Origin of the sequence: Thiohalophilus sp. (genome assembly GCF_034521165.1) — a bacterium.
Classification (GTDB): Bacteria; Pseudomonadota; Gammaproteobacteria; order UBA6429; family Thiohalophilaceae; genus Thiohalophilus.
Genome location: NZ_JAXHMV010000014.1, coordinates 171,411 through 229,081, shown reverse-complemented (window position 1 = coordinate 229,081; position 57,671 = coordinate 171,411). Strand labels below are relative to the sequence as shown.

Below are 57,671 nucleotides of genomic sequence, written 5' to 3'. Positions count from 1 at the left end.
CCGGCGGTAATCCATTCGATTGCGGCTGATGTCAAACAACTCAATCAGGCCGGTGTGCAGGTGGCCATGGTTATCGGTGGTGGGAACATTTTCCGGGGCGTTAACCTTGCCTCGGAAGGGATGGACCGGGTTACCGCCGATCATATGGGCATGCTCGCAACCGTCATCAACGCTCTTGCGTTGCAGGATGCGATAAAACGCCAGGAATTGGCGGTGCGAGTCATGTCGGCGTTACCGATCCATACCGTATGCGAAGATTACATTCGTCTGCGTGCGATTCGCCATCTGGAAAAACAGCGTGTCGTGGTATTCGCGGCCGGAACCGGGAACCCGTTTTTCACGACCGACACGGCGGCCAGTTTACGTGGCATCGAAATTGGAGCGGATGTTGTGGTCAAGGGGACCAAGGTCGATGGCGTTTATTCCTCCGATCCGGTCAAGGATCCTTCGGCCAGGCTTTTTGAAAAACTGGATTATGATGAGGTCATTGAGCAGAAGCTGGCGGTTATGGATACCACGGCAATCGTTCTGTGCCGGGATAACCATATCCCGATACGCGTGTTTAACATGACCAAGCAGGGCGCCTTGATGCGGCTGGTTATGGGTGAAAATGAAGGCACGCTGGTCGAATAGGGAGCATGATGAATGATTAATGATATTAAAAAAGATGCTGAGTCCCGTATGGGCAAGAGCATTGAATCGTTGAAAACCGAACTGACCAAATTGCGCACCGGGCGGGCCCATACCAGCCTGCTGGATCATGTCATGGTCGAGTACTACGGTTCCCAGGTACCTTTGAATCAGGTGGCCAACATTTCCGTCGCGGACGCCCGTACCCTGACGGTGCAACCCTGGGAAAAACCGATGGTCCAAAAGGTCGAGAAAGCGATTATGGAGTCTGATCTGGGATTGAATCCGGCGACTTCCGGCGAAATCATCCGGGTACCGCTGCCGGCACTGACCGAGGAACGTCGCAAGGATATGATTAAGCTGGTCCGCCAGGAAGGCGAGAATACCAAGGTGGCTATTCGCAATATCCGCCGCGATGCGATTAGCGATTTCAAAGGCCTGCTGAAGGAAAAGGAAATCACCGAGGACGAGGAACACAAGGCCGAAGACGATATGCAAAAACTCACGGACAAATATATCGCCAAAGTCGATGAGGCACTGGAAGCCAAGGAAAAGGATCTGATGGAGATCTGAGGCTGATCCGATCAGTAAGATCAGCGGAGTTTTATTATTCTATGAGCAGTACAGCCCAGGACATAAACAGTGAGGGACGAGACGGTTACGTCAGTACACCCCGCCACGTCGCCATTATTATGGATGGTAATGGACGCTGGGCCCAGAAACGGCATCTGCCGCGCTTTGCCGGCCATAAAGCCGGCGTTGAGGCCGTGCGGGAGGTTGTCAAAGCCTGTGGTGAAAAGGGTGTCCAGGTACTGACCCTGTTTGCCTTCTCCAGCGAAAACTGGCGACGTCCGCAAAAAGAGGTCGGGTTATTAATGGACCTTTTTCTCACGGCGCTGGAGCACGAGGTTAAAAAATTACATAAGAACGAAGTGCAACTGCGTATTATTGGCGACACCAGCGCTTTTCCCGATAAAATCTGCAAACGTATTGAGCAGGCAGAAGCACTTACCGCTGGCAATCATCAGCTGGTGTTGAATATCGCTGCCAACTATGGCGGAAAATGGGATGTCACTCAGGCGGTACAGCAGCTCGCGAACAAGGTTCAGCAGGGCGAACTGACACCTGAGCAAATTGATGATGAGCATATTGCCGCTCATCTGAGTATGCGTGATTTGCCCGAGCCGGATCTGTTTATCCGCACGGGTGGCGAACAACGCATCAGTAATTTTCTAATCTGGCAACTGGCCTATACTGAACTGTATTTCACCGATGTTCTGTGGCCGGACTTCGATCGTGATGAGCTGGAAAAGGCACTGGACTCTTTTGCCTGTCGTCAGCGTCGTTTCGGTCGAACCGGTGAACAGGTGGAGCAGCTCAAACATGCTTAAACAGCGGGTAATTACCGCTCTGATCCTTGCGCCTCTGTTGATCTGGGGGATATTCTCCCTGCCTGAGTCAGGGTTTATCATCCTGCTGCTGGCCGTTTTCAGTGTTGCTGCATGGGAGTGGAGCCGCTTGTCCGGATTGACACAACCCGGATCCCGTCTGTTTTATGTTGTCATACTGTTCGTATTGATGGGACTTGCCGGCTTCGTGTTTTCTTCCCATCCTGTTCTGATCGACATCCTTTATCTTGTTATTGGTGGTTTGTGGTTGCTCATATTGCCTGGTCTTTTTTATTACCAGCATCACGAGGTCACACGTTCGGGTTTCAGTCTTTTCAAACTGATCGCCGGTGCCGGTATTATCCTTGGGCCATTTGTCGCGTTACTGGTCCTGCGCCATCGTGATCCGTTTGGCCCGCAATGGGTGATGTATTTGCTGCTCCTGATCTGGATCGCGGACAGTGGTGCCTATTTCTCCGGTCGTGCCTTTGGCAAACACAAACTCCTGTATAACGTTAGCCCCGGTAAAAGCTGGGAAGGCGTAGCCGGTGGTCTGCTGGGCTGCCTGGTACTGGCGCTGGTTGCCGGCTGGTGGTTCGAACTGGGCGTAATGCACTATGCATGGTTTGTGGTTGTCAGTCTGGTCGTTGTGTTGTTTTCAGTAGCCGGTGATCTGGTTGAAAGTCTGTTCAAACGTCAGGCGGAAGTGAAAGACAGCGGTCATATCCTGCCGGGCCATGGTGGTATACTGGATCGTATCGACAGTCTGACCGCGGCCGCCCCCGTGTTTGCCAGTGGCCTGTATCTGGTGGGGCTGTTCATATGAAACAGATCACTATTCTGGGCGCCACCGGTTCGATTGGCCTGAGCACACTGGATGTCATTGCTCGTCATCCGGATCAGTTTGCTGTGTTTGCTCTGACAGCCAACACCCAGGTTGAGCGCCTGTATCAGCAATGCCGGCAATACCGTCCTGTGTATGCCGTGATGTTTGATACGCAGGCGGCTGAACAACTGCAGCACAAACTACAACAGGACGGTCTGGAGACAAAGGTTCTGGCTGGTCTTGATGGGCTGGTTGAAGTGGCCTCGCATGCCGGTACCGACTATGTGATGGCTGCCATCGTCGGTGCGGCCGGCCTGCAACCGACGCTGGCGGCTGCCCGCGCCGGCAAGCGGGTGCTGCTGGCCAACAAGGAAGCGCTGGTGATGTCCGGCAAGCTGTTCATGGATGCGATAAAGCAGAATGATGCCCAACTGTTGCCGATTGACAGCGAACACAATGCCATATTCCAGTGCCTCACGGGGCAGCTGGCTGATAAGGTACAGAATCTTGGGGTCAGGCGCATTTTACTGACCGGCTCCGGTGGTCCGTTTCGGCAAACCCCGTTAAACCAGTTGCAAACGGTGACTCCCGAACAGGCCGTGGCCCATCCCAACTGGGATATGGGGCAGAAGATTTCGGTTGACTCGGCCACCATGATGAACAAAGGCCTGGAGCTGATCGAAGCCTGCTGGCTATTCGATACCACGCCGGATTTCATCCAGATTGTGGTCCATCCGCAAAGTGTGGTGCACTCGATGGTCGAATATGACGACGGCTCTGTACTGGCGCAGATGGGGCAGCCCGATATGCGTACTCCGATTGCCCATGCCCTGGCCTGGCCGAAACGAATGGACTCAGGCGTTGCACGCCTGAATCTGTTCGATGTTGCCCATCTGGATTTTGAACCACCGGACTATGAACGTTTCCCCTGTTTGCAACTGGCGGAACAGGCCGCGCGCGAGGGCGGTACGACTCCGGCGATCCTTAATGCCGCCAATGAAGTTGCCGTGCAGGCTTTCCTGGATAAAGAGCTGGATTTCCCGGGGATTGCGGAAGTCGTCGAATCGGTGCTGGGTGTGATGTCCGGACGCCAAGCCGACGATCTGGCGACTATTCTGGCCGATGATGAACAGGCCCGGCTGCGGGCGCACGAGTTCATCGTTCAGGCTCACAGCAAGGTGCAATAATGCTGGAGTTTGCTTATTTTACTCTGGCATTTCTGGTGGCGATCAGCATCTTGATCGCTGTGCATGAATTTGGCCATTTCTGGGTCGCCAAAAAGCTCGGCGTCAAGGTTTTGCGCTATTCGATCGGTTTCGGGCGACCCATCTGGCGTACGGTGCGCGGTCCGGACAGGACTGAATATGTGATTGCGGCCTTGCCACTGGGCGGTTATGTCCAGATGCTGGATGAGAAGGACGGCGAGGTTAAAGAGGCAGAGAAACCGCGCGCCTTTAATCGCCAACCGGTATGGAAGCGTTTTGCCATTGTCGCCGCCGGCCCGGCATTCAACTTCCTGTTTGCGATTGTGGCATTCTGGCTGATGTTCGTTATCGGTACCAATGCACTTAAACCGGTGATCGGCGAGGTCGCGGAAGACTCCCCGGCGGCCGTTGCCGGTCTGCAACCAGAACAGGAAATTATCGCGATTAATGATGAACCGACTCCGGTCTGGGAAGTGGCCATGGGACGACTGTTACCGGCCGTGGTTGATCGCGAATCGATCAGCCTGACATTACGTAGTCCTTCCGGCTCGGTGTCACAGCATCAATTGCCGCTGGATCAAATCGATGGTGAACTGGATCCGGATAACTTGTTTGAATTGATCGGCTTTCAACCCTGGCGGCCACGGGTCGAGGCCCAGGTTGGCCAGGTTCTGGAAGGTTCTCCGGCAGAGCAGGCCGGTTTGCAAAAAAGCGATCGAATTCTGGCAATCGACGGGCGACAAATCGAGCTGTTCACCGACATGTCGGACTATGTGCGCCAGCGGCCCGGCGTGCCGCTGGACTTCAAGGTTGCCCGCGGCGAATCGATTGTGAATATGACCATCACGCCACGGGCGATCGAACATGAAGGTAAAACCATCGGTCAGCTTGGCATCGGCGCCCTCAATCCCGGAAACATTCCGGATGATATGGTTGTCTATTATGATTACTCAGTGTTTGGCGCGATTGGCAAGTCAATCACACAAACCGGTGATATGACCCTGTTAACCCTCAAGATGCTGGGCAAACTGGTTACCGGTGAAGTGTCTGTCAAAAATCTCAGCGGGCCGATTAATATTGCCCGGCATGCCGGTCTCTCGGCGAGTGCCGGTATAAACCGGTTTTTGAATTTTCTGGCAATTGTCAGCATCAGTCTGGGAATATTAAACCTGCTGCCGATTCCGATTCTCGATGGTGGACACTTGCTGTTTTATATTGTCGAAATTTTCAAGGGCAGCCCCGTATCAGAGCAGACCGAAATGACCGGGCGCATGATTGGTATATTTTTGCTCGTCATGCTCATGGGGCTGGCGTTTTACAACGATATAATGCGATTGGTTGGAAACTAGAACCGAATGACATTTTTTAATATAAAGAGCTTTATCGTACTCCTTTTGCTATGTATGGCATTACCTGCAAAGGCGTTCGACCCTTTTGTGATCGAGGATATCCGACTCGAAGGTTTGCAGCGTATTTCCGCCGGAACGATATTCAACTACCTGCCTCTCAAGACAGGGGACAGACTGGATCCCGAGTTGAGCAGCCGTGCTATCCGCGATCTTTATGAGACAGGGTTTTTCAAGGATGTCAAACTCGAACGTGAAGGTGATGTTCTGGTTGTGTTTGTTGCCGAGCGCCCGGCGATTGCGGATATCCGTATCGAAGGTAATGACAGTATCCCCGATGAACAGCTGGAGTCTTCACTGCAACAAATCGGCCTGGTACGTGGCCAGGTACTGGATCGTTCCACGCTGGATAAAGTGACGCAGGAACTGGAGCGGCAATATTACGGGCAAGGGAAATACGGTGTGGAAATTGAAACCGTTACCACGCCACTGGAACGCAATCGTGTCGATATTGAGATCAATATTGCCGAAGGTGTGGCTGCCGAGATCTTTTCGGTAAATATTGTCGGTAACAAGGCTTTTAACGATGAAGAACTGCTGAAAAATATTTCTCTTTCTGATAGCTCAATGTTTGGTCGGGAGAAGTACTCTCGCCAGGTATTCAGTGGCGATCTCGAGGCATTGCGCTCCTATTATCTCGATCGCGGTTATATCAATTTCAATACGGACTCAAGCCAGGTCTCGCTGACCCCGGACAAACAGGAAGTGTATATCACGATAAATATCACCGAGGGCGAGCAGTATACGGTCAGGGATATAAAAGTGACCGGTGATACCATTATTCCGCTGGAAGAAGTCAGGGAACTGATTACACTCAAGGTTGATGAGATTTATTCACACAAGAAGAGTGTCGAAACGACCAACAATATCAGTGACAAGCTGGCGGCCAGGGGCTATGCCTTTGCCAATGTGAACCTGATTCCCGAGCTGGATAAGGACTCCCGAAGCGTGGCCTTGACTCTATCGGTGGATCCCGGTCGACGGGTTTATGTGCGGCGAATCAACATCACCGGCAATACCAAAACACGTGATGAAGTGATTCGACGTGAATTACGCCAGCACGAAGGCGACTGGCTCTCCACGGAAAAAGTCTCGCTATCCCGCACCCGTCTCGATCGGCTGGGTTTTTTTGAACAGGTGTCGGTCGAAACGCCGGCGGTCAGCGGTACCAGCGACCAGGTGGATGTTAATTTCAACGTCAAGGAGCGTCCGACCGGTTCCCTGACGGCGGGTATCGGTTATTCGGATACCCAGGGAGCACTGATTAACTTTGGCCTTACTCAGGAAAATTTTCTTGGTACCGGCAAGCGACTGGGTCTGAATCTGAATAACAGCGATGTCACCAAATTTTATAATCTGAGCTATACGAACCCCTATTACACGGACGATGGCGTCAGCCGGGGGTTCAATGTTTTCTGGCGGGAGGTCGATGCCGAAGAAGCGCAGCTGACCCGCTTTACCACCAATACCAAAGGGGCGTCAGTGAATTACGGGTTTCCCCTGTCGGAAATTACCCGGGCGAATTTCAGTCTCGGTTATGAGAATACTGAAATTATTCCCGGCGCCAATGTGGCACAGGAAATACTTGATTTTATTGATGAAAATGGTAGTGTCTACGATAATTACGAGGTCTCGCTCAGCTGGCGGCGGGATAGCCGCAACCGGGCGATTCTGGCGGATTCCGGTTCCGTGACTTCCGTGAATCTGACCTCGGCGATTCCGGGCAGCAATCTGGAATATTATAAAATTGATACCCGGTTCCTGAAATATTTCGGTCTGACCGAGAATATTACCCTGTCCACCGAGCTCAACCTTGGTTATGGTGACAGCTTTGGCGATACCGGCTTTGACGGTCTGCCGCCCTATATGCGCTATTATGCCGGTGGCAGCCGCACGGTGCGCGGTTATGACAGCAATAGTTTAGGTCCGAATGATTGTGATGATAACAGGCCGGGATGTACGAATGATCCGCTAGGAGGCAGTAAACGAGTTATTGGCAGTCTGGAGTTGATTTTGCCCAACATATTTGCCGAGCAGAGCAATTCCACCCGGATTGCGGCCTTTTTTGATGCCGGGAATGTATTCGCCGCCGATCAGAGTGTGGATGTGAATGAACTGCGCACTTCGGCTGGCCTGGCATTCATGTGGCTGGCGCCGATTGGGACATTGCGGTTCAGTTATGCCATGCCGCTGAACGACGAACCGGGCGATGATACACAGAACTTCCAGTTTACCATGGGCTCGGATTTCTAGAATTGATAATACTCGGGGTGATTACATTGCGTAAAACCTGGATACATTATTTCCTGCTGGCTTTGATTTTTCTGCCGGCTGTGTCTGCCGTTCAGGCGGAGACACGTATTGGTTTTGTGAATATTTCCCTGGTTCTCAAAAAAGCCCCCCAGGCCGATGCCGCGCGCAAAAAACTGGAAAACGAGTTTGCCCCGCGTGATGACAAAATCGTCGCCATGCAGAAAAAGCTCAAACAACTCGAAGAAGAGCTGGCCAGAGACGCCGATATAATGAGCGATGAGGTTCGCAAGAAAAAAGAGCGTCAAATTGTGCTGGAAAAACGTGAGATAGAGCGTACTCGCGAAGAATTTAACGAGGATCTTAATATCCGTCGTAATGACGAACTGAACCGGTTGCAAAAACTGGTTTATGACACGATCGTATCACTGGCTAAGGATAAAAATTACGACCTTGTTGTCGGTGACAATGTCATCTATGCCGCGGACTCGGTTGATTTGAGCGAACAGGTGCTGGAACGATTAAACGCGCAACATAAGCCGGATTCAGGCGACGCCCGGAACTGACGGACGAGATTGTGAAGTATACCCTGCAAGAACTGGCTGAGCATACAGGAGGGCAGGTTGCCGGTGATCCGCAAACGGTTATAGAACGGGTCGCGACCCTGACCCGGGCCAGTTCCGGAACCATTTCTTTTTTAACCAGTGCCACCTATCGCCAGTATCTGGCAAATACCTCGGCTTCCGCCGTGATTCTCCGACAGGCCGATGCGAGCCACTGCCCGGTAAACGCGCTGATCGTTGACAATCCGCATGCGGCTTATGCCCGGGTTGCCTCATTGCTCCATCCGCCTGTCACGCCGCCAGTGGGTATTCATCCTTCCGCCGTGGTCGAGGCATCCGCGACTGTCCCGGAATCCGTCTCCATTGGTGCCAACTGTTATGTTGGAGCTGATGTGCGATTGGGAGAAGCGGTCTCGATTGGCGCCGGTTGTGTTATCGAGACCGGTGTTCATATCGGCTCACATAGCCGCCTGGCGGCGAATGTGACTGTTTTGCATGAATGTCAAATCGGACAGCAGGCGGTGATTCACCCGGGAGTTGTCATTGGCGGTGATGGTTTTGGCCAGGCCAACGACCAGGGTGTGTGGTTGAAAATTCCCCAGATCGGACGCGTCATTATCGGCGATGATGTCGAGATCGGCGCCAACACCGCGATCGACCGGGGCGCTATCGAAGACACGGTTATCGGCGACAACGTCAAACTCGATAATCTGATCCAGGTAGCGCATAATGTACACATCGGCGCGCACACGGTGGTTGCTGCCTCTGCTGCAATAGCAGGCAGTGCGCATATTGGGAACCACTGCACAATTGCCGGCATGGTGGGTATTGCCGGTCACATCGAAATTGCCGACAATGTCACAATTACGGCAATGTCAATGGTGTCTCATTCCATCCGGGAGCCGGGTATCTACTCTTCCGGTACGACACTGGAACCGAACAAGCTGTGGCGAAAAAATGCTGTCAGATTCAAACAGTTGGATGAGATGGCAAGGCGTATTAAGACACTGGAATCCCGGCAGGGAAAATAAGACACCGTTTATTGAGGATTGAATTTTGGTCGCGTTGAACATCTATGAAATTCTTGAGCATTTGCCGCATCGCTATCCGTTTCTGCTGATTGACAAGGTTCTGGAATGTGAGCCGGGCAAGTCCCTGGTCGGTATCAAAAACGTTACTCATAATGAGCCGTATTTTATCGGACATTTCCCGACCCGGCCGATTATGCCGGGGGTACTGATTCTCGAAGCCCTGGCCCAGGCGACCGGTATTCTGGCTTTTCAGACCGTTGGTCGAAAACCGGATGGGACCTCGCTTTATTATTTCGTTGGCATTGATAATGCCCGTTTCAAACAACCGGTCATTCCCGGTGATCAGTTGCGTCTGGAAGTAGAATATACTCGCAAGATGCGCGGTATCTGGAAGTTTGATGGTCGCGCGAAAGTTGACGACAAGGTAGTGTGCAGCGCGGAACTGATGTGTGCTGAACGTGAGATAGAATGAGTATCGATCAACGCGCTATCATCGATCCTGGCGCACGGATTGCCGATGACGTCAGTATCGGTGCTTTCAGTATCATCGGGCAGGATGTCGAGATTGGCGCCGGCACGATCATCGGACCGCATGTGATCATCAATGGTCCAACCCGTATCGGGTGTAACAATCATTTTTTTCAGTTCAGTTCCATCGGTGAAATACCCCAGGACAAGAAATATCACGGTGAGAACTCCCGCCTCGAAATTGGTGACGGCAACACTATCCGGGAGTTCGTCACGATCAATCGTGGAACCGACGATGGTGGTGGCGTTACCCGCATCGGTAACGATAACTGGTTAATGGCCTATATCCACATTGCTCACGACTGCCTGGTGGGTAATAACACGATCTTTGCCAATGGGGCCTCACTGGCCGGACATGTCGAGATCGACGATTATGTCATCCTCGGCGGTTTTACCCTGATACACCAGTTCACCAAGATTGGCAATCATGCCTTCTGCGGCATGGGCAGCGCCATCAGCAAGGATATCCCTCCTTATGTCATGGTCAGCGGCAACCCGGCCAGCCCCTATGGCATTAACAGCGAGGGGCTCAAGCGTCGCGAGTACAGCAAGGAAGCGATCAAGGCGATCAAAAACGCCTACAAGATTATCTACCGATCAGGTCATACCAGCGACGAAGCCCGGCAATATCTCAAACCCCTGGCCGAACAACATCCCGAAGTTCAGCCCATGCTCGACTTCCTCAACCGCTCCCAACGCGGTATTCTCAGATAGGATCGTGTAAGTAACGCAAAGGACGCAAAGGCGCTAAGAACGCAAAGAAAATTTGTATTTAGTAAAACAATTTCCGTTTATGTTTCCAAATATGCCTGCGACTATTAAACCTGATTCATAAGCTTACTAGTGGTTCGGTATCTTAATTTGAGTCGCTAATTTCATTTCAGAATAGATCTAATCATTCGCGGTTTCAAGTTGCTAGTGCAACATCAGGGTGTATCCCGAAAAATACCTGATTCGGTGTTTTGATACCAAGACATTTTCGGGGACGGTTGTTGAGTTTCTCCATCACGCGTTGAATTTGTCGTTGAGTGATGGTCGTAAAATCATGCTTCTTGGGGAAATACTGGCGAATGAGTCCATTGGTGTTTTCATTCAGGCCGCGCTCCCAGGAAGCAAAGGGATGCGCAAAGTAAAACTTGGCATTGAGTGCTCTGGCAATTTTTTGATGCTGAGCAAATTCACGGCCGTTGTCGGCGGTGAGGGTATGCACCCAGGGCGCCAGTGGCTTGAGCAATCGGATGATGGCCTCGCTGACAGCTTCAGCCGTTTTCCGGGCGACCTTGGCAATGAGTGTCAGTTTGGATTTGCGTTCAACCAGTGTCACCAGGGCCTGGCGGTGGTTTTTACCGATGACCGTATCCAGCTCCCAGTCGCCGTAACGATGACGTGAGTCGACCACCGCCGGACGTTGGTCGATAGAGATTTGATTCGGGATCTGGCCCCGGCGTGAATAGGTGCCATAGCGCTTTTTACGTTGCTTCTGGCAACGCAGGTGCCGATAGAGTGAGCCGCCAGCCTGTTTATCGGCGAGGACATACAGGTAAATGGACTCATGACTGACTGACAGACCGGCTTCCTTGGCCAGCCAGAGACCGATCTGTTCAGGGCTCCAGTCCTCGCGCAGGAGTCGACGGACGTGATGCCAGGTAGCGGATTCGATACGAGACTGAGCTTTGTCCGCACGGCGCTCAAGGCAGAAACGGTGGGCCTGTTGGGCACGGTAGCCCCGGCGCCCGCGGTTGCGACGTACTTCACGGCTGACGGTCGATTTATCGACGCCGATGAAATTCGCGGTCTGAGTTTGATTAAAACCGGCTTTCATATAGGCCTGAATTTGGTATCGTTGTTCCTGGGTAAGCTGCGCGTATTGCTTCATGTGTGCTCCTCAAACTTTGGTCGGTGAGAGAAGCTGCATAGGCTACCGCAGCTTGCCCTCTCACCAAACCGGTTGAGTTGCACTTACAAATTGAATTCACGATTTATTAAAAACTTAGCGATCTTTGCGCCTTTGCGTTCTTTGCGTTATTACCAGTGAGTCAGAAAAGTGGTAGTTACTGTGTAAGCATGTCGACGGTGACGGTGGCAATGTCGGTGATGTGGCTGTCGTCTTCCAGTTTTTGTCGCACTTCTTCCAGTCCCTGTTTGATTTCTTTTCGGTAATCCCCGTCATCAAGAAGACGTTCAAGCTCTGCCGCGATAGTTTGTGGTGTGGCGTCATTTTGGATCAGTTCGGCGACGATTCGGCGCTGGGCAACGATGTTACACAGTGCCAGGTGATCGATTTTCAGCATGCGTTTGACGATGTGATAGGTCAGCCAGGCCACCCGGTTGATGACAACCATCGGAGTACCGATCAGGGCGATCTCCAGTGTTACCGTGCCGGAGACGGTGACGATCGCATCGCTGACCTGCATGGCGTCGTAAGGCCGGTGCTCGATATAGTGGATATCCAGTTCGTGTTCGGGCATATTCTCCCGGATCAGAGCCGGATTGAGGGTCGAGGCGATCGGCAGCACAAACTGCAGTTGTGGCCGATGTTGTTGTAGCAGGCGGGCTGTGTCGATGATGATCGGTAGCAAGCGTTTGATTTCACTGCGGCGGCTGCCGGGAAACAGGCCGACGACCGGTCGTGCCGGATCCAGCCCGAACTCGCGCAACAAGGTATTTCGATCGGCGCTGGCCCTGACCTCGTGGGCGAGGGGATGACCCACATAGGTGACCGGTACCCCGTGGCGGGCATAGAAGTCGACTTCAAAAGGAAATACCACGGCCATGTTGTCGACCAGTTGTCGGATTTTCTTCACCCGTCCCTGCCGCCATGCCCAGATCTGCGGGCTGATATAGTACAGCACCTTGACGCCACACTCTTTGGCGGTGCGCGCCAGGCGCAGATTGAATTCGGGATAATCGGTCAGGATCAGTAGATCCGGTGGGTCGTTACGCAGAATCTCGCGCATCCGATTGAGGGCACCGAAGATCACCTTGCGATGGGCGAAGACTTCAATCAGCCCGACAACCGCCAGCTCGGAGGATTCCACCAGAATATCCACGCCGGCTTTGCGCATGGCACTGCCGCCGATACCGAAAAACCGGGTATCCGGGCGTTGTTGTTTGACGCCCTCGACCAGCTTGGCGGCATGCAGATCACCGGAGGCCTCACCGGCAATGATCATGACCCGTTTCAATGGCGTCTCTCAGACTGACTGGATAACGTCGATGATCTGATCGATCTGACCGTTTTGCAGCTCCGGGTAGATTGGCAAAGACATGCAACGACTGGCGATCTGGTCGGTGACCGGCAGCCTGACGTCCTTGCAAATATTGGCAAAGACTTTTTGTTGATGCAGGGGGACGGGGTAGTAGATGGCCGAGGCAATGTCGTTGTCGGCCAGTTTTTTCATTACCGCGTCGCGTTGCTCACTCAGCACGGTATATTGATGATAGACATGCGTGCCTATCTCATCCTCGTGTGGCGGGGTGACCACGCTGCCCGCAAGACCGGCGGAATAACGGTGTGCCACGCGTCGCCGCTCCCGGTTGTACTCGGGCAGGTGTTTGAGTTTGGCGCGCAGCACGACGGCCTGCAGTTCGTCGAGCCGGCTGTTGTAACCGACGACATCGTGATAATAACGCTCCTTGCTGCCATGATTACGCAGCATGAGCAGCGTATCAGCAATGCTATCGTCATTGGTGGTGATCATGCCGCCATCGCCGTAACAGCCCAGGTTCTTGCTGGGAAAAAAACTGTGCGCCCCGGCCAGACCGATACCACCGGTCATTTTCCCGTCAATGTCGGCACCGAAGGACTGGGCGCAGTCTTCGATGACTTTGAGGTTATGCTTGTCGGCCAGTGCCATGATGGCGCCCATGTCGGCCGGCTGGCCGAACAGGTGTACCGGCAAAATAGCCCGGGTCTTGTCGGTCATCGCGGATTCGATCAGCTCGGGATCCAGGTTATAGGTATCCGGGCGAATATCCACATAGACCGGAATAGCGCCGACATAACGAATCGCCTCGGCGGTGGCGATGAAGGTAAAGGCGGAGGTGATAACCTCGTCGCCCTCACCAATGCCGGCGGCGACCAGTGACAGGTGCAGGGCATCGGTGCCGGAGGCGCAACTGATGGCGTGTTTGACACCCAGGTATTCGGCGGCGTCGGCCTCGAAGCCTTTAACGTTCGGCCCGAGAATAAAACTGGTTTTTTCAAACGTGTCGGCAAAACCCTGTTCGATTTCGGTTTTCAGACTCTGGTATTGCTGTTTCAGATCAACCATTGGGATCATGTAAGGATTACCTCAATTCGTGCGTTTGGGAACGATCAGTTTTCTGATAGTTGCCGGTTGATTTCAAAGGCGGTTTCCAGCGCGCGCAGGCCGTCGGCGCCATTAATGACCGGCCTCGCATCGGTATTGATGGCCTGTAGAAACGCCCCGATTTCACTCAACAGGGCATCGCCCTGATCAAAGGCATGTTCTTCACTGTCGATCTCGGCCACACCGGGATACATTTCACCCTTGCCCTTGCGGTGAATGCCCAGCTGCTTGTTCTGGAAGTCGATCGTGATATAAGCGTCCGACTGAAATATCCGCATGCGTCGTTCGCTTTTCATACTGATGCGACTGGCCGTGACATTGGCCACACAGCCGTTTTCAAATTCCAGACGGACATTGGCGACATCGGTTTCATCGGACAGCACTGGCACGCCGCTGGCATGAATCGCCTTGATCGGCGAGCCGACAAAATCAAGAATGATATCGATATCATGAATCATCAGATCCAGAATCACGTTGACATCGGCGCCACGCGGGTTGAAGGGCGCGATGCGGTGCGACTCGATAAACAGGGGTTCGACCAGCACGTTCTCCAGCGCCATGACGGCCGGGTTGAAGCGTTCCAGATGGCCGATCTGGAATTTCAGGTTATTTCGCTCGGCGAGCTCCACCAGTTCGCGGCCCTGTTCCAGGGTCGAGGTGATTGGCTTTTCGAGCAGTACATGCACACCGTTGTCGAGAAACGTTTTCGCCACTTCGTAATGTTTCTGCGTAGGAACAACAATACTGACTGCATCGACCTTGCCGATCAGATCATGGTAGTCGTTGAAGACTGACACACCATGTTCCTCGGCGATGGTGCGCGCCACTTCCTGGTTGGTGTCACACACCCCGATCAGCTGCGAGGCGGGAAGCTGGGCGTATTTCTGGGCGTGGAATTTTCCGAGATAACCGACACCGACGACGGCGGTTTTAAGTGTTGTCATTAAAAATAAACTCTGTTGCGGTTGGCAGGTCAGCGGTTCGCGGTAAAATGGCGCACCAGACCAGGGCCGGGCGGCTGCGAGCCGGAAATAATTTCGATAATATTCGCATTTTTAGCCTGCAAATTCAATTAGATAAGACGCCATTTGCGCGCCGGAACAAAGGAAAAATCGGCCCTTGAACACAGATTGGACATTGACGCTGCAACAGGAGCGACTGGCCGGGTTGGATGAAGTGGGTCGCGGTCCGTTGGCCGGCCCTGTGGTGGCGGCGGCGGTCATCCTGGATCCGGCCAATCCCATAGCAGGGCTGCTGGATTCCAAGCGGCTGAGCGAGTCGCGCCGTGAACAACTGGCGGCGCAAATCCGGGAACAGGCCCTGGCCTGGGCCGTGGGCCGGGCGGAGGTGGCGGAAATCGACCGGCTCAATATCCTCCAGGCCAGCTTGCTGGCCATGCAGCGTGCCGCCGCCGCGCTCGACCCCGCGCCGCTGGAGGCGCTGGTGGACGGGAATCGCTGCCCCGAACTGGCCTGCCCGGCCCGGGCGGTAGTGAAGGGCGACGACTGCGTACCGGCCATCATGGCCGCCTCGATCCTGGCCAAGGTGAGCCGGGATCAGGAAATGGTGGCCCTGGCCGAAACCTATCCCGGCTATGGGCTGGAAAACCATAAGGGCTACCCGACCAAAGCCCATATTGCCGCCTTGCAGAATCTCGGCATTACCGAAATCCATCGGCGCAGCTTTGGGCCGGTGCGCAAGCTACTATAGATAAAGTTGGCAGTTGGCAGCCGGCAGTCGCATGAGAAAGTTGGCAGATAGCAGTCGCAGTTGGCAGATCACCTGAATCCTGATCGCCAGCCCCTGGCCCCTAGCAACTAGTATCTGGCAGCCTGAACATTTGTTTTCCTGCCGAAAAACGGGTATAAAATTAAAGTCAGTCGAAAACGTATAAAAGTGGGTCCGGGACAGGAGAATGGGATGTCGTCGTTACCTTTGATTCTTCGATTGGATATTAATGGCCAGCCGGTGAACTGGGTTCCCTGGCAGGAAGCGGCCTGTCTCTATTCCCGCGGGCGGGTGGCCTGGACGGCGGGCGAGCACAAGTTTCCCCTGCATGGCGGCCACAGCCGGTCGACCGGCGAGCAGAGCCTGCTGGAAATCAATTCGATCATCGCCGTCCACGGCGAGAACAAGGCGCTCAAACATTACATCACGCCACCGTTGAGTAACCGAGAACTGTTCCGGCGGGATCGTCACACCTGCCTCTATTGCGGGCATGAGTTTCGCGATCCCCTGTTGACCCGGGATCACGTCAAACCCCTGTCCCGGGGCGGTCGCGATCACTGGCGCAATGTGGTCACCGCCTGCAAGCGCTGCAATGCCCGCAAGGGCAGCCGTTTGCCCGAACAGGCCAACATGCCGTTGCTGGCCATCCCGTATGTGCCCAATCTGGCCGAATACCTGGTGTTGCGTAATCGCCGCATTCTGGCCGATCAGATGGAATTTCTGCGTGTCCAGTTCAAACAGATGGGCAAGGACTGGATGTAGCACGCACTTCCTCGAAGTGATCATGCTTAACCACCGATGATACGGAAGACACCGGATCCAGCCCTTTCAATACCCAATCAATGATCTTCGGTAAATTCGGTGTGTTCAGTGTTTTCGGGGTTTCAGTGGCTACTCTGCACGCCTGCCGATGGCCCCCGTCCAGCCCGGTTTGACAGGGGGCTGTCGCCGAGCTGCGACAAAACAGGCTCCTGGGCGGTGTCAAGTCTTGCACTCCTGACGGATTGATCTGACACTTTGCGCCATGGAGTCTTTCGTCCACCTTCACCTGCATACCGAATTCTCACTGGTCGATGGCCTGGTGCGCATCAAGCCGCTGGTCAGGGCTGCGGCCGAGGCGGGCATGCCGGCGGTGGCAATGACCGATCAGTGTAACCTGTTCGGCATGGTCAAGTTCTACAAGGCCGCGATCGCCGCCGGGATCAAGCCGATCATCGGCGTGGATGCCTGGCTGCATAACGAGGAAGATCCCAATCTGCCCAGCCGACTGGTACTGCTCTGCCAGGACAACACCGGTTATCGCAACCTGACCCGGCTGGTCACCCGCAGTTATCAAGAAGGCCAGCATCGTGGCCAGCCGACCCTGAGCCGTGACTGGCTGGAAGGCGCCACCGAGGGATTGATCGCCCTGTCCGGCGGCCGGGAAGGGGATGTGGGCCAGGCGTTGCTCAACGGCAACCCGGCGCTGGCGGCGCAACGGCTGACGCAATGGCAACGCCTGTTTCCGGAGCGCTACTACCTGGAGTTGCAACGCACCGGCCGCGAGGGCGAGGAAGATTATCTGCACGCCGCGGTGGAACTGGCCGCCGCGCACGAACTTCCGGTGGTGGCGACCAACGATGTGCATTTTATTCGCGCCGAGGACTTCGACGCGCACGAGGCGCGAGTCTGTATCCACGAAGGTCGCACCCTGGATGATCCGCGCCGGCCCAGGCGTTTCAGCGAACAACAGTACCTGCGTACGCCACAGGAGATGGCGGAACTGTTTGACGACCTGCCCGAAGCCCTGGCCAACAGTGTCGAGATCGCCAAACGTTGCAATGTCGAACTGACGCTGGACAAGAATTATCTGCCCGATTTTCCGGTCCCCGCCGGCATGACCATCGACGAGTTCCTGCGCGAGGAGTCGCGCAAGGGACTGGAAGCGCGGCTTAACAAGTTTTTCGATACCAGCGCGCCGGACTATGAAACCATCCGCCGTGAATATTACGACCGCCTGGATATGGAACTGGATGTCATCATCTCCATGGGTTTCCCCGGCTACTTTCTGATCGTGGCCGACTTCATTCGCTGGGCCAAGGAGAACGGGGTTCCGGTGGGGCCGGGGCGTGGTTCGGGGGCCGGTTCGCTGGTGGCCTATGCCCTGACCATCACCGATCTGGATCCGATCAAATACGATCTGCTGTTCGAACGTTTTTTGAATCCCGAACGGGTTTCCATGCCGGACTTCGATGTGGACTTCTGCATGGAAGGACGCGATCGGGTCATCGATTACGTGGCCGATCATTACGGGCGAGAAAAAGTCTCCCAGATCATTACCTACGGCACCATGGCGGCCAAGGCGGTGGTGCGCGATGTGGGCCGCGTCCTGGGCCATCCCTACGGTTTTGTGGATCGTATCGCCAAGCTGATCCCGTTCGAAGTGGGCATGACGCTGGACAAGGCACTGGAACAGGAAGAACAGCTGCAGGAGCTGTACGATCAGGACGAGGAGATTCGCGGTCTGATCGATCTGGCGAAAAAACTCGAAGGCTGTGCCCGTAATGCCGGTAAACACGCCGGCGGGGTGGTCATCGCGCCCTCGCAACTGACCGACTTTACACCATTATATTGCGAGCAGGGCTCCGGCAGCATCGTCACCCAGTTCGACAAGGATGATGTGGAAGCGGTGGGGCTGGTCAAGTTCGACTTTCTTGGTCTGCGTACCCTGACAATCATCGACTGGGCGGTGCGTGCCATCAATCAGAACAAGGCCGCGAAAGGCGAGGCGCCGGTCGATATCATCTCCATCCCGCTGGATGATGCAAAAACCTTCGAGCTGTTAAAAGCCAACCAGACCACCGCCGTATTCCAGCTCGAATCGCGCGGCATGAAGGATTTGATCAAGCGTCTGCAACCGGACAGCTTCGAGGAGATCATCGCCCTGGTCGCATTGTTTCGTCCCGGCCCGCTGCAGTCGGGCATGGTGGATGACTTTATCAACGTCAAGCACGGGCGCAAGCAACCCGAATATCCGCATCCGGATATTGTCGCCATACTTGAGCCGACCTACGGCGTTATCCTGTATCAGGAACAGGTTATGCAGATCGCCCAGGTGCTGGCCGGTTATACCCTGGGCGGCGCGGATTTGTTGCGCCGGGCCATGGGCAAGAAAAAACCCGAGGAAATGGCCAAGCAGCGCGACATCTTTACCAAAGGCGCGCTGGAGCGGGGTGTCGAGGAGAAGACCGCCACCTATATTTTCGATTTGATGGAGAAGTTCGCCGGCTACGGCTTTAACAAATCCCACTCGGCCGCCTATGCCCTGGTCTCTTACCAGACCGCCTGGCTCAAGGCCCATTATCCGGCACCGTTCATGGCGGCGGTACTGTCGGCGGATATGGACAACACCGACAAGGTGGTCACCTTGATCGATGAGTGCAGCGACATGCAATTGACCGTGTTGCCGCCGGATATCAATCAATGCGAATACCGTTTTACCGCCCAGGATGACCAGACCGTGGTCTATGGTCTGGGCGCGATTAAAGGCGTCGGAGGCGCGGCCATCGACAGCATGATCGAGGAGCGTAATGCCAACGGGCCGTTCGCCGATCTGTTTGACTTCACCCGCCGTATCGATACCCGCAAGGTCAATCGTCGCACGCTCGAGGCGTTGATCATGGCCGGCGCGCTGGATGTGTTCGGCGAAAATCGCGCCACACTGATGGCCTCCCTGCCGGCGGCGCTCAAGGTGGCCGAGCAACACAGCCGCGATCAGGCGGTCGGCATGCAGGATCTGTTTGGCATGGGCGCGGCGGTCGAGGCGGACAGCAGTCCGGTGGCCTATCATCGCCAGCCGCAATGGAGCGAGGACGAACGGCTGGCGGCGGAAAAACAGACCCTGGGACTCTATCTGACCGGGCATCCCATCGAACGGTATCTGGAGGAGTTAAGCGGTTTTGTTTCCGCGCGCATTGTCGATCTCAAACCGACCCGCGATCAGACCGTGGTGGTGGCGGGATTGATCGTCGCCATGCGCACCATGAATACCCGGCGCGGCGATCGCATGGCCTTTATTACGATTGACGATCGCAGCGCCCGCATCGAACTGGCGGTGTTCAGCGAACCGTTCCAGCAGTACCGGGATTTGCTGGCCAAGGACAAACTGATCGTGGTCGAAGGCGAGGTGAGCATCGACGAATACAGCGGCGGTTACAAGATGAGCGCGCGCAGCATCTACGATATCAACCAGGCGCGCGAACACTTCGCCCGCAAACTGCTGATCAGCGTCGATCACAACAAGGCCGGCAACGGCTTTGTCGGCGAGCTGGAACAGACCCTGACGCCGTTTCGCGAAGGCTTCTGCCCCGTGATCATCGACTACCAGCGCGACGACGCCCGCGCCCAGATCGCCCTGGGCGAAACCTGGCGCGTCCACCCCACCGACGAACTGCTGCACCGCCTGCGCGACAGCCTCGGCGACGAGCACGTCAAAGTGATTTACTAGACAGTCCTCTGGGAATAACGCGGAGGACGCAAAGACGCAAAGGGCGCAAAGAAAATATTTCTTATGTCTCTCGCGCAATGGGTGTTATGACTCAAATGATTTTTTTATAAAGACGAACCAGATTTAATCTGGTTATGTGCCCGGAGACGGAACAGGACTATTTCAAGGATATGCCTCAGGGTATGCTTCAAGCCGAAATAAAATACTTTGCGTACTCTGCGTCTTTGCGTCCTTTGCGTTATTTCCAGCCACCTCGCTAATTGGCAAATCCGGAACCTGGTCGTGGTTCGGGTGTATACAGGCGGCTGGATTCGCTATACTATTCAGGCAATTAGCGCCAATCTGACCCGATAAGACCATTATGAATCTGAATTTTCTCGATTTCGAACAGCCCATCGCCGAACTGGAAGCCAAGATCGAGGAGCTGCGCTATGTCGGCTCCGATAACGAGATCAATATCGGCGAGGAGATCCAGCGCCTGCAGAACAAGAGCCGGGATCTGACCGAGTCCATTTTCGCCAATCTCAAGGCCGCCCAGGTGGCGCAGCTGGCGCGCCATCCCCAGCGGCCCTATTTCCTGGACTATGTCGAACAGATTTTCACCGATTTCGAGGAGCTGCACGGCGACCGCGCCTTTGCCGATGACAATGCCATTGTCGGCGGTGTGGCCCGGCTGGACGGGCGCCCCCTGATGCTGATCGGACAGCAGAAGGGCCGCGATACCAAGGAGAAGCTGCGGCGTAATTTCGGCATGCCGCGCCCGGAGGGCTATCGCAAGGCGCTGCGCCTGATGCACATGGCCGAACGCTTCAAACTGCCGGTGCTGACCTTTATCGACACCCCTGGCGCCTATCCCGGCGTGGGCGCCGAGGAGCGCGGCCAGAGCGAGGCCATCGCCCGCAACCTGTTCGAGATGTCGGCGCTCAAGACTCCGATCATCACTACGGTGATCGGCGAGGGCGGCTCCGGCGGGGCGCTGGCCATCGGTGTCGGCGATCGGCTGATGATGCTCCAGTACAGCACCTATTCGGTCATTTCCCCCGAAGGCTGTGCTTCGATTCTCTGGAAAAGTGCCGACAAGGCGGCCGAGGCGGCCGAGGCCATGGGCCTGACCGCCCACCGGCTCAAGGAGCTGGGGCTGATCGACCACATTATCAGCGAGCCGCTGGGCGGCGCCCATCGGGATTTCGAAATGATGGCCACCAACCTGCGCCAGGGCCTGCTGGAAAGCCTGGACATGGTCGATGCCACGCCACTGGACAAGCTGCTGGAGCAGCGTTACACCAAGCTCATTCGTTACGGGAATTACGCGGAGTAATTCCCGACCCCTCTGTTGCCATGAATTCACTTGCGGCGCATTTGCTCGACCAGCTGGCGCAAATGCCGGCCGCCTCCCGCTATCGTGTCGCCTACAGCGGCGGTTGCGACTCCCATGTCCTGTTGCAGGCCCTGGCCGGGCTGCGTGAACAACTGGCCGCGCCGCTTGAGGCCATCCATATCAACCACCGGCTTTCGGACCAGGCCGATGCCTGGGCCGAACATTGCCGCCGGATCTGCGCGGACCTGTCGGTGCCCCTGACGGAAGTGACCGTGCATGCCCATCCCGGGCTTGGCGAGAGCCCCGAGGCGGCGGCCCGCGAGGCCCGCTACAACGCCTGGCGGGAGCTGCTGCAGGCCGGCGAGGGATTGCTGCTGGCCCAGCATCAGGACGATCAGGCCGAGACCCTGCTGTTGCAGCTGCTGCGTGGCAGCGGGCCCAAGGGGCTGGCGGCGATGCCGCCGGTGGCCGAGTTTGCCGCCGGCTGGCTGGGGCGGCCGCTGCTGGGCCAGAGCCGGGCGGCGCTGCGCCGTTACGCCCGGGAGTCAGATCTGGACTGGATCGAGGATCCCTCCAATTTCGATACCGACCTGGATCGCAATTACCTGCGCCACGAACTGCTGCCGGTCTTGCAGGCCCGCTGGCCGTCGGCCGCCCTGACGCTGAGCCGGGCCGCCCGTCACCAGGGGGAAGCGGGTCAGCTGCTGGATGATCTGGCGGCGCAGGATTACGCGCCGTGCCAGGGCGAGCGCGCCGACTGCCTGCGCCTGGCCCCGCTGCAGGCACTGAGCCCGGCCCGCCAGCGCAACCTGTTGCGTTACTGGCTGGCCAGCGTGCTGCAACTGCAGCTGCCGGACAGCAAGCATCTGAACCGGATTCTGGATGAAGTGCTGTATGCCGCCCCGGATGCCCAGCCCCGGGTTGCCTGGACCGGGGTGGAAGTGCGTCGCTACGCCGGCCAGTTGTATGCCCTGTCGACACGTCCGGCGCCGATCAGCACCGGGTGGCAACCCTGGAATCCACTCAGTCAACCACGACTGGAGCTGGCCGGGCAGATTCTGCAGGCCGAGCCGAGTGTCGGGCAGGGACTCTCCCGCCGGCAGATCGAAGCACACGGCCTGCAGGTCGGTTTTCGCCAGGGCGGTGAATGGTGTCGGCCGGCCGGGCGCGGCCATCGGCATGAGTTGAAAAAGCTGTTGCAGGAATGGCGGGTACCCCCCTGGCAACGGGCCGATATTCCGTTGATCCGGATCGCCGGTGAGATTGCCCAGGTCGTGGATTACTGCGTTTGTGAGCCGTTTGTTGCCGGCGCGGATGAGCCGGGTTTACTCATCACAAAACGGGATGCAGGAATTTAGCGCGTTGTAAAGATTGAATCGATCGCGGAAAACGACGACAATAACAACCCAGCAATCATACAGGTTACCGCATGCCGGTAACACCGTTTCACCCCCAATACGTTGCTGGATTCATGACCAAATATATCTTTATTACCGGTGGTGTCGTTTCCTCGTTGGGAAAGGGCATCGCCTCCGCATCGCTTGCCGCGATTCTCGAAGCGCGTGGCCTGAAGGTCACGCTGCTCAAGCTGGATCCCTATATCAACGTCGATCCGGGCACCATGAGCCCGTTCCAGCACGGCGAAGTGTATGTAACCGAGGACGGCGCGGAAACCGATCTGGACCTGGGCCATTACGAGCGCTTCGTTCGCACCACCATGACCCAGAAGAACAACTTCACCACCGGGCGCATCTACGCCAATGTCATCAGTAAGGAACGTCGCGGCGATTACCTGGGCGGTACCGTGCAGGTGATCCCGCACATCACCGATGAAATCAAACGCTCGATTATCGAGGGGGCCGACGAGGCCGACGTGGCCATGGTGGAAATCGGCGGGACGGTCGGTGACATCGAATCGCTGCCGTTTCTCGAAGCGATTCGCCAGATGGCGGTGGAAATGGGGCACGATAATGTCCTGTTCATGCACCTGACCCTGTTGCCCTATATCCCGACCGCCGGCGAGCTGAAGACCAAGCCCACCCAGCACTCGGTCAAGGAGCTGCGCTCCATCGGTATTCAGCCCGATATCCTGATGTGCCGTTCCGATCGGCCCATTCCCGAGGACGAGCGGCGCAAGATCGCACTGTTCACCAATGTCGAACAGCGCGCGGTCATCACCGCGCTGGACGTGGACAGTATTTACAAGATTCCGCTGCTGCTCAGCGAGCAGGGGCTGGATCAGATCGTGGTCGACAAGCTGGGGCTGGCTGTGCCGCCGGCGGATCTCTCCGAATGGCAGCAGGTCGCCGAGGCGCTCGCGCATCCCGAAGGCGAGGTGACCATTGCCATGGTCGGCAAGTACGTCGAGCTGACCGAATCCTATAAATCCCTCTCGGAGGCCCTGATCCACGCCGGCCTGCATACCCGCAGCCGGGTCAAAATTCACTATGTGGATTCCGAGGAGATCGAACGCAGCGGTGCCGCGTGCCTGAGTGGCATGGATGCGATCCTGGTGCCCGGCGGCTTTGGCGAGCGGGGCGTGGAAGGCAAGATCGCCGCCGTTCAGTATGCGCGCGAGCAACGGATCCCCTACCTGGGGATCTGTCTGGGCATGCAGGTGGCGGTCATCGAGTTCGCCCGTCACGTGGCCGGGCTGGAGAAAGCGCACAGCACCGAATTCGAACCCGACACGCCGGATCCGGTTATCGCCCTGATTACCGAGTGGCGAACCGCCGACGGCAAGGTGGAAGTGCGCGATCACGATTCCGAACTGGGCGGGACCATGCGTCTAGGGGCCCAGCAGTGTCGCCTGGAAGAGGGATCCCGGGCGCGCGAGATCTACGGTCGCGAAATTATCCACGAACGCCATCGCCACCGTTACGAGTTCAATAACAACTATCGCGATACCCTGAGCCAGGCCGGCCTCAAGCTGGTCGGCACCTCGCTGGACGGCAGCCTGGTCGAAGTGGTGGAGCTGGAGGATCATCCCTGGTTCATCGCCTGCCAGTTCCATCCGGAGTTCACTTCCACGCCCCGCGACGGACATCCCCTGTTCAGCGCCTTCATTCGCGCGGCCCGGGCTGTGCGCGAGCCGGCCACGCAGGAGGCGCTGGGCGCATGAACTGACACTGGCCGGCGACCCGCGCCGGCCGGGAGCCGGTCGGCCACAACAGGCCGGCCGCGAACAAAGCATTCAACCTGTTTTTGCAAGCTAACGAACTGGAGTAACACGATTAATGAGTCGAGGAACTGAGATCGTCAACATTGTCGCGCGTGAGATTATCGATTCACGCGGTAATCCGACCGTCGAAGCCGACGTGATTCTGCAGTGCGGTGCCAAAGGCCGCGCCGCCGTTCCCTCCGGCGCCTCCACCGGCGCTCGCGAAGCCATCGAGCTGCGCGACGGGGATAAAAAACGCTTTGGCGGCAAGGGTGTGAGCAAGGCGGTGGCTAACGTCAACGGTCCCATTCGCAAGGCGCTGCTCGGTCAGGACGCGGCCGGTCAGCAACAGATCGATGACATCATGCTCAAACTGGATGGCACCAATAACAAGAGTAAGCTCGGTGCCAATGCCCTGCTGGCCGTCTCCATGGCCACCGCCCATGCCGCGGCCAGCGCGCAGGGTGTCCCGCTGTATCAATATCTGTATACCGGCGAGGCCTATCGCATGCCGGTGCCGATGATGAACATTATCAACGGCGGGGCGCATGCCGATAACAGCGTCGATCTGCAGGAGTTCATGATCATGCCGGTGGGGGCGCCGAGTGTGAACGAGGCGATCCGTTACGGCGCCGAAGTATTCCATGCCCTGAAGAAGGTACTGCATGACAAGGGGCTGAATACGGCCGTCGGCGATGAAGGCGGCTTTGCGCCGGATCTCGCCTCCAATGAATCGGCTATCGAAGTCATTCTCGAAGCGATCGACCAGGCCGGTTTTAAAGCCGGCAAGGATATCTTTATCGCCATCGACGCCGCCAGCAGTGAATTCTATAAAGATGGCAAGTATGTGCTGGCCTCGGAAAACAAGAGCCTGACAGCCGCCGAGTTCATCGATGTACTGGAGCAGTGGTGTGACAAGTATCCGATCATCAGCATCGAGGACGGCATGGCCGAAGATGACTGGGATGGCTGGCAACAACTGACCGACCGCCTGGGCAAGAAAGTTCAGCTGGTGGGCGACGATCTGTTTGTCACCAATACCGAGATTTTCAAGCAGGGCATCGACAGGCAAATTGCCAATTCGATCCTGATCAAGGTCAACCAGATCGGCACCCTGAGCGAAACCCTGGCGGCTATCGAGATGGCCAAAAAAGCCGGTTATACCGCGGTCATCTCGCATCGCTCCGGCGAGACCGAGGACACCACCATCGCCGATCTCGCCGTGGCGACCGGTGCCGGCCAGATCAAGACCGGCTCTATGTCTCGCTCGGACCGGGTGGCCAAGTACAACCAGTTGATTCGCATCGCCGAAGGACTGGGGGACGAGGCCAGCTATCCCGGTCAGGCTGCGTTCTATAATTTACGCTAGACTGGGAGGCAAACTCCACGGAGATAGCCGCACGGCATGCGCATACTGGTCGCCATACTGCTGATATTATTTGTACTACTGCAATATGATTTGTGGGTCGGGGACGGCAGCCTGGCGACCGTATGGCATCTCAAGCAGGAAATCAAAAAGCAAAAAGCGGAAAATCAGCAACTGCGCGAACGCAACCGGGCACTGGAAGCCGAAGTCCAGGATCTCAAGCAAGGCCTTGAAGCCCTGGAAGAGCGCGCCCGCGATGAGCTGGGGATGATCAAGGAAGGCGAAACCTTCATTCAGGTCATCGAAGACGAAGAGCAGCAGACAGATGACAGTTTGCAGTAGGCAGTCGTCGGAGGCAGGCCGGATCAAGAAGAGAAGTAGGCAGATGGCAGTTTGCAGTCGGCAGTCGGCGGAGGTAGGCCGGATCAAGAAGAGAAGTAGGCAGATGGCAGTTTGCAGTAGGCAGTCGTCGGAGGTAGGCCGGATCAAGTGAAGCGGATCCGGCACCGCCATTGACACAGACAATCATCCAGACTGGATTGAATAACAACATCGCATCCCAATGACCTCGTCCCTCGACACTCGTCCCTCGTCCCTGAACTTCTGGGCTGTGATTCCCGCCGCCGGGATCGGCAAGCGCATGGGCAGCGAAATTCCCAAGCAGTATCTGGAACTCAATGGTCGGGCGATCATTCTGCATACCCTCGATCGGTTACTGGCACATCCTTCGGTCAGTGGGGCGGTGGTCGCCCTGTCACATCACGATGGCTGGTGGGAGCACCTGGATAAAGGCTATGACAAACCAGTGCAACGGGTTGAAGGCGGGGTGGAGCGGTGTCATTCGGTCTTGAACGCCCTGCACGAACTTTCCCGGCACGCTGACGATGAAGACTGGGTGTTGGTGCACGACGCGGCACGTCCCTGTCTGACGCAGGCCGATCTCGATAATCTGATGAGCTCCCTGTCAGAGGACGAAGTGGGCGGACTGCTGGCCGTGCCGGTGCGCGATACCATGAAACGCGCCGAACCGGATGGGCGCGTGATCGATACGGTGGAGCGGGAACATCTCTGGCATGCCCTGACGCCGCAGATGTTTCGTCTGGGACAACTGCGCCATGCCCTGGAGCAGGCGCTGGAAGCCGAACAACGGGTCACGGATGAGGCCTCGGCAATGGAGTATGCGGGCTATCAGCCGTTGCTGGTGGAAGGCAGCGCCAGCAATATCAAGATCACCCGCGCCGAGGATCTGGCGCTGGCTGAATTCTATCTGCAACAGCAGGAGGCCCTTTAATGCGTATAGGACAGGGATTTGATGCCCACCGATTCAAACCGGGCGGCAGGCTGGTACTCGGCGGCGTGGATATCCCTTACGAGCAGGGCATGGTGGCGCACTCCGATGGCGACGTCGCCATCCATGCCCTGTGCGATGCGCTGCTCGGCGCGCTGGCGCTGGGCGATATCGGGCAGCACTTTCCCGATAGCGACGCGGAATTTAAAGGCATCGACAGCCGCATCCTGTTGCGCCGGGTCAGGGATCTGATGAGCGAAAGCGGTTATACACTCAACAATGCCGATCTGACCCTCATCGCCCAGCAACCGAAACTGGCGCCGTATATTCAGGCCATGCGCGAAATCCTCGCCGCTGATCTGCAGACCGACATCGGCAATGTCAGCATCAAGGCCACCACCACCGAGAAAATGGGCTTCACCGGCCGCGGCGAAGGTATCGCCGCCATGGCGGTCGTGCTCCTTGTAAAAAGAGAATAACGCAGAGGCGCGAAGATATAATTATGAATGTTGAATGTTAAATTCTGAATTGTGAGCATAGGGTCTTGATTCAACATTCAAAACTCAAAATTCAAAATTACTCTCCCTCCTCTGCGGTAAAACTTACTTTATGAATTTACATTGGTCCAGTCTTGCCCACGCCTTCGGTCAGCCGACGGTGAAAGGTGTGTTGCGTCAACAGATCGATGATTTTGTGGTCGAGGAGCAGCTCGGCTTTGAGCCGGGTGGCGAGGGCCAGCATGTCTGGTTGTGGATCGAAAAGCGGGATCGCAATACGCAGGACATTGCGCTGGAGCTGGCGCGACATGCCGCTATCAAACCCAATGCGGTCGGATTCTCCGGGATGAAGGATCGCCGCGCGATTACCCGCCAGTGGTTCAGCCTCGATCTGGCCGGCAAGGAGGAGCCCGACTGGCGCCAACTCAATGATGAGAACCTGACGATTCTGCAGGCCACCCGTCACAGCAAAAAACTGCGCCGGGGTGTACATAAAGCCAATCATTTTGTCATTGTTCTGCGCGATATCCAGGGAGACCCCGGCGCACTGCATGAACGACTGGTTCAGATCGGGGGGACCGGTGTCCCGAACTATTTCGGTGAGCAGCGGTTCGGTCGCGATGAAGCTAATCTTACACAGGCGACGCAGATGTTTGCCGGGCAACGGGTCAATAATCGCAACAAGCGCAGTATCTACCTTTCGGCGGCGCGCTCGTTTTTGTTCAATCAACTGCTCTCGCAACGGGTGAGTGATCAGAGCTGGAACCGCCCGCAGGCGGGCGAGGTCATGCAGCTGGCGGGAAGTCATAGTATCTTTGTTCCCGATAGCATCGACGAGACGATTCAACAGCGAACCGAAACAATGGACATTCATCCCACCGGGCCACTGTGGGGTCGCGGTGAACTCAAAAGCGGCGGGGCGGTCAGAACACTGGAACAACAGCTGGCCGACGACTATCCCGACTATTGCACCGGGCTTGAACAGGCCGGGTTGAAACAGGAGCGGCGCAGTCTGCGTCTGGTTGTTCGTGACCTGGACTGGGTATTGGAAGGGCAGGTGTTGACGCTGAGGTTTTCGCTGGAAACCGGTGCCTATGCCACCGTCGTTATCCGCGAATGTGTTAATGTGAGTGAAACATGAAATTATCCGCCAATGAACACGAATAAACGCAAATTAGATCATTAATTATTTGCGTTGTTTGCCTGCCTTGGCGGGCCAGGAATCCTGTTAACCAATTCAGCAGTATCAGTTAACGCTTTCTGTCACGCAGGCGTTAGCCTGCGTGATACCCCTGCTGATCTCTCGCAAAGACGCCAGGGCGCAGAGAAATCTGATATTGCGCATTCTCCGCGTACTCTGCGTCTCTGTGAGAGTATGATCGTGGTAAGCCGGACATAGCAACGCGGTGTCCGGCAAGCAGTGTTGCCCGATACCGCGGAGTTTATGCCCGCAGCGTGCTTTGTCGTGCCTCTGCGCACTCTGTGTTATTGATCGAATTGTGGCTAGGAGTTGGACACCTTGAAGTTGGCAACCAGCCCCTGCAGTTCGCTGGCCAGGCGTGACAGCTCATTGGCGGCGGTGGTGGTCTGACCGGCGCCGCTGGCGGTTTGCTCGGCCACCTGGCTGATGTTGACGATATTGCGGTTCATCTCCTCGGCCACGGCGTTCTGCTCTTCGGAGGCACTGGCGATCTGATTGTTCATATCGCGGATGGTGGCGACGGCCCGGGCAATGGCATCCAGTGACTGGGCGGCATCCCTGGCGCCGTCGGCGCCGCTTTGCGCGGTTTCACGACCGGTTTGCATCACGCTCACGGCCTGTTTGGCGCCACTTTGCAGTTTGTCGATCATCTCCTCGATTTCCGTGGTGGATTCCTGAGTGCGTTGCGCCAGGGTACGCACCTCGTCAGCCACCACCGCAAAGCCGCGGCCCTGTTCGCCCGCGCGGGCGGCCTCGATGGCGGCATTCAGCGCCAGCAGGTTGGTCTGTTCGGCAATGCCCTTGATGACATCCAGCACGGTGCCGATGTTGTCACTGTCCTGGGCCAGCTTCTCGATCACGTTGGCGGCATTTTCCACCTCGCCGGCCAGGGCGAGAATGGTCTCACTGGTCTTGTCCACGACCTGCTTGCCCCCCTGGGTCTCGTTGTCCGCATTGTTGGCGGCACCGGCGGCCGATTCGGCATTTTTCGCGACTTCGGCGACGGTGGAGGTCATTTCGTTCATGGCAGTGGCAACCTGCTCGGTCTCCTTGCGCTGCTGTTCGACATTGTTACTGCTGTCGTGCGCCACGGTGCTGACTTCTTCGGTGGCCGACGCCAGCTGGGTGGCGGCACTGATCACCTGCTGAATCAGCGCCTCGATCTGCTCGGCCATGTTGTTAAAGCTGGTCGCGATATTGCGCATTTCATCCTTGCTGCTGATGTCGACGCGAGCGGTCAGATTGCCCCCCGCCAGGTGGGAAGAGGCCTCGTCGACCCGGCGGATGTTATCTACCACGGACAGATAAAGTCCGATGAACAAATAAACGATGGCCAGTAGCACGACCACGACCGTAGCGATGGCCATAAATTCGATCTGTTTGTCTTTCTGGATACGCGAGACAAACAGGCCATCCAGCACCGGCACGATGGCATCGTACAGGGCGTAGGATTTGTTGATAGCATCAGTGGACTGTTGCAGGACAGTCTGGCTGTCGATTTTAATCCCATCGCCAAGGCTGATGGTATTTTTGGCCAGCAGTTCTTCTTTGAGCATGGTTTCCATTCCACCGACTGCCTGATTATTTTCGTTGACGGCTTTTTCAAGTTGAGTTGTGACGGCCGGATTGGATTCAAATGCCGCGTCGAGGCCGTTGCGAAGATTCTGGTTATCCTCGTTGATGGAATTCGTCAGAATGGACAGGCGGATAAATGATTTGGAGGAGAAGCCGCCGATTTGGGCGATACCACTGCCCACGGCGCGGGCCTGGCCCATGGCTTCGGTGAGTGTCGGAATTCTGGAAACCAGCGCATCCGCCAGGTAATAACTGTCCAGTATCGGATCCAGGGTCAGTTGCGAGCTGTCGGCAACTTGGCTGATCAGAGTGATGAGATCCTGGATTAGCCTGGAATGTACTTGCATGTTATCGGCGGGAATCAGGGACAGGGAGTTGGCCTTGATATTATCCCATTGCTGCAGAATAGCTGTCAGTTGATCGCCGGTATTGAGAGCCTTGCCCAGCCTCTTGTCGACTTGTTGCAACCGGTTAAGTGCGCTTTCGACCTCGTCCCGTTTTTGGGTTATCTGCTCACGCAGGGATTTATTGCCGGTAAGATAAGCAGCAGTCAGAGCCCGGTGTTGCTGGATAAACTGAATCGGCTCTCTGACAATCTGGATATAAGTCAGCCCCTGACGCTCATTTTCGAGAAAACTGATTTCATCGTTCATGTTTGTGATAAGAATGCTGCTGAGCACCAGCAACGGAATTAATACTATAAGGAATATTAAGCTGAACTTGATCGGATAACGAAACCGGTTCATCAGGTATACAGCGGGGCCGAACAATGCTTTCATGGCAAATCCTTTTCTTTTTCTGGGTTTTCTGCAAAAAAATCTCATCCGATCTGTCGTTACATCCCTCTCGTGTTCCAATTCAGGCAGTAATCGAGAAGCTGGAATAACTAACAGATCATCCGGGTATGTTTGTTTATTTTTGTTATCGGTGGATCTGCGTGTAACTTTGATAGTCTTTTTCTATCAGTCTTATAGGCGCAAGTTATGCCGGGACTTGAATGCAGCCTTCTCGGATCCGGAAGGGAGAAGGTGATTGCTTTATTTGCCTTGCCATTCGCATAGCCATGATTAGTTATTTGACAAGAGTATGCGTTCCAGGCTGGATGCTGGCGACGCTTATGGTATAGAGGAAAATACGGGCGGGAAAAGAGAAGCTGATGATAGCTTGTTGGTAACTACGCTTTATAGATGGCTGATCTGTAGTACCAGTGTCGATCGTTTTATTGAGGGGGCACAGAGACGATCTTGTCTCTGTGCCCGTCCATGCAAGGTGTTGCAGCTCAGGTATTGGACACCTTGAAGTTGGCAACCAGTCCCTGCAGTTCGCTGGCCAGGCGTGACAGCTCGTTGGCGGCGGTGGTGGTCTGACCGGCGCCGCTGGCGGTCTGCTCGGCCACCTGGCTGATGTTGACGATATTGCGGTTCATCTCCTCGGCCACGGCGTTCTGCTCTTCGGAGGCACTGGCGATCTGATTGTTCATGTCGCGGATAGTGGCGACGGCCCGGGCAATGGCATCCAGTGACTGGGCGGCATCCCTGGCACCGTCTGCCCCGCTTTGCGCGGTTTCACGACCGGTTTGCATCACACTCACGGCCTGTTTGGCGCCGCTTTGTAGTTTCTCGATCATTTCCTCGATTTCCGTGGTGGATTCCTGAGTGCGTTGTGCCAGGGTACGCACCTCGTCGGCGACCACCGCAAAGCCGCGGCCCTGTTCGCCCGCGCGAGCGGCCTCGATGGCAGCATTCAGCGCCAGCAGGTTGGTCTGTTCGGCAATGCCCTTGATGACATCCAGCACGGTGCCGATGTTGTCACTGTCCTGGGCCAGTTTCTCGATCACGTTGGCGGCATTTTCCACCTCGCCGGCCAGGGCGAGAATAGTCTCACTGGTCTTGTCCACGACCTGCTTGCCCCCCTGGGTCTCGTTGTCCGCATTGTTGGCGGCACCGGCGGCCGATTCGGCATTTTTCGCGACTTCGGCGACGGTGGAGGTCATTTCGTTCATGGCGGTGGCGACCTGTTCGGTCTCCTTGCGCTGCTGTTCGACATTGTTACTGCTGTCGTGCGCCACGGTGCTGACCTCCTCGGTGGCCGACGCCAGCTGGGTGGCGGCACTGATCACCTGCTGAATCAGCGCCTCGATCTGCTCGGCCATGTTGTTGAAGCTGGCCGCGATGCTGCGCATTTCATCCTTGCTGTTGATGTCGACGCGCGCGGTCAGATCGCCCCCGGCCAGGAGGGAAGAGGCCTCATCGACCCGGCGGATGTTATCCACCACGGACAGATAGAGCCCGGCAAAGACGTAGAAGACGATTAACAGCACCACCACCACGGTGGCAATGGCCATAAATTCGATCTGCTTGTCTTTCTGGATACGCGAGACAAACAGGCCATCCAGCACCGGCACGATGGCATCGTACAGGGCATAGGATTTGTCGATGGCGTCAGTGGCGCGATCGAAAACCGTCTGGCTGTTGATATTGATGGTATCCGCATTGAGCAATTCCTCACTGAGCAATTGCTCGATACTGTTGACGGCGTCGTTATTCGCTTCCACCGCCGATTTGAGCTGTGCGGCAACTGCCGGATTGGTTTCAAAGGCGGCCTTGAGACCGTTGCGCAGGCTGTGATTATTGTTTTCAATTTCATTGACCAGGATGGACAATTGAATGAATTTGTCCGGTGTAAATTCGCCGGCCGCAGCCACGCCACTGCCCACAGCACGGGATTTGCCCATCGCCTCGGTCAGAGAGAGCAATTTGCTCACCAGGGCATCCCCGAGATAATAACTGTCCAGCACCGGGTCCAGGGTGATCTCGGAACTGTCGGCCACCCGGCTGATCAGAGTCATGATATCGGCCACCAGTTGGGAGTGGGTTTTCAGGCTCTCGGCCGGTTGCATGTCAAAGGCATTGGCCTTGATGTTCTGCCATTGGCGCTGAATCGCGGAGAGCGCGTTACCGGTCTGCAGTTGTTCGCCGAGCCGGGCCTCCACCTGTTCGAGCTGGTTCAGGGCGCTGTCGACCTGATCGCGTTTTTGCAGTATCTGGTTGCGCAGTGTTTCATCGCCATTGAGATAGGCGGCGGTGAGACCGCGATGTTGCTGGATAAACTGGACCGGCTCGCGGGCGGTCTTGATGTAGGCCAGACCGTTACGTTCGTTATGCAAAAAAGCGATTTCATTATCCAGATTGGAGAACAGAATGCTGGTGAGGACGATCAGGGGAATCATCACAACAACGAAGATCAGCCCGAACTTGATCGGATAACGAAACCGGTTCATCAGGTACACGGCGGGGTTAAACAGTGCTTTCATGACAACTCCTTCATATGTGTCGTTGTGGCTCTTCCGGCTGCGAGCAGCGGGGAAACCATGCCCGGATGGGTTGTTGATCCGAGGGTACTTCGGTACAGGATTATTCTGGAGTTATTAGCGGATAGAAGTTGATGATCTTTAGGGACTTTCAACCACTTAATATATAAAGATATTCAACCCCGCTTGAGCAGCAGGTAGATGGCGCCGGTGCCGCCGTCGACCGGGCGGGCGGAGCAGAAGGCCAGTACTTCGTCGCGCTGTTGCAGCCAGTGATTGACGCATTGCTTGAGCACGGGCCGTTTCTGCTGCGAGCCGTGGCCCTTGCCGTGGATGATGCGCACGCAGCGCACCCGGTTTTGCCGGCATTCGGTCAGAAAACCGACGACGGCCTCACGGGCCTCCTCGCGAAACAGGCCGTGCAGGTCCAGCTCGGCCTCGATCGCCAGCTCGCCGCGGCGCAGTTTCTTGACCAGTTTGTGCTGCAGGCCGTCCCGGATAAACAGCAGCTCCTCGCCGGTTTCCAGCTCCTCGGGATGCACGGGATCACAGAGCATTTCCGCCAGCACGGCGGCCTCGTCCAGCTCGCGCTGGCGGGGGCGGGGCGACGGTTTGCGGCGCGGCGGCTTGTGGCGTGGCTCGGCCTGCAGCGGGCGGACATCCTGCACGGCCTCGCGGAACAGATCCTGTTCCTCTTTGCTGGGGACTTTCTTGCTCATGACTGATCGCTAGCGAGCTCGCCGGTTGATGAGGATCCGCCCGCGCCGCGGCGTGTTCAGGAAAATCTAGGCGGGATCGCGCTTATCCGGTATAGTAGGGCCAAATTTACCGCCTATTCAACCACTTCCAACCCAGATGTGAGTTTCTGCAACAGCAATGCGGATACTGTTGAGTAATGATGACGGCTATGAAGCCCCGGGAATCAATACCCTGGCCCAGGCCCTGCAGGATATCGCCGAGATTACCATCGTGGCGCCGGAGCGGGATCGCAGCGGTGCCAGCAATTCCCTGACCCTGGAAATGCCGATCCGGGCCCGCCGCCTGGGGGATAACCTGATCCGGGTCGATGGCACGCCGACCGATTGCGTCCACCTGGCCATCACCGGCCTGCTGGATCACGAACCCGATATGGTGATCTCCGGTATCAATGCCGGCGCCAACATGGGCGATGATGTGCTCTATTCGGGGACCGTGGCCGCCGCCATGGAAGGGCGCTTTCTCGGCCTGCCGGCAGTGGCGGTCTCGCTGGCGGGTAGTGGCCACGGCTTCACCCATTATGAGGCCGCCGCAAAAGTAGCGCGCCAGTTCATCGATCGCCTGGCCAGCGATCCCCTGCCCCCGGACACCATATTGAACATCAACGTGCCGGATATGCCGTTTGAGGAGCTGTCGGGGTATCAGGCCACCCGTCTGGGCCATCGCCATAAGGCCGAGCCGGTGATCAAGGCCGAGGATCCGCGCGGCCGGGATATCTACTGGGTGGGGCCGCCGGGCGCCGAGCAGGATGCCGGGCCGGGCACCGATTTTTACGCGGTGCGCAACGGCTATGTCTCTGTCACACCCATCCAGATCGATCTCACCCGGCATCAGAGCCTGCAGTCGGTGGCCGACTGGCTGGCGAAGTGGGGCGCATGAACAGTCATCTCGGGATCGGCATGACCTCGCAGCGCACCCGCGATCGGCTCATCGAGCGCTTGCGGGACAAGGGCATCGCCAACGAGGCCATCCTCGAGGTCATGCGTTCCACACCACGCCACCTGTTTGTCGACGAAGCGCTCGCCTCGCGTGCCTATGAAGATACCGCCCTGCCGATCGGCAACGGCCAGACCATCTCCCAGCCCTATATTGTCGCGCGCATGACCGAAGTCCTGCTCGGCTCCCACCCGCCGCAGCGGGTTCTGGAAGTGGGCACCGGCTGTGGCTATCAAACCGCCATTCTGGCGCAACTGGTGGAGGAGGTTTTCACCGTGGAGCTTATTGCGCCGCTGCAGCAGCGCGCGCGTAACCTGCTCTACGAACTGGGTCTCCACAATGTGCGCTATCAGCATAGCGACGGTAACTGGGGCTGGAAAAAACACGCGCCCTATGATGGGATTATCGTCACCGCCGCGCCCGAAGCGGTGCCCGAGGAGCTGTTGCAGCAACTGGCCGATGGCGGGCGGCTGGTGATTCCCACCGGCGGGCAGGGCCAGGCCCAGCGCTTGCGCCTGATCACGCGCCAGGACGATGAGTTCAGCGAGACCCGGCTGGAGGCCGTCAGTTTCGTGCCGCTGGTTCAAGGAGATGTATCGTGAAACTGTTTACTGTCCTGTTCGATCGGGTCATGCTGTGGTCCGCCCATCGCCGGGCGCCCGCCTATCTGGCCGGCCTGAGCTTTGCCGAATCCTCGTTTTTTCCCATTCCCCCGGATGTCATGCTGGCGCCCATGGCCCTGGCGAAACCCGAGCGCGCCTGGCATCTTGCGTTGCTGACCACCATCGCCTCGGTACTCGGCGGCATGCTCGGTTATCTAATTGGTATGTTTGCCTTTGAAATGATCGAACCGTTGCTGCACAGTGCGGGGTATTGGGAAAAATATTTGCAGACGCGCGCCTGGTTTGATGAGTGGGGGATCTGGGTGATCTTCATAGCAGGGTTTTCCCCAATACCCTACAAGGTTTTCACTATTACGGCGGGGGTTGTCAGCATGGTGTTTATCCCCTTTGTGATCGCCTCGGCCATCGGGCGCGGGGCGCGCTTTTTCATGGTGGCGGGTCTGATGAGGTGGGGCGGACCGACCATGCACCACACCCTGCGTCAGTATATCGATCGGCTCGGCTGGCTGGTGATCCTGGCCGTGATTGCGGCGTACTTTGTTTTAAATAACGGATGAAACGCGGGGTTATTGGCATCGTTATGGTGGTTGTGGCACTGGCCGGGTGTCGGCCTTTCGTGCATTACGACCCGGATCGCGAGCGTGGCGGCAAGGGTGCCGAGTATACCGTCAGCAAGGGTGACACCCTTTACTCCATCGCCTGGCAACACGGCCATGACTACCGCACGGTGGCGCGCTGGAACGGCATCAGCGCGCCCTATACCATCTATCCCGGCCAGAAAATTCTCATGTATCCCGGGCAGACTGCCACCACGCAAAGCGCGGATAACAGCGATGAAACCCCCGCCAGTACGCAACGATCCCGTCGCAGCACACCGTCACCCGAACCGCCGGACGATAATCGCACACTGGCCTGGCAATGGCCGGTCAACGGGGAGATCGTCAACACCTTTTCGGGCAGTGATCCGGGTAAAAAAGGGCTGGATATTGCTGGCAGAATGGGGCAGTCTGTAAAGGCTGCAGCGGATGGCAAGGTGGTATACAGCGGCAACGGTTTACGCGGTTACGGGAACCTGATAATAATAAAACACAACACCACCTATTTCAGCGCTTACGCCTATAACAGCAAGTTGCACGTCCAGGAGAATGACACGGTCAAATCCGGAGAGCATATTGCCGATATGGGAAATAACGGATCGGGGCCGGCGATGCTGCATTTCGAGATTCGTCGCAACGGTACACCGCAGGACCCGGTCAAGTACTTGCCAAAGAAGGGGTCGTAGTCACGGTAGTCGCCTATGGCTGAGCACGGAGACGATGCAAACAAGATCAAGCGCGATAAGGAAGTCGAGGAAGACCTGGATGCACTTCCCGCACGAGGACGATAATGCGGAAGAACTGGTCATGGGGGACGATGTGGACGATACGGCCACTGCGCCGATCGAGGAACCGCATCGGTATGAGCCCGGCGTGATTCCCGAAGGTCAGCTCGACGCTACCCGTTTATACCTCAGCGAGATCGGCTATTCGCCGTTGCTGACGGCCGAGGAAGAAAAATTCTATTCGCGCAAGGCCCTCAAGGGCGACGCCGCCGCGCGCAAGAAAATGATCGAATCCAACCTGCGCCTGGTGGTCAAGATTGCCCGCCGCTACCTCAACCGCGGGCTCGCGCTGCTGGATCTCATCGAAGAGGGCAACCTCGGCCTGATTCGCGCGGTGGAAAAGTTCGACCCCGAACGCGGTTTTCGTTTCTCCACCTACGCCACCTGGTGGATTCGCCAGACCATCGAGCGGGCCATCATGAACCAGACCCGCACTATCCGGTTGCCGATCCACGTGGTCAAGGAGATCAACATCTATTTGCGTGCCGCCCGGCATCTGTCGCAGACCCTGGATCACGAGCCGACCACCGAAGAGGTCGCCGAGATGCTCGACAAGCCGATCGAAGAGGTGAAAAAAATGCTCGGCCTCAACGAGCGCATCGCCTCGGTCGACTCGCCCATGGGTCACGACGCCGACAACTCCCTGCTCGATGCCATCCCCGACGAGAACAATTCCGATCCGGTCAGCTTGCTGCAGGATGACGACGTCAAGGCCAACATCGAGCAATGGCTGGCCCAGCTCAGCGAAAAACAGCGCGAAGTGGTGGAGCGGCGCTTTGGCCTGCATGGCTATGACGTCGCTACCCTGGAAGAGGTGGGCAACACCATCGGCGTGACCCGCGAGCGGGTACGGCAGATCCAGCTGGAAGCGCTGAAGAAGCTGCGCGACATCCTCGAGAAGGACGGCTTCTCCGTCGACGCCCTGTTCAAATAGGCTCCTTCTCTCCTTATTTATTCCCTCCCCTGCAAGGGGAGGGTCAGGGAGGGTGATCAAGCATCCAGTCTTTATCTAAATGTTCGCTCTTCGGGTGGACTGTATCTTGAAAGCAGGCTCTCGCGCCTGATGTTTTATTCCCTCCCCTGCAAGGGGAGGGTCAGGGAGGGGTGATCAGGCATCCAGCTTCTATCTAAATGATCGCCCTGCGGGCGGCCTGTATCCTGAAAGCGGGCTCTCGCGCCTGATGTTTTATTCCCTCCCCTGCAAGGGGAGGGTCAGGGAGGGGTGATCAGGCATCCAGCTTCTATCTAAATGATCGCCCTGCGGGCGGCCTGTATCCTGAAAGCGGGCTCTCGCACCTCATGTTTTATTCCCTCCCCTTCAAGGGGAGGGTCAGGGAGGGGTGATCAAATCCCAACCTATCCAATATGTGCGCCCTGCGGGCGAGCCGGATTTTGAAAGCGCTGACCCGCCAGCGCGCCTCGGGTTCATTTCGTTGTTACGCGACAACGAAACGAACCAAAGGAAACGCGCCCGAAAGACGCCGCCGGTATCGCAATTTACCAATTGCGATACCGGTTCCCTGCGCTTCTCGCTCCAGTCGGAGCTCGCCCGACGGCACGTCCCTGTGCCGACGGGCGAGTGCGCGCGTCCATGCGCGCACCCTTCGGGCTATTCCTCCTTCCGCTGCGATGCTCGGCGGCGTCTGACGGGATAAAACCCGGCTAGTGATAGTTCGGGAAAACCCTGATATTGCAGGAAAAAATCGTGTGTCCTGCGTCGAAAAATCATGGGATGCTTGCTAGGATTAGGGGTAATTGGGAAATATTCAGACAACTGTTCGTATTTGCAGTTTTATCCGGATTTAGGCGAACGGCCGCCTAATACCGCAAATTACGAACGGCCGTCTATTTAACTGTTATAGCGTATGAATGAGACACACTTGCATGAAAATCCGAAGCGTACGACGCCTATAGGAATGGCTCGTTATTCCGCGGATTTCTTTGAGGCGGCGCTAGCTGCAGACGACAAGATGGGCATGAAGAAAGGCTACGAAATAACAGCGCCAGTTCCTGTCATGTTCCTTGTTGGTCAGTCCATCGAGCTAATACTAAAAGCGTATCTTTTGCACAAAGGGGTTTCTCTTCGAAAGCTACGCCAGAAATATGGCCATGTTTTGCATCGATGCCTCCGGAAAGCTAAAGAACTGGGGCTTTTGGAAATCGTGGATTTATCTGAAGAAGATCAAGAAATGATCGAAATATTGGATGAGCTGTATTCATCGAAGCAGTTGCAATATATCGTAAGCGGAGCGAAAACGTACCCGGTATTCGGGCCGTTGGAGGCGGTTTGTCGGAAGCTAATAACCTCTGTCGGGCCTGAGGTCGGTTATGTTCCTAGAAATATCCGGTCAGCGCTATAATCGGGTAGCCGGGGGTATCTAACCCCCAGCCCCCACAACACCCTGCATGCGGGTCCGCACAGGGCGTTTCACCGGGAATGGTGAAGCGTGATCCATCCATCGCGCAGTGATGCCAGTCCCTCGGCTTTCAGGTAGTCATTGGACAATGCCTGCTGAATACCCGGCGTCTTCGAGCTGCGCCAGGGTCCTTTGCTGGTGATGCCGCACGCGACGGCCGACTGTACGTGAACACCCAACTTCATCAGGTTCCTGACTTTGGTGCGTGGTTTGCGCCACTGTCGCCAGTAAGCCATCCGAACGCGGCGGCGGATCCAGTGATCCAGATCGCAGCAGCGTTGATAGCCGGTGGCGATGCCAAAGTAGTTGATCCAGCCCCGAAGGTACTGGCTTACCTTGAAAAGCTGATAGTGCATCGACACACCCCAGTTCCGGTTCGTCAGTTCCCGGATACGTTGCTTGAACTTGCGCAGCGTGTCCGGGTGCCAATGGATCTGGGTTCCCTTGAAGGTAAAGCCCAGGAACTTGCTGTCATTGGTTCTGACAACCCGGCTCTTGGCCGTGTTGACCGTCAGTTTCAGGCGGTGTTCGAGGAAGTGGCTGATGCTGGCCAGCACCCGGTCGCCCGCGCGGCGGCTGTTCACCACGATGGTGAAGTCGTCCGCGTAGCGGGCAAACCGATGGCCCCGCCGTTCCAGTTCTTTATCCAGTGGATCGAGCATGATGTTGGCCAGCAGAGGTGACAACGGGCCACCCTGTGGTACACCTTCGCGACTCTCCAGATAGAGCTGGTTATCGATAATCCCAGCTCGCAGATACCGGGCAATCAGTCCCAGCAAACGCTTGTCCCGAACCTTGCGGCCCAGGTGCGTCATCAGCAGGTCGTGATTGACCCGGTCGAAGAACTTCGACAGGTCCACATCCACCGCAAAGCGTTTCCCTTCCTTGAGGATGCTTTGCACCCGTCGCACCGCCTGGTGCGCGTTCCGCCCCGGACGGAAGCCGTAGCTGTCCGCTGAGAATCCCGGGTCGAATAGGGGCATCAGGATCTGGGCAATGGCTTGCTGAATCACTCGGTCTGTCACCGTCGGAATGCCAAGCTGGCGCTTGCCTCCGTCCGGCTTGTCGATCTCAACCCGCCTCACCGGCGCTGGTTGATAATCGCCCGAGCGAATCGACTGCTCGACCACGCTCCAGTGGCCAGCCTTTACCCAGGCAGGAAACTCATCGATGGTCATACCATCGATACCCGCCGCTCCCTTGTTGGCTCGAACCTGCTTCCAGGCTTGTTGGAGATTAGCCCGTTGCAGGACAGCATCGAGTAGATCATCACTAAAGGCTGGCTTCGTGACCGTACGCTGAGCCACGTCACTGCCGGACGGCATTCGTGTGTTCAAGTCGGTCAAGGCTCCTCCTTTATTCCCGGTGTTAGGCCCTTCACCCTGTCCCGACCATTACGACGGGCGTTTGGCTACTATGGCCGTTGCTGACTTCTGCTCAATCACCGCCAGGGTTACCCCTGGCGGCGCTATCGGTGGCCATCTCGTTCGCTCGCAACCGCCGATGGCAACGGCTGCGCCCAGGCTTGATCGACCAGTGGCCTGACTGGTTCATTGACCGATCGCTCGTTGAGCAGATCTCCCCAGATAAGGACATGAACTTTCCCTGCATAGCTGCATCATTTACGGTGGCCGTTAGATCACATGGCTTCGTCGTCTTGTGCCAACTCGCCTTCGGCCTACGCCTCGTATGATGTTCTTGTTCATCAGCTCGCAGTTTTGCTAGCGGCTTCCTCCAGACCGCTCCTCGCGGATCGGCCCTTGCCATTCGCTAGTGGTTCGCGTTCAATCGGGGGAAACCCGATGAACGGTGATCTTCCCACAGGGGACTTTCACCCCATTAGTTCATGCCCATGCTGGGCGTACACAATCACATTAACGTTGCTCCCTACGGTCGCCGGACCTCGCTGGCGCTCGGCCGGTTATGTGTGCGTTAGCCGCAACCCGAACAATTTGCTGAGTGATTTTATGTGAGAGAGCCTAAATGGGCACTGATCGAAGATTGTTACCAGGAGATGAGGTAGAAGCGATTTTTCTACCGGCAATTCCGGCGACAGTATACCTATTTCCAAGACTGAAACTTGGCTGAGCTTTATAACATAACAAAGGCATGTCAGTGCTATCGAACGAACTTGAAGACTATCTCCACGAACACATCCCGCAATCAAAGGCGATGGCGGTGTCGGGAATTCCGGGGACGGTATACCTATTTAAACGTTAGAAGGAACTTACTTGCTTCCCAATGAACTCGAACACTATCTCCACGAACACATCCCGCTGTCGAAGGCGATGGCGGTGTCGGTTGTGGTCGCGAATCAGGATGAGGTGGTGTTGAGTGCGCCGCTGGCGCCGAATATTAATCATCGTGAGACGGTATTCGGTGGCAGTGCCTCGGCGGTGGCGACGCTGGCGGCCTGGTCGTTGTTGCATCTCCGGCTTCGGGCCGAGGGCTTTTCGAGTCGGCTGGTGATTCAGCGCAATACGATGGAGTATGATTTGCCGATTGACGGGGCGTTTACGGCGCGGGCGTCGGTGGATCAGGTGACGGACTGGTCGCGCTTTATCCGTATGTTGTCACGCAAAGGCAGGGCCAGGATCCGTGTTGCGTCAGTGCTTGAATACAACGGACAGGTGGCCGGGCGGTTCTGTGGCGAGTTTGTGGCGCTGGGTGCGGGACAAGCAATGGTTAATGATGCGAGTTGAATAATCCATGGACGTGAGTATCCCGACAGTTCTCAAGGCGTTGTCCTCCGCGGGCACGGCGATGAAGGAGTTTGGTGCCTGGAAGGCGCGGGCGCGCGGGGATGAACGGGCGTTGATCGCCGAGCTGAAGAATAACCTGCATTATCTGGATCTGGTGGCCGAAGACGGGGTGGCTTTGCGGGAGGTGGTTGGCAAGTTGTCAGTGACGGAATATAAAAAACTGGCCAATCGAGGTTTCAATTTCGAAACCATCAAGAAAAAGTCGATTGATAACTATCCATCACTGGCCGGCACGGATCTGGCTGCCTGGCCGGGCAAGCGGACCAGTGAGCTGATCGAGTCGATCTACGACAAAATCAACGAACTGCAAATCAAGTTCCCCTACGTGGAGAAGAACCAGAATTACCGCTGGGGTGCGCGGGTGAACAATATACGCAAGCGGATCTGGCTGTTGCTGCGACATGTTAAGAAATAAATATGTATACCGAATGGTTTCACTTTCGGTTAGTTTTTGATGGGGCTCGCTGCAATCGTCGGCGGGGTAATCTTTGCGCGAATCTGGTGCGAGCTGTTAATCGTGCTGTTCAAAATCCATGAAAATATAAAAACGATTGCCATCTCCGTATCGGCAGAGGCGTAACGCAGGCTAAAGCCAGCGTGACCTACAGGGCAGACGGTTACCGTTCTAAAATGGTTGAGAGACGCCGGCAAAATGCGGTTCGATAATACGATTTTCACCGCAGAGACGCAGGTTCGGTAACAATGTTGAATTTTAAATGTTGAATTTTGAATTGCACGGAACACTGCCATTCAAAATTATCTCTTCGCGTCCTTTGCGCCTTTGCGATCTCCGCGTTCTTTCCAGAGGACATGAAAAGAGTCTTCAGCGGCGTAGGTCAGGTTGCGTGCAGCGTACCTGACATTCTCCGTATCGGCAGAGGCGTCACGCAGGCTAACGCCAGCGTGACCTACAGGGCTTATCGACACTGCCATTCAAAATTCATAATTCATAATTCAACATTCAAAATTATCTCTTTGCGTTCTCTGCGCGATGTACAGGGGTGTACAAGTGTCGCGGGAGGCAGGATGCCGGGAGCGACCCTCTGCGAACTCCGCGTGATTTACTAGAGAGCCGGAAAAGAGTTCAGATCATCATCAACGCCGCGACGACGTTACGTCCTTCGGCGACCAGGATGTTGAAGGTTCGGCAGGCGGCGGCGGTGTCCATGACTTCCAGGCCGACGCCGGCTTGCTGGACCCGGGCCATGGTCTCGCCGTTGGGGAAGCGCAGCTGCGCGCCGGTGCCGAGCAGGATCAGTTCCGGTTCGTAGGCGAGCAGGGTGGTGAGGTGTTCGGGTTGCAGTTCATCGTAGGTTTGCGGTGCCCAGTCGCAGGTGAGTTGTTCGCGGCTGATGATGAAGCTGTCGTTGAATTCGGCGTTGCCTTCTTCGTCCTGTTCGATATTGACCACCCCGCGCAGGGGATGCCACGGCGGAATGACCACGGTGACCCGCCCGGTATCGTAAGCGCGGATGGTGAGTCCGCCGACCTGTTCGAGACTGAATTTCATCCGGATTCCTGTTACGGGCAGTAGGCTTGCTGCGACAGCTTCGGTCAGGGTCGGGCGCGGCGTCAAGTCCGCTGTTCGATCGTGGGCTAAGTCCCTGAAATTTACGGGAACATTGACAGTCTACCGGCGAACCCGTTAATGTTACCCGCTTTGCGACGAGACGGGGCAGGCGCGCGGGCCCCGGGCCATTAACCCTTTATTCTTATCGGATTGCCCACTTGATAGACGATTTTCCGAGAATCAAACGGCTGCCGCCGTATGTCTTTAATATTGTTGGTGAATTGAAGGCGGCGGCCCGGGCCCGTGGCGAGGACATCATCGACTTCGGCATGGGCAATCCCGATCAGCCGACCCCGCAACACATCGTCGACAAGCTGGTCGAGGTGGCCCAGCGCCCGGATACCCATCGCTATTCCCTGTCGCGCGGTATCCCGCGCCTGCGCCGGGCCATCTGCCGCTGGTACCAGCAGCGCTTCGATGTGGACCTGGATCCCGATTCGGAAGCCATTGTCACCATCGGTTCCAAGGAGGGGCTGGCCCACCTGGCGCTGGCCACGGTCGGGCCGGGCGACGCGGTACTGGTCCCCAATCCGGCCTATCCCATCCATCCCTACGGTTTTATTATCGCCGGCGCCGATATTCGTCATGTGCCGCTGGTGCCGGGCGTCGACTTCTTCGAGGGGCTGGAGAAGGCGATCAAGGATTCCTGGCCCAAGCCCAAGATGCTGGTGCTGAATTTCCCCGGCAATCCGACCACCCAGTGTGTGGATCTCGACTTTTTCGAGAAGGTGGTGGAGATCGCCCGCGAACACCAGATCTGGGTGGTGCACGATATCGCCTATGCCGACATCGTCTTCGATGGTTACAAGGCCCCGTCGATCCTGCAGGTCAACGGCGCCAAGGACGTGGCGGTGGAGTTTTACTCCCTCTCCAAGAGTTACAACATGCCCGGCTGGCGGGTCGGCTTCATGGTCGGCAACCCGACCCTGGTGGCGGCGCTCGCGCGGATGAAATCCTATCTCGATTACGGCATGTTCACGCCGATCCAGGTGGCCTCGATCTCCGCGCTGGAAGGGCCGCAGGATTGCGTGACGGAAATTGTCGAGCGTTATCGTTCCCGGCGCGATGTGCTCTGTGACGGGCTCAAATCCGTGGGCTGGGAAATCGAAAAACCCAAAGGCACCATGTTTGTCTGGGCGCCGATCCCGGAGGAATACAAAGAGATCGGCTCGCTGGAATTTTCAAAATTACTGTTACAGGAAGCCAAGGTGGCGGCGTCGCCCGGCATCGGTTTCGGGGATTATGGCGACGATCATGTGCGTTTCGGCTTGATCGAAAACGAACATCGTACGCGTCAGGCGATCCGCGGCATCCGGGATATGCTGCGCCGGGATCCCGATGAACTCAAGAAACAGGCCTCCGGCAAATAATCATAAAGAGGAAGCAAGTCAGTGGAAGCGGTTAAAGTAGGATTGTTGGGATTGGGCACCGTCGGCGGCGGGACCGTGAATGTATTGCAGCGCAACGCGGGCGAGATTGCCCGACGTGCCGGTCGTGGTATCCGGATTACCCATGCCGCGGCACGGGATCTGGACAAGCCGCGCATTTGCGACACCAGCGGGATCGAGCTGACGACCGATCCCCTGGAGGTCGTCAATAATCCCGAGATCGAGATCGTCATCGAGCTGATCGGCGGTGATGGCCTGGCCAAAGATCTGGTCATGCAGGCGATCGAGCAGGGCAAGCACGTGGTTACCGCCAACAAGGCGCTGATCGCCAAGCACGGCAACGAAATTTTCGCCGCGGCGCAGAAAAAGGGCGTGATGGTGGCCTTCGAGGCCGCCGTGGCCGGTGGCATTCCTATTATAAAGGCGATCCGCGAAGGGCTGGCCGGTAACCAGATCCAGTGGCTGGCCGGGATCATCAACGGCACCGGTAACTTCATTCTTACCGAGATGCGTGACAAGGGCCGTGAGTTCGAGGATGTACTCAAAGAGGCGCAGGAACTGGGTTATGCCGAGGCCGATCCCACCTTCGACGTGGAAGGTATCGATGCGGCGCACAAACTGACGATTCTCTCGTCGATCGCGTTCGGTATTCCGTTGCAGTTCGAGGCGACCTATACCGAGGGCATCAGTAACATCACCCGCGAGGATGTGGCCTATGCCGAGGAGCTGGGTTATCGCATCAAACACCTGGGCCTGACCCGCCGCACCGACAAGGGCGTCGAGCTGCGCGTGCATCCGACCCTGATTCCCGAGCGTCGCCTGATTGCCAACGTGGATGGCGTGATGAACGCCGTGCTGGTGATGGGCGATGCCGTCGGCCCCACCCTGTATTATGGTGCCGGTGCCGGCGACGAGCCCACCGCTTCGGCCGTGGTTGCCGATCTGGTCGACGTGGTGCGCGTCCTGACCACCGATCCCGAAAATCGCGTGCCCCACCTGGCCTTCCAGCCCGATGCAATCACCGATCTGCCGATTCTCGATATCGCGGAGGTCGAAACGGCCTATTACCTGCGCATGCAGGCCGAGGACAAATCCGGCGTCCTGGCCGAAGTGACCCGCATCCTGGGCGAACGCGATATCAGCATCGAAGCCATTATCCAGAAAGAACCGATGGAAGGCTCCGACAAGGCCAACGTCATCATGCTGACCCATGTGGTGCGCGAGAGCAAAATGAACGAAGCGATCGAAAAGATCGAAGCCATGAACGCGATCCACGGCAACGTGACCCGCATCCGCGTCGAATCGCTGAAGGCGTGAGGGCGTTAGTGCGTTATAGAACGCAGCGCAGAGCGCGCAAAGGCGTCAGCGACAGCAAATGAGACGTATTATTTATGGAATAATACGACCTCACGACCTTACGCTCGCACGACAGACATTGAATATTATCAGTTCAAATTGGTTAATTAACTCTGCGACCTTTGCATCTCATGCTGCTCTGCGTTAAAAGTATTTTCTGAGAGAAATCGCAACGATGCCATTTCGTACCCGTTATACCGGTTTAATTGACAAGTACCGCGACCGCCTGCCGGTGCATGATGACACGCGCATCATCAGCCTGGGCGAGGGCAATACGCCGCTGATTCGGCTGAATAACATTCCCAGGGTACTGGGCAAGGACGTGGATATCTACGTCAAGTACGAAGGCCTCAATCCGACCGGCTCGTTCAAGGATCGCGGCATGACCATGGCGGTGACCAAGGCGGTGGAAGAGGGCAGCAAGGCCATCATCTGCGCTTCCACCGGGAATACTTCCGCGGCCGCCGCGGCCTATGCCGCGCGCGCCGGGATTACCGCGTTTGTCCTGATTCCCGACGGCAAGATCGCGCTGGGCAAGCTGGCCCAGGCGATGATGCACGGTGCCACGGTTATCCAGATCAAGGGGAACTTCGATAAAGGGATGCAACTGGTCAAAGAGGTTGCGACCGAAGCCCCGGTTACGATTGTTAACTCGATCAATCCTTATCGCCTGCAGGGACAGAAGACCGCGGCGTTCGAGATTGTCGAGGAGTTGGGTCGGGCACCGGATTTCCATTGTATTCCGGTGGGTAATGCCGGCAATATAACAGCACACTGGATCGGCTATTGCGAGTATTCCTCGGCCTCGGGCGATCATGTTACCGGGGCATGTTCCTTCTGTCATGGCCACTGCAAGTATGCCGGGGGCGCCGTCGTCGGCAACCGTCCGACGATGGTCGGTTATCAGGCTGCCGGCAGTGCGCCGTTTATGCGTGGCAAGATGGTGGATGATCCCGATACCCTGGCCACCGCGATTCGCATTGGCCACCCGCAGAGCTGGGACATGGCCTGGAAGGTCAAGGAAGAGTCCGGTGGCTGGTTCGATGAATGCAGCGATGATGAAATCCTGGCCGCACAGAAACTGCTGGCGGAAAAGGAAGGCGTGTTCTGTGAACCCGCTTCAGCCACCTCGCTGGCCGGTGCCATGCGTGATATCACCAGCGGCAAGATCCCCGAGGGAAGTACCATCGTCTGCACCCTGACCGGCCATGGACTGAAAGATCCCGATATCGCCATCCAGCAAAGCACGCCGGTGCAGGCCGTCGATGCCACGCTCGAAGAAGTGAAGAAGGCGATACTGGCGAATATGGAATAAAGAAAGTTGGCATGAAAAAATAGTGCTTAGTGCTTAGTGCTTAGTGCTTAGTGCTTAGTGCTTAGTGCTTAGTGCTTAGTACTCAGAACTCAGAACTCAGAACTCAGAACTCAGAACTCAGAACTCAGAACTAAGAAATGTGTAGAGCACACTCTACTTTTCAACGAATATCTGTGGAGTATGCATAGTCCCCATGACGGACTGTCACATTACAGTCTATGTTCCCGGATTACTGGGGCCGCAGCCGGTGTTGTCGCAACTGTCTTCTGCCGAGTTGCCGGACTTCACCGTACTGGAGAAGGCGCTCTCCCGCGCTGATATAAAACCCGATCCGATTAACGACGCTTACGCCGGCCTGTTTCAGCTGTTCGGTATCGAGCCCGATTCAACCGGCGATTATCCCGCCGCCGCCGTTTGTCAGTCGGTGCAGCAGCTTCAACTGGACAACTTTTGTCTGCGGGCCGATCCGGTCCATCTGCAGGCGGATATGACCAGTGCTGTGCTGCGGGGTCATCAGGAATTGCGTCTGGATAGCGATGAGGCGCAACAGCTTGTCGACAGTATCAATCAACATCTTCACCAGGACGGCCTGCAACTGGTCATGGGGCAACCCCATCACTGGTACCTGAGTTTGCCCGAAGCCCCCGGACTTCAGACCTCGCCCCTGCCGTCAGTTCTTCTGCAGGATATCAATCCCCATCTGCCGCGTGGTGACTCGGCGGCCGACTGGCGCCGGTTGATGAATGAAGTGCAGATGCTGCTGTACGATCACCCGGTCAATCAGCAACGCGAGGCCGAAGGGCGCCTGACGGTGAACAGCCTGTGGCTGTGGGGTGGGGGCCATCGGCCTGATACAGCCTCTGTCCACTGGCAACAGGTCTATACTGACGACTGGCTGTTCGACGCGCTGGCCCGCTTTCATGCTGTCGCCAGCGAGGATTTGCCCGAATCGGTCGAGACTGTGCTGCAGGATTGCCATGGCGAGGTTTTGCTCGATATCGAGGATTGCCTGCAACCCCTGCGCCAGCAGGATCCCTTCGCCTGGGTGGGTGCCGTCGAACAGTTTCAAAACCGGTGGCTGCAACCCTTGCTGGAAGGATTACGGAAAAAACGTTATCAGCGTCTGACGCTGTTGCCGGCCAACGGCCAGCGCTATCAATTAACCCGGCACACGTTACGACGCTGGTGGCGCCGCCGCCGGCCGCTGACAAAGTGGGTGAGCGATGGCGCTTGAACAACATATCCGGCGCCGCCCGTTGCCGGATGAGCTGCCGCCACTGTCGGCGGACCTGCATCCGGTTCTGGCGCGGGTATTTGCCGCGCGGGCAGTGCGCGATCCCGACGAGCTGCAATACGAGCTGCAAAAGCTGTTGCCCTATCAACAGCTCAAGGATATCGATCGTGCCGTCGATCTGTTAATCGAGGCGTTGCAACAACAGCAACGGGTTTTGATCGTCGGGGACTTCGATGCCGACGGTGCGACCAGTACTGCGCTGGCCGTTGCCGCCTTGCAGGCGATCGGCCTTAAACAGATCGATTACCTGGTACCCAACCGCTTCAAGTTCGGTTATGGCCTCACCCCCGAAATCGTCGAGGTGGCCCGCGAGTATCAGCCGGATCTGATCATCACCGTGGACAACGGCATTGCCAGTCTCAGTGGGGTGGAGGCGGCCAACGCGCAGGGCATCAAAGTGTTAATCACCGATCATCACCTGGCCGCCGAGCAATTACCGGCGGCCGAGGCGATCCTCAACCCCAATCAGCCGGACGATACGTTCCCCAGCAAGGCACTGCCCGGCGTCGGGGTAATGTTCTATCTGTTGATGGCGTTGCGCGCGCGATTGCGCGAGCTCGACTGGTTCGAACAGCAGGGCATTGAACAACCCAACCTGGCGCAGTACCTGGATCTGGTCGCGCTGGGCACGGTGGCCGATCTGGTGCCGCTGGATCGCAACAACCGCATCCTGGTGGCGCAGGGGCTGGCGCGGCTGCGCGCCGGTCAGGCGCGTCCGGGGATTCGCGCGTTGATCGAAGTGGCCGGGCGGACGGCCGAGCGGCTGAGCGCCAGCGATATCGGTTTTTTTATCGCCCCGCGTCTCAACGCGGCCGGGCGCATGGATGACATGTCCCACGGCATCGAATGCCTGCTGGCGGAGAATGAACAAAAAGCACGCGAGCTGGCGCAACAACTGGACAATCTGAATCGCGAGCGGCGCGGTGTCGAGGCGACGATGAAGCAGGATGCCCTGCAGCTGCTGGACAACATGCAGCTGGACGAGCAGAACCTGCCGCACGGACTCTGTCTGTTCGACGAGAACTGGCACGAAGGGGTGGTCGGGATTCTGGCCTCGCGGGTCAAGGAACAGGTGCATCGCCCGGTGATCGCCTTCGCCGCCACCGCCAATGGCGAGATCAAGGGCTCGGCCCGCTCGGTGCGCGGCCTGCATATTCGCGATGCGCTGGATGCCGTCGCCACCCGCCATCCCGATCTGATCAGCCGGTTCGGCGGCCATGCTATGGCTGCCGGCCTGAGCCTGCCGCGGGAGAATTTCGAGCCGTTTGCCGCCGCCTTCGATGCCGAGGTGCGTCGCCACCTGGATGACGCCGAGCTGTGCGGTGAGCATTTCAGCGACGGGCCGCTGGCGGCCGACGAGATGACCCTGGCGCTGGCCGAGGCGATCCGCCAGGCCGGCCCCTGGGGGCAGGGTTTCGAGGAGCCGCTGTTCGATGGCGAGTTCGAGCTGGTGCAGCGGCGTATCGTCGGCGAGCATCATCTGAAAATGGTGTTACGCCATCCCGAGGCCCCGGATCGGGTGTTCGACGCCATCGCCTTCAATCACGTGGACGACGACTGGCCGGTCGGGGTGAGCCGGGTTGAGCTCGTCTATCAGCTGGACGTCAACGAGTACCGCGGCCAGCGCAGCCTGCAACTGCTGGTGCGCTATCTGCGTCCGCTCGCCTGAATCACTGTTCCGCAGAGGGGGTAGGTCCGGTGGCGCGCCGCGCTACCTGACATTCTGCGTATCGGCAGGGTGTCACGCAGGCTAACGTCAGCGTGACCTGCAGGATGAGCCAGAGTATGAGGGGGGCACGAATTTAGTAAAAAAGCCAGGGGACGAGTTACGCGGGAGGAAGACCAGAATCTGTAGGAGCGACTGCGCCGCGATAGACGTCTCTATGTTGCACGGCCTGTCGCGCCCGAGGCGGCTCCTACCTCACTGTCAACTGATTGCCTCACCTACACCAGGACCCAGAACCTATCAGCGTCCGCTCGCGTAGATTCCGCCTATCGCCTGGATCCCTGCCATCGCCAAGATCAGGGAATTCGTGTATCATACGCGCTTCACATTTTCCGGTGGTTTATCAGTATGTTGGAAGTCAACGCAATCCAGACCCGTATCAAGGACATGCAAGGGCGACTCGAAGCCCTGAGGGGGTATCTTTGACTTCGATACCAGGCGTGAACGGCTGGACGAGGTCACCCGGGAGCTGGAAGACCCGGATATCTGGAACAATCCTGACTATGCCCAGGAACTGGGTCGCGAACGCGCGCGCCTGGAAAAAATCGTTGAAACCATCACCACACTGACCCAACGGCTCGACGACGCCGACGAGCTGCTGGAGATGGCGGTCGAGGAACAGGATGAAGAGGCCATCAACTCGGTCATCGCCGATCTCGACAACCAGGAAAAAAGCCTCGAACAGCTGGAATTCCAGCGCATGTTCTCCGGGCAGATGGACGACAAGAACGCCTTCATGGACATCCAGGCCGGCTCCGGTGGCACCGAGGCGCAGGACTGGGCCAATATCCTGTTGCGCATGTACCTGCGCTGGGGTGAGAACGCCGGCTTTACCACCGAACTGATTGAAGTCTCCGAAGGCGAAGTGGCCGGCATCAAAAGCGCCACGGTCAAGTTCAGCGGTGAATACGCCTACGGCTGGCTGCGCACCGAAACCGGTGTGCATCGGCTGGTGCGCAAATCGCCGTTCGATTCGGGCAATCGCCGTCACACCTCCTTTGCCTCGGTGTTCGTTTATCCCGAAGTCGACGAGTCGATCGAGGTCGATATCAACCCGGCGGATTTACGCATCGATACCTACCGCGCCTCCGGCGCCGGCGGCCAGCACGTCAACCGCACCGACTCGGCGGTGCGCATTACCCACATGCCCTCCGGCATCGTGGTGCAGTGCCAGAGCGGGCGTTCCCAGCATCAGAATAAAGATCATGCGATGAACCAGCTCCGGGCCAAGCTGTACGAGATGGAGCTGCAAAAACAGACCACCGAACGACAGGCACTGGAAGATTCCAAATCCGACATCGGCTGGGGCAGCCAGATCCGTTCCTACGTGCTGGACCAGTCCCGCATCAAGGACCTGCGCACCGGCGTCGAATCCAGCAACACCCAGGCCGTCCTCGACGGCGATCTGAACCAGTTCGTCGAGGCCAGCCTGAAAAGCGGATTATAAATAACAGGGCCGAGGGACGAGTTACGAGTAACGAGGTAAACAAACCGTCATTCCGGCGCATGCCGGAATCCAGTCATTAAACTCAACACGGTCACATGACCGGGATTTAATTACATAATTATGTTTACTTCGTGTCTTGGTGTCTTCGTGGTGAAAACTTTGATCAAAGAGATAACGCATGGCAGATAATAACGAACAGCAACCGGAACAGCCCGTCGACGAGCACAAGCTGATCGCCGAGCGCCGGCGCAAGCTGGCCGAGTTACGCGAGTCCGGGGTGGCGTTTCCCAATGACTTTCGGCGCAATGTGATGGCCGGGGAGCTGCATGCCGAGTACGGCGAGAAGAGCGCCGAAGAGCTGGAAGCCAATCCGGTGCGGGTCAGTGTGGCCGGACGCATGATGCTGCGTCGCATCATGGGCAAGGCGAGCTTCTGTACCCTGCAGGATATGTCGGGTCGCATTCAGCTTTACGTGCGTCGCGATGATCTGCCCGAAGGGATTTATAACGAACAGTTCAAAAAGTGGGATCTGGGCGATATCATCGGGGCGGAAGGCACGCTGATGAAAACCAAGACCGGCGAGTTGTCCATCAAGGCGGACAGCGTTCGCCTGCTGACCAAGTCGCTGCGCCCCTTGCCGGAGAAATTCAAGGGCCTCTCCGATCAGGAGACCCGCTATCGCCAGCGCTATCTCGATCTGATCATGAACGAGGAATCGCGCACCACCTTTCATATCCGCTCGAAGATCATCACCCACATTCGCGAATTTCTGACCCATCGGGGGTTTCTGGAAGTGGAAACGCCGATGATGCAGGTGATCCCCGGCGGCGCTACTGCCAGACCGTTTTCCACTTATCACAATGCACTGGATATGGATCTGTATCTGCGGATTGCGCCGGAACTCTATCTCAAGCGGCTGGTGGTCGGCGGCTTCGAACGGGTGTTTGAGATCAACCGTAACTTCCGTAACGAAGGCCTCTCTACCCGGCACAATCCCGAATTCACCATGCTCGAATTCTACGAAGCCTATGCCGACTACCGCGATCTGATGGATCTCACCGAAGCCATGCTGCGCGATACCGCCCAGACCGTGCTGGGCAAGACCGTCATCACTTATCAGGGTGAGGCGTACGACTTTGGCAAACCCTTCGCGCGCATGAGCGTGAAAGAGTCGATCCTGCATTTCAATCCGGATATCTCGTCTGATGATCTGGACGATTTGGACAGGGCCCGCGCGCATGCCAAACGGCTGGGCGTGGAACTGAAAGCGAGCTATGGCCTGGGCAAGGTGCAGATCGAAATCTTCGAGAAGACCGTCGAGCATCGCCTCAAAGATCCCACCTTCATCACCGCCTATCCGACCGAAGTTTCACCGCTGGCACGGCGCAATGACGACGATCCCTTCGTCACCGATCGCTTCGAATTCTTCGTCGGCGGCCGCGAGATCGCCAACGGTTTCTCCGAGCTCAACGACGCCGAGGACCAGGCCGAACGCTTCCGCCAGCAGGTGGAAGAAAAGGAAGCCGGTGACGAAGAGGCCATGTACTTCGACGAGGACTACGTCACCGCCCTGGAACACGGCATGCCTCCGACCGCGGGTGAGGGCATCGGCATCGACCGCCTGGTGATGCTGTTCACTGACTCCCCCTCGATCCGCGACGTGCTGCTATTCCCGCACATGCGGCCGGATATCGGATGATCTGAGTCTCCCGGGAAAAGCGACAGCGTCCGGACAAGTGTAAAAAAAATCGCCACAAGCCTTCAAATCCTCAAGAACCTGTTTTAGGCTAGTTAAACAGGGAGGGCCTGACAGCCATAGCTATCACACCGGCCCAGTAATAATAACCATCAAAAACAGGACAGGGCATGCAAGGGATTGCCCGGGAAATCAACAGGGATCACTTCCTCTGGGCGGTGGGCAGTTTCTGTCAACTGCATCAGACGCCGTTCGATCCAAAATTGCTCCTGCAGCATTATCCGCCGCCGTACACGCTGGCGAACCTGCAGCAGGGCCTCTATTCCCTGGGTTTCGAGTCGCAGTGGCGGGCTATCCCGGTCGCGGAACTCACGCCACAACATCTCCCGTGCCTGGCGGTCCTGAATATCCCGGCTGACGTTCATCCAGACGCGCCAGCGAAGCGGGAGAAGGATTCCCGGGAGCCGGCCGACAGCCATGCCGGATCGGTGGATCAGCCCGCCGATGCCGAGAGCAACCCGCCAGCCAGACTGGCCCTGATCGCCCGGGTCGACGGCGACAAGCTGGTCTATTTCGAGGCCGGCACCGATACCCCTCAAACCATCGCAGTCAACGACGTTGCCGCTGCCTTCGAGCCCGAGCTGTTGCTGGTGAAACCGCGCCAGCAGGCCGCGCCCGAGGACGAACTGGACCGCGAGCCGGCGAAATTCGGCTTCAAATGGTTTGTGCCCGAGGTGCTGCGGCACAAGACGATCTGGCGGGATGTGCTGCTGGCCTCCCTGGCCATTCAGTTGATGGCCCTGGCCACGCCATTGTTTACCCAGGTCATCATCGACAAGGTCATCGTCCATCATGCCCTGAACACGCTGCTGGTGATCGGCTTCGGCCTGCTAATGTTTATGCTGTTTACCGCCGCCATGACCTGGGCCAGGCAGTACCTCGTCCTGCATACCGGCAACCGCATCGACGCCGTGCTGGGCAGCAAGGTGTTCAGCCACCTGTTCAGCCTGCCGATGCGCTATTTCGAGAAACGGCCCACCGGCACGCTGGTGGCGCGTATCCAGGGTATCGAGACCATCCGCGAGTTCATTACCGGCGCGGCGGTGACCCTGCTTCTCGATTTCCCGTTCCTGTTCATCTTCCTCGCTATCATGTTCTATTACAGCTGGCAGCTGACGCTTATCGTGCTGGGGATCCTGACGGCGATCGCGACCATCAGCATTCTGATCACCCCGGTGCTGCGCGAGCGGCTCAACAAGCAGTTCCAGCTCGGGGCGCGCAATCAGGCCTTTGTCACCGAGTACATCAATGGTATGGAGACGGTCAAATCCCTGCAGATGGAGCCGCAACTCAGGAACCGCTATGGCGATTACCTGCGCACCTTTCTGTCAGCCAGTTTCAATACCCGCAAGTTGTCCAACACCTATAATGTCGCTGCCAACACCCTCGAGCAGATCCAGACCCTGGCGGTACTCGGGGTGGGGGCCTGGCTGGTGATGACCACCTCGGATTTCACCATCGGCATGCTGATCGCCTTCCAGATGTTCGCCAGCCGCCTGTCGCAGCCGGTGCTGCGCATGGTGGGACTATGGCAGGAGTTCCAGCAAGCCAACATTGCCGTCAAGCGCCTGGGTGATGTCATGGATGCCCCGATTGAACCCTATTCAACCGCCCCGTCGAGGATGGGTAGCGGGAAAGGGCGTATTGCCATCCAGCACCTGAGTTTCCGCTATGGCGATGAGCTGCCCTATCTGTATAAAGATCTTAACCTGGATATCGAAGCCGGCGGCTGTGTCGCCATCATGGGCCCGTCCGGATCCGGCAAGAGCACCCTGGCCAAGCTGCTGCAGGGTTTTTATCAGCCCACAGAAGGGCGCATCCTGATCGACAACTGCGACATCCGCCATCTCAGCGCCAACGAGCTGCGTGACTATTTCGGGGTCGTGCCGCAGGAAACCATGCTGTTCTCCGGCACTATCTACGACAATCTGATCATGGCCAACCCCCATGCCAGCTTCGAGCAGGTGGTGCAGGCCGCGAAAATGGCGGAAATCCACACCACCCTCGAACAGTTACCCCGGGGCTATCAGACCGAGATCGGCGAACACGGCACCGGCCTGTCCGGCGGTCAGAAACAGCGCATGGCCATCGCCCGTGCCATCCTCAAACGCCCCAGGATACTGGTATTCGATGAGGCGACGAGCAATCTCGATCACCACACCGCCGAACAATTTGCCCAGACGATTAACAAGTTAAAAGGCAAGGTCACGATCCTGTTCATAACGCACCACAAACCGAAAGGCCTTATGACGGACGAGGCAGTCATTTTGGGTAATCGGGAAGAAGACGTGCCAGTTGAAAATGCAGTTAAATCAGAACGAGAGACTACGGGTTGTTAATTATTAGTTAATTTCAACATTATATGACGAGACGATATGGATATGAATAAAGCTAGTAAAAATCCGATAACGCCAGGTAACAATTCCGGGTTCAGCGCGATAAAAGTTGTTATTGGCTTTTTTATAGCAATTATCGTAATTGCAATATCTATTGTTGTTTTTTATGAAGGACGCAAGGCTTATTGGGATTATAGAGTTCAGGAAATGTGCGAGGAAGAAGGCGGCGTTAAAGTTTATGAAAGTATTTATTTGCCAAAAAATAAATTCAATGAACTAAGGGCAGCAATATTTTATAATCAATCACGGGAAAGGGCTTGGAGGATTATATCTCTATACCATTGAAGTCATCTTCCGGTATAAATTATCCGGTTTATTACATCTACACGGAGAAAGTTATACGAAAATCCAGGCCTCGTGTTACTAGGTGGGAAGAGAAAATATATAGAAAGAAAAATAATGAAATCGTTGCTGTAATCGTAAAGTTTAAAAGATCCGGTGGTGATTTTCCAAGTCATTCTCATTGTCCGAAGCAGTAT

Annotated in this window: 48 protein-coding genes and 1 pseudogene (1 of these 49 only partly in view); 40 read left to right on the top strand and 9 right to left on the bottom strand. The window is 56.8% G+C overall.

Annotated elements, in window-relative coordinates; translation table 11 throughout:
* From pyrH to lpxA, 11 genes are all read left to right on the top strand, one after another.
* On the top strand, nt 1-633 hold the 3' portion of the coding sequence (gene pyrH, locus U5K34_RS14335; protein WP_322569082.1) for a UMP kinase. Its footprint begins 84 nt before the window's first position; 633 of the gene's 717 nt are visible here — the last part of the coding sequence; its start codon lies beyond the left edge, outside the window; the stop codon is at nt 631-633.
* Nucleotides 634-645: 12 nt separating this feature from the next.
* On the top strand, nt 646-1,203 hold the full coding sequence (frr, locus tag U5K34_RS14330; RefSeq protein ID WP_322569081.1) for a ribosome recycling factor: 558 nt from the start codon (nt 646-648) through the stop codon (nt 1,201-1,203).
* A gap of 41 nt (nt 1,204-1,244) precedes the next feature.
* Nucleotides 1,245-2,021, top strand: a complete 777-nt coding sequence (locus U5K34_RS14325) for an isoprenyl transferase (protein WP_322569080.1) — start codon at nt 1,245-1,247, stop codon at nt 2,019-2,021.
* Complete coding sequence (locus tag U5K34_RS14320; protein ID WP_416224108.1) at nt 1,903-2,844, top strand: phosphatidate cytidylyltransferase; 942 nt, start codon at nt 1,903-1,905, stop codon at nt 2,842-2,844. Before U5K34_RS14325 ends, U5K34_RS14320 begins: the two co-directional genes overlap by 119 nt.
* A complete protein-coding gene (gene ispC / locus U5K34_RS14315) occupies nt 2,841-4,031 on the top strand; it encodes a 1-deoxy-D-xylulose-5-phosphate reductoisomerase (RefSeq protein WP_322569078.1) in 1,191 nt (396 codons plus the stop codon). The genes U5K34_RS14320 and ispC overlap by 4 nt, the downstream gene beginning before the upstream one ends.
* Nucleotides 4,031-5,398: an RIP metalloprotease RseP gene (gene rseP / locus U5K34_RS14310; protein WP_322569077.1), complete on the top strand. Its 1,368-nt coding sequence runs from the start codon at nt 4,031-4,033 to the stop codon at nt 5,396-5,398. The genes ispC and rseP overlap by 1 nt, the downstream gene beginning before the upstream one ends.
* 54 nt (nt 5,399-5,452) lie before the next feature.
* Nucleotides 5,453-7,708 (top strand): outer membrane protein assembly factor BamA, encoded by a 2,256-nt coding sequence (gene bamA / locus U5K34_RS14305; RefSeq protein ID WP_322569076.1) that lies wholly within the window; start codon nt 5,453-5,455, stop codon nt 7,706-7,708.
* A gap of 116 nt (nt 7,709-7,824) precedes the next feature.
* Nucleotides 7,825-8,271, top strand: coding sequence for an OmpH family outer membrane protein (locus U5K34_RS14300; protein ID WP_322569075.1), 447 nt, complete (start codon nt 7,825-7,827; stop codon nt 8,269-8,271).
* Between the two features lie 11 nt (nt 8,272-8,282).
* Nucleotides 8,283-9,299, top strand: a complete 1,017-nt coding sequence (gene lpxD, locus U5K34_RS14295; protein WP_322569074.1) for a UDP-3-O-(3-hydroxymyristoyl)glucosamine N-acyltransferase — start codon at nt 8,283-8,285, stop codon at nt 9,297-9,299.
* A gap of 25 nt (nt 9,300-9,324) precedes the next feature.
* A complete protein-coding gene (gene fabZ, locus U5K34_RS14290) occupies nt 9,325-9,771 on the top strand; it encodes a 3-hydroxyacyl-ACP dehydratase FabZ (protein WP_416224107.1) in 447 nt (148 codons plus the stop codon).
* Nucleotides 9,768-10,541 (top strand): acyl-ACP--UDP-N-acetylglucosamine O-acyltransferase, encoded by a 774-nt coding sequence (gene lpxA / locus U5K34_RS14285; protein ID WP_322569073.1) that lies wholly within the window; start codon nt 9,768-9,770, stop codon nt 10,539-10,541. Before fabZ ends, lpxA begins: the two co-directional genes overlap by 4 nt.
* A gap of 193 nt (nt 10,542-10,734) precedes the next feature.
* Here the strand turns inward: lpxA and U5K34_RS14280 are convergent, their stop codons facing one another.
* The 4 genes from U5K34_RS14280 to U5K34_RS14265 all read right to left on the bottom strand — a co-directional run bounded on the left by U5K34_RS14280 (nt 10,735) and on the right by U5K34_RS14265 (nt 15,084).
* Complete coding sequence (locus U5K34_RS14280; RefSeq protein WP_322566922.1) at nt 10,735-11,703, bottom strand: IS30 family transposase; 969 nt, start codon at nt 11,701-11,703, stop codon at nt 10,735-10,737.
* Between the two features lie 175 nt (nt 11,704-11,878).
* Nucleotides 11,879-13,000, bottom strand: a complete 1,122-nt coding sequence (gene lpxB, locus U5K34_RS14275) for a lipid-A-disaccharide synthase (protein WP_416224112.1) — start codon at nt 12,998-13,000, stop codon at nt 11,879-11,881.
* A 21-nt stretch (nt 13,001-13,021) separates the two neighbouring features.
* The gene (locus tag U5K34_RS14270) at nt 13,022-14,110 is read right to left on the bottom strand and encodes a DegT/DnrJ/EryC1/StrS family aminotransferase (RefSeq protein WP_322569071.1); all 1,089 of its coding nucleotides are present in this window, start codon (nt 14,108-14,110) and stop codon (nt 13,022-13,024) included.
* A gap of 35 nt (nt 14,111-14,145) precedes the next feature.
* Nucleotides 14,146-15,084 carry a Gfo/Idh/MocA family oxidoreductase gene (locus U5K34_RS14265; protein ID WP_322569070.1) on the bottom strand — a complete coding sequence of 313 codons (939 nt, stop codon included), beginning with the start codon at nt 15,082-15,084 and terminating at the stop codon, nt 14,146-14,148.
* A gap of 175 nt (nt 15,085-15,259) precedes the next feature.
* On the opposite strand from U5K34_RS14265, the gene rnhB reads away from it, so the two are divergent.
* From rnhB to truD, 11 genes are all read left to right on the top strand, one after another.
* On the top strand, nt 15,260-15,850 hold the full coding sequence (gene rnhB / locus U5K34_RS14260; RefSeq protein ID WP_322569069.1) for a ribonuclease HII: 591 nt from the start codon (nt 15,260-15,262) through the stop codon (nt 15,848-15,850).
* Between the two features lie 210 nt (nt 15,851-16,060).
* Complete coding sequence (locus U5K34_RS14255; protein ID WP_322569068.1) at nt 16,061-16,630, top strand: HNH endonuclease; 570 nt, start codon at nt 16,061-16,063, stop codon at nt 16,628-16,630.
* 262 nt (nt 16,631-16,892) lie between these two features.
* Nucleotides 16,893-20,354 carry a DNA polymerase III subunit alpha gene (dnaE, locus tag U5K34_RS14250; RefSeq protein ID WP_322569067.1) on the top strand — a complete coding sequence of 1,154 codons (3,462 nt, stop codon included), beginning with the start codon at nt 16,893-16,895 and terminating at the stop codon, nt 20,352-20,354.
* A gap of 361 nt (nt 20,355-20,715) precedes the next feature.
* The gene (gene accA, locus U5K34_RS14245; RefSeq protein ID WP_322569066.1) at nt 20,716-21,672 is read left to right on the top strand and encodes an acetyl-CoA carboxylase carboxyl transferase subunit alpha; all 957 of its coding nucleotides are present in this window, start codon (nt 20,716-20,718) and stop codon (nt 21,670-21,672) included.
* 20 nt (nt 21,673-21,692) lie between these two features.
* The gene (tilS, locus tag U5K34_RS14240) at nt 21,693-23,030 is read left to right on the top strand and encodes a tRNA lysidine(34) synthetase TilS (RefSeq protein WP_322569065.1); all 1,338 of its coding nucleotides are present in this window, start codon (nt 21,693-21,695) and stop codon (nt 23,028-23,030) included.
* Nucleotides 23,031-23,143: 113 nt separating this feature from the next.
* On the top strand, nt 23,144-24,793 hold the full coding sequence (locus U5K34_RS14235) for a CTP synthase (RefSeq protein WP_322569064.1): 1,650 nt from the start codon (nt 23,144-23,146) through the stop codon (nt 24,791-24,793).
* Nucleotides 24,794-24,908: 115 nt separating this feature from the next.
* Nucleotides 24,909-26,201 (top strand): phosphopyruvate hydratase, encoded by a 1,293-nt coding sequence (eno, locus tag U5K34_RS14230; protein ID WP_322569063.1) that lies wholly within the window; start codon nt 24,909-24,911, stop codon nt 26,199-26,201.
* 36 nt (nt 26,202-26,237) lie between these two features.
* Nucleotides 26,238-26,540 carry a cell division protein FtsB gene (ftsB, locus tag U5K34_RS14225; protein WP_322569062.1) on the top strand — a complete coding sequence of 101 codons (303 nt, stop codon included), beginning with the start codon at nt 26,238-26,240 and terminating at the stop codon, nt 26,538-26,540.
* Nucleotides 26,541-26,760: 220 nt separating this feature from the next.
* A complete protein-coding gene (ispD, locus tag U5K34_RS14220) occupies nt 26,761-27,489 on the top strand; it encodes a 2-C-methyl-D-erythritol 4-phosphate cytidylyltransferase (RefSeq protein WP_322569061.1) in 729 nt (242 codons plus the stop codon).
* Entirely contained in the window at nt 27,489-27,965 is a 477-nt protein-coding gene (gene ispF / locus U5K34_RS14215; RefSeq protein ID WP_322569060.1) for a 2-C-methyl-D-erythritol 2,4-cyclodiphosphate synthase, read from the top strand. Before ispD ends, ispF begins: the two co-directional genes overlap by 1 nt.
* Before the next feature lie 130 nt (nt 27,966-28,095).
* A complete protein-coding gene (gene truD / locus U5K34_RS14210) occupies nt 28,096-29,124 on the top strand; it encodes a tRNA pseudouridine(13) synthase TruD (RefSeq protein WP_322569059.1) in 1,029 nt (342 codons plus the stop codon).
* Between the two features lie 362 nt (nt 29,125-29,486).
* Here truD and U5K34_RS14205 read toward each other — a convergent pair whose 3' ends face one another.
* The 3 genes from U5K34_RS14205 to U5K34_RS14195 all read right to left on the bottom strand — a co-directional run bounded on the left by U5K34_RS14205 (nt 29,487) and on the right by U5K34_RS14195 (nt 34,788).
* On the bottom strand, nt 29,487-31,538 hold the full coding sequence (locus U5K34_RS14205) for a methyl-accepting chemotaxis protein (protein WP_322569058.1): 2,052 nt from the start codon (nt 31,536-31,538) through the stop codon (nt 29,487-29,489).
* Between the two features lie 500 nt (nt 31,539-32,038).
* Nucleotides 32,039-34,072: a methyl-accepting chemotaxis protein gene (locus tag U5K34_RS14200; protein WP_322569057.1), complete on the bottom strand. Its 2,034-nt coding sequence runs from the start codon at nt 34,070-34,072 to the stop codon at nt 32,039-32,041.
* Between the two features lie 173 nt (nt 34,073-34,245).
* Complete coding sequence (locus U5K34_RS14195) at nt 34,246-34,788, bottom strand: Smr/MutS family protein (protein ID WP_322569056.1); 543 nt, start codon at nt 34,786-34,788, stop codon at nt 34,246-34,248.
* A 157-nt stretch (nt 34,789-34,945) separates the two neighbouring features.
* Between U5K34_RS14195 and surE the strand changes: the two genes are divergently transcribed.
* The 6 genes from surE (at nt 34,946) to U5K34_RS14165 (ending at nt 40,125) form a co-directional block, all read left to right on the top strand.
* Entirely contained in the window at nt 34,946-35,704 is a 759-nt protein-coding gene (gene surE, locus U5K34_RS14190) for a 5'/3'-nucleotidase SurE (protein WP_322569055.1), read from the top strand.
* Nucleotides 35,701-36,363, top strand: a complete 663-nt coding sequence (locus U5K34_RS14185) for a protein-L-isoaspartate(D-aspartate) O-methyltransferase (protein WP_322569054.1) — start codon at nt 35,701-35,703, stop codon at nt 36,361-36,363. The genes surE and U5K34_RS14185 overlap by 4 nt, the downstream gene beginning before the upstream one ends.
* Nucleotides 36,360-36,941: a YqaA family protein gene (locus U5K34_RS14180; RefSeq protein WP_322569053.1), complete on the top strand. Its 582-nt coding sequence runs from the start codon at nt 36,360-36,362 to the stop codon at nt 36,939-36,941. Before U5K34_RS14185 ends, U5K34_RS14180 begins: the two co-directional genes overlap by 4 nt.
* Entirely contained in the window at nt 36,938-37,666 is a 729-nt protein-coding gene (locus U5K34_RS14175; protein ID WP_322569052.1) for a peptidoglycan DD-metalloendopeptidase family protein, read from the top strand. The genes U5K34_RS14180 and U5K34_RS14175 overlap by 4 nt, the downstream gene beginning before the upstream one ends.
* Nucleotides 37,667-37,745: 79 nt before the next feature.
* Entirely contained in the window at nt 37,746-38,699 is a 954-nt protein-coding gene (gene rpoS / locus U5K34_RS14170; RefSeq protein ID WP_322569051.1) for an RNA polymerase sigma factor RpoS, read from the top strand.
* A gap of 931 nt (nt 38,700-39,630) precedes the next feature.
* Complete coding sequence (locus tag U5K34_RS14165; protein WP_322569050.1) at nt 39,631-40,125, top strand: HEPN domain-containing protein; 495 nt, start codon at nt 39,631-39,633, stop codon at nt 40,123-40,125.
* A 68-nt stretch (nt 40,126-40,193) separates the two neighbouring features.
* On the opposite strand, the gene ltrA is transcribed toward U5K34_RS14165, so the two are convergent.
* On the bottom strand, nt 40,194-41,528 hold the full coding sequence (gene ltrA / locus U5K34_RS14160) for a group II intron reverse transcriptase/maturase (protein WP_322569049.1): 1,335 nt from the start codon (nt 41,526-41,528) through the stop codon (nt 40,194-40,196).
* Between the two features lie 885 nt (nt 41,529-42,413).
* On the opposite strand from ltrA, the gene U5K34_RS14155 reads away from it, so the two are divergent.
* The 3 genes and pseudogenes from U5K34_RS14155 to U5K34_RS16235 form a co-directional block, all read left to right on the top strand.
* Nucleotides 42,414-42,884 (top strand): thioesterase domain-containing protein, encoded by a 471-nt coding sequence (locus tag U5K34_RS14155; RefSeq protein WP_322569048.1) that lies wholly within the window; start codon nt 42,414-42,416, stop codon nt 42,882-42,884.
* 7 nt (nt 42,885-42,891) lie between these two features.
* Nucleotides 42,892-43,359, top strand: coding sequence for a hypothetical protein (locus U5K34_RS14150; RefSeq protein WP_322569047.1), 468 nt, complete (start codon nt 42,892-42,894; stop codon nt 43,357-43,359).
* A gap of 60 nt (nt 43,360-43,419) precedes the next feature.
* Nucleotides 43,420-43,524 (top strand): annotated as a pseudogene (locus U5K34_RS16235) (hypothetical protein); the annotation flags it as partial.
* Nucleotides 43,525-44,028: 504 nt separating this feature from the next.
* Here the strand turns inward: U5K34_RS16235 and U5K34_RS14140 are convergent.
* Nucleotides 44,029-44,454, bottom strand: coding sequence for an Mth938-like domain-containing protein (locus U5K34_RS14140; protein ID WP_322569045.1), 426 nt, complete (start codon nt 44,452-44,454; stop codon nt 44,029-44,031).
* A 218-nt stretch (nt 44,455-44,672) separates the two neighbouring features.
* Here U5K34_RS14140 and alaC point away from each other — a divergent pair, with 218 nt between their 5' ends.
* The 9 genes from alaC to U5K34_RS14095 all read left to right on the top strand — a co-directional run bounded on the left by alaC (nt 44,673) and on the right by U5K34_RS14095 (nt 57,477).
* Nucleotides 44,673-45,884, top strand: a complete 1,212-nt coding sequence (gene alaC / locus U5K34_RS14135) for an alanine transaminase (RefSeq protein ID WP_322569044.1) — start codon at nt 44,673-44,675, stop codon at nt 45,882-45,884.
* 21 nt (nt 45,885-45,905) lie between these two features.
* Nucleotides 45,906-47,219 carry a homoserine dehydrogenase gene (locus U5K34_RS14130; RefSeq protein ID WP_322569043.1) on the top strand — a complete coding sequence of 438 codons (1,314 nt, stop codon included), beginning with the start codon at nt 45,906-45,908 and terminating at the stop codon, nt 47,217-47,219.
* 214 nt (nt 47,220-47,433) lie between these two features.
* Nucleotides 47,434-48,573, top strand: a complete 1,140-nt coding sequence (gene thrC / locus U5K34_RS14125) for a threonine synthase (protein WP_322569042.1) — start codon at nt 47,434-47,436, stop codon at nt 48,571-48,573.
* A 193-nt stretch (nt 48,574-48,766) separates the two neighbouring features.
* Nucleotides 48,767-49,807, top strand: coding sequence for a hypothetical protein (locus U5K34_RS14120; RefSeq protein ID WP_322569041.1), 1,041 nt, complete (start codon nt 48,767-48,769; stop codon nt 49,805-49,807).
* Nucleotides 49,797-51,536, top strand: a complete 1,740-nt coding sequence (gene recJ, locus U5K34_RS14115; RefSeq protein WP_322569040.1) for a single-stranded-DNA-specific exonuclease RecJ — start codon at nt 49,797-49,799, stop codon at nt 51,534-51,536. Before U5K34_RS14120 ends, recJ begins: the two co-directional genes overlap by 11 nt.
* A 405-nt stretch (nt 51,537-51,941) precedes the next feature.
* Nucleotides 51,942-53,040 (top strand): peptide chain release factor 2 gene (gene prfB / locus U5K34_RS14110; protein ID WP_416224106.1). Its coding sequence is split into 2 segments (ribosomal slippage): nt 51,942-52,016 and nt 52,018-53,040, totalling 1,098 coding nucleotides; the frame shifts between segments, so codons are not numbered across the junction.
* Between the two features lie 178 nt (nt 53,041-53,218).
* Nucleotides 53,219-54,739, top strand: a complete 1,521-nt coding sequence (gene lysS / locus U5K34_RS14105) for a lysine--tRNA ligase (protein WP_322569039.1) — start codon at nt 53,219-53,221, stop codon at nt 54,737-54,739.
* Nucleotides 54,740-54,906: 167 nt separating this feature from the next.
* On the top strand, nt 54,907-57,135 hold the full coding sequence (locus U5K34_RS14100) for a peptidase domain-containing ABC transporter (RefSeq protein ID WP_322569038.1): 2,229 nt from the start codon (nt 54,907-54,909) through the stop codon (nt 57,133-57,135).
* A 36-nt stretch (nt 57,136-57,171) separates the two neighbouring features.
* Nucleotides 57,172-57,477 (top strand): hypothetical protein, encoded by a 306-nt coding sequence (locus tag U5K34_RS14095; protein ID WP_322569037.1) that lies wholly within the window; start codon nt 57,172-57,174, stop codon nt 57,475-57,477.
* The last annotated feature ends 194 nt before the right edge of the window (nt 57,478-57,671 follow it).

Bases quoted from the DNA above. Each gene is read 5' to 3' on its own strand.
- frr (WP_322569081.1), top strand. From the start codon at position 646: ATGATTAATGATATTAAAAAAGATGCTGAGTCCCGTATGGGCAAGAGC.
- U5K34_RS14325 (WP_322569080.1), top strand. From the start codon at position 1,245: ATGAGCAGTACAGCCCAGGACATAAACAGTGAGGGACGAGACGGTTAC.
- U5K34_RS14320 (WP_416224108.1), top strand. From the start codon at position 1,903: ATGTTCTGTGGCCGGACTTCGATCGTGATGAGCTGGAAAAGGCACTGG.
- ispC (WP_322569078.1), top strand. From the start codon at position 2,841: ATGAAACAGATCACTATTCTGGGCGCCACCGGTTCGATTGGCCTGAGC.
- rseP (WP_322569077.1), top strand. From the start codon at position 4,031: ATGCTGGAGTTTGCTTATTTTACTCTGGCATTTCTGGTGGCGATCAGC.
- bamA (WP_322569076.1), top strand. From the start codon at position 5,453: ATGGCATTACCTGCAAAGGCGTTCGACCCTTTTGTGATCGAGGATATC.
- lpxA (WP_322569073.1), top strand. From the start codon at position 9,768: ATGAGTATCGATCAACGCGCTATCATCGATCCTGGCGCACGGATTGCC.
- U5K34_RS14280 (WP_322566922.1), bottom strand. From the start codon at position 11,703: ATGAAGCAATACGCGCAGCTTACCCAGGAACAACGATACCAAATTCAG.
- lpxB (WP_416224112.1), bottom strand. From the start codon at position 13,000: ATGATCATTGCCGGTGAGGCCTCCGGTGATCTGCATGCCGCCAAGCTG.
- U5K34_RS14270 (WP_322569071.1), bottom strand. From the start codon at position 14,110: ATGATCCCAATGGTTGATCTGAAACAGCAATACCAGAGTCTGAAAACC.
- U5K34_RS14265 (WP_322569070.1), bottom strand. From the start codon at position 15,084: ATGACAACACTTAAAACCGCCGTCGTCGGTGTCGGTTATCTCGGAAAA.
- U5K34_RS14255 (WP_322569068.1), top strand. From the start codon at position 16,061: ATGTCGTCGTTACCTTTGATTCTTCGATTGGATATTAATGGCCAGCCG.
- dnaE (WP_322569067.1), top strand. From the start codon at position 16,893: ATGGAGTCTTTCGTCCACCTTCACCTGCATACCGAATTCTCACTGGTC.
- accA (WP_322569066.1), top strand. From the start codon at position 20,716: ATGAATCTGAATTTTCTCGATTTCGAACAGCCCATCGCCGAACTGGAA.
- tilS (WP_322569065.1), top strand. From the start codon at position 21,693: ATGAATTCACTTGCGGCGCATTTGCTCGACCAGCTGGCGCAAATGCCG.
- U5K34_RS14235 (WP_322569064.1), top strand. From the start codon at position 23,144: ATGACCAAATATATCTTTATTACCGGTGGTGTCGTTTCCTCGTTGGGA.
- eno (WP_322569063.1), top strand. From the start codon at position 24,909: ATGAGTCGAGGAACTGAGATCGTCAACATTGTCGCGCGTGAGATTATC.
- ftsB (WP_322569062.1), top strand. From the start codon at position 26,238: ATGCGCATACTGGTCGCCATACTGCTGATATTATTTGTACTACTGCAA.
- ispD (WP_322569061.1), top strand. From the start codon at position 26,761: ATGACCTCGTCCCTCGACACTCGTCCCTCGTCCCTGAACTTCTGGGCT.
- ispF (WP_322569060.1), top strand. From the start codon at position 27,489: ATGCGTATAGGACAGGGATTTGATGCCCACCGATTCAAACCGGGCGGC.
- truD (WP_322569059.1), top strand. From the start codon at position 28,096: ATGAATTTACATTGGTCCAGTCTTGCCCACGCCTTCGGTCAGCCGACG.
- U5K34_RS14205 (WP_322569058.1), bottom strand. From the start codon at position 31,538: ATGAAAGCATTGTTCGGCCCCGCTGTATACCTGATGAACCGGTTTCGT.
- U5K34_RS14200 (WP_322569057.1), bottom strand. From the start codon at position 34,072: ATGAAAGCACTGTTTAACCCCGCCGTGTACCTGATGAACCGGTTTCGT.
- U5K34_RS14195 (WP_322569056.1), bottom strand. From the start codon at position 34,788: ATGAGCAAGAAAGTCCCCAGCAAAGAGGAACAGGATCTGTTCCGCGAG.
- surE (WP_322569055.1), top strand. From the start codon at position 34,946: ATGCGGATACTGTTGAGTAATGATGACGGCTATGAAGCCCCGGGAATC.
- U5K34_RS14185 (WP_322569054.1), top strand. From the start codon at position 35,701: ATGAACAGTCATCTCGGGATCGGCATGACCTCGCAGCGCACCCGCGAT.
- U5K34_RS14175 (WP_322569052.1), top strand. From the start codon at position 36,938: ATGAAACGCGGGGTTATTGGCATCGTTATGGTGGTTGTGGCACTGGCC.
- rpoS (WP_322569051.1), top strand. From the start codon at position 37,746: ATGCACTTCCCGCACGAGGACGATAATGCGGAAGAACTGGTCATGGGG.
- U5K34_RS14165 (WP_322569050.1), top strand. From the start codon at position 39,631: ATGAATGAGACACACTTGCATGAAAATCCGAAGCGTACGACGCCTATA.
- U5K34_RS14150 (WP_322569047.1), top strand. From the start codon at position 42,892: ATGGACGTGAGTATCCCGACAGTTCTCAAGGCGTTGTCCTCCGCGGGC.
- U5K34_RS14140 (WP_322569045.1), bottom strand. From the start codon at position 44,454: ATGAAATTCAGTCTCGAACAGGTCGGCGGACTCACCATCCGCGCTTAC.
- thrC (WP_322569042.1), top strand. From the start codon at position 47,434: ATGCCATTTCGTACCCGTTATACCGGTTTAATTGACAAGTACCGCGAC.
- U5K34_RS14120 (WP_322569041.1), top strand. From the start codon at position 48,767: ATGACGGACTGTCACATTACAGTCTATGTTCCCGGATTACTGGGGCCG.
- recJ (WP_322569040.1), top strand. From the start codon at position 49,797: ATGGCGCTTGAACAACATATCCGGCGCCGCCCGTTGCCGGATGAGCTG.
- lysS (WP_322569039.1), top strand. From the start codon at position 53,219: ATGGCAGATAATAACGAACAGCAACCGGAACAGCCCGTCGACGAGCAC.
- U5K34_RS14100 (WP_322569038.1), top strand. From the start codon at position 54,907: ATGCAAGGGATTGCCCGGGAAATCAACAGGGATCACTTCCTCTGGGCG.
- U5K34_RS14095 (WP_322569037.1), top strand. From the start codon at position 57,172: ATGGATATGAATAAAGCTAGTAAAAATCCGATAACGCCAGGTAACAAT.